The 45,630-nt window shown below is 71.4% G+C and carries 42 protein-coding genes; 18 read left to right on the top strand and 24 right to left on the bottom strand.

Features of this window, described 5'->3' with window-relative positions:
* Positions 1-209 precede the first annotated feature (209 nt).
* On the top strand, positions 210-1,340 hold the full coding sequence (locus NZH93_RS47685; RefSeq protein WP_259630005.1) for a site-2 protease family protein: 1,131 nt from the start codon (positions 210-212) through the stop codon (positions 1,338-1,340).
* On the opposite strand, the gene NZH93_RS47680 is transcribed toward NZH93_RS47685, so the two are convergent.
* A complete protein-coding gene (locus NZH93_RS47680; RefSeq protein ID WP_259630004.1) occupies positions 1,315-1,977 on the bottom strand; it encodes a response regulator in 663 nt (220 codons plus the stop codon). The two genes, NZH93_RS47685 and NZH93_RS47680, sit on opposite strands and share 26 nt — an antisense overlap.
* Entirely contained in the window at positions 1,974-3,107 is a 1,134-nt protein-coding gene (locus NZH93_RS51145; protein ID WP_259630003.1) for a sensor histidine kinase, read from the bottom strand. The genes NZH93_RS47680 and NZH93_RS51145 overlap by 4 nt, the downstream gene beginning before the upstream one ends.
* A gap of 145 nt (positions 3,108-3,252) precedes the next feature.
* Between NZH93_RS51145 and NZH93_RS47670 the strand changes: the two genes are divergently transcribed.
* Both NZH93_RS47670 and NZH93_RS47665 read left to right on the top strand, forming a co-directional pair.
* Entirely contained in the window at positions 3,253-3,468 is a 216-nt protein-coding gene (locus NZH93_RS47670; protein WP_259630002.1) for a hypothetical protein, read from the top strand.
* 81 nt (positions 3,469-3,549) lie between these two features.
* A complete protein-coding gene (locus tag NZH93_RS47665; RefSeq protein WP_259630001.1) occupies positions 3,550-4,377 on the top strand; it encodes a tRNA (adenine-N1)-methyltransferase in 828 nt (275 codons plus the stop codon).
* Positions 4,378-4,419: 42 nt separating this feature from the next.
* Here NZH93_RS47665 and NZH93_RS47660 read toward each other — a convergent pair whose 3' ends face one another.
* A complete protein-coding gene (locus NZH93_RS47660; protein WP_259630000.1) occupies positions 4,420-5,187 on the bottom strand; it encodes an Rv0361 family membrane protein in 768 nt (255 codons plus the stop codon).
* A 239-nt stretch (positions 5,188-5,426) separates the two neighbouring features.
* On the opposite strand from NZH93_RS47660, the gene arc reads away from it, so the two are divergent.
* Complete coding sequence (gene arc, locus NZH93_RS47655; RefSeq protein ID WP_259629999.1) at positions 5,427-7,226, top strand: proteasome ATPase; 1,800 nt, start codon at positions 5,427-5,429, stop codon at positions 7,224-7,226.
* A gap of 52 nt (positions 7,227-7,278) precedes the next feature.
* On the opposite strand, the gene NZH93_RS47650 is transcribed toward arc, so the two are convergent.
* Positions 7,279-7,908 (bottom strand): response regulator, encoded by a 630-nt coding sequence (locus tag NZH93_RS47650; protein WP_259629998.1) that lies wholly within the window; start codon positions 7,906-7,908, stop codon positions 7,279-7,281.
* Positions 7,905-9,020 carry a sensor histidine kinase gene (locus NZH93_RS47645; protein ID WP_259629997.1) on the bottom strand — a complete coding sequence of 372 codons (1,116 nt, stop codon included), beginning with the start codon at positions 9,018-9,020 and terminating at the stop codon, positions 7,905-7,907. Before NZH93_RS47645 ends, NZH93_RS47650 begins: the two co-directional genes overlap by 4 nt.
* A gap of 110 nt (positions 9,021-9,130) precedes the next feature.
* Here NZH93_RS47645 and NZH93_RS47640 point away from each other — a divergent pair, with 110 nt between their 5' ends.
* The 3 genes from NZH93_RS47640 (at position 9,131) to NZH93_RS47630 (ending at position 11,549) form a co-directional block, all read left to right on the top strand.
* Positions 9,131-10,039: an ATP-binding cassette domain-containing protein gene (locus tag NZH93_RS47640; protein WP_259629996.1), complete on the top strand. Its 909-nt coding sequence runs from the start codon at positions 9,131-9,133 to the stop codon at positions 10,037-10,039.
* Entirely contained in the window at positions 10,036-10,803 is a 768-nt protein-coding gene (locus tag NZH93_RS47635) for a DUF2705 family protein (protein ID WP_259629995.1), read from the top strand. The genes NZH93_RS47640 and NZH93_RS47635 overlap by 4 nt, the downstream gene beginning before the upstream one ends.
* 71 nt (positions 10,804-10,874) lie before the next feature.
* Complete coding sequence (locus NZH93_RS47630; RefSeq protein ID WP_259629994.1) at positions 10,875-11,549, top strand: hypothetical protein; 675 nt, start codon at positions 10,875-10,877, stop codon at positions 11,547-11,549.
* On the opposite strand, the gene NZH93_RS47625 is transcribed toward NZH93_RS47630, so the two are convergent.
* Both NZH93_RS47625 and NZH93_RS47620 read right to left on the bottom strand, forming a co-directional pair.
* On the bottom strand, positions 11,503-11,814 hold the full coding sequence (locus NZH93_RS47625; protein WP_259629993.1) for a DUF6191 domain-containing protein: 312 nt from the start codon (positions 11,812-11,814) through the stop codon (positions 11,503-11,505). The genes NZH93_RS47630 and NZH93_RS47625 overlap by 47 nt on opposite strands.
* Positions 11,815-11,816: 2 nt before the next feature.
* Positions 11,817-12,332 (bottom strand): NUDIX hydrolase, encoded by a 516-nt coding sequence (locus NZH93_RS47620; RefSeq protein WP_259629992.1) that lies wholly within the window; start codon positions 12,330-12,332, stop codon positions 11,817-11,819.
* Between the two features lie 105 nt (positions 12,333-12,437).
* On the opposite strand from NZH93_RS47620, the gene NZH93_RS47615 reads away from it, so the two are divergent.
* Positions 12,438-14,939, top strand: a complete 2,502-nt coding sequence (locus NZH93_RS47615; RefSeq protein ID WP_259629991.1) for an FtsX-like permease family protein — start codon at positions 12,438-12,440, stop codon at positions 14,937-14,939.
* 55 nt (positions 14,940-14,994) lie between these two features.
* Positions 14,995-18,093 (top strand): S8 family serine peptidase, encoded by a 3,099-nt coding sequence (locus tag NZH93_RS47610; protein WP_259629990.1) that lies wholly within the window; start codon positions 14,995-14,997, stop codon positions 18,091-18,093.
* Between the two features lie 3 nt (positions 18,094-18,096).
* Here the strand turns inward: NZH93_RS47610 and NZH93_RS47605 are convergent, their stop codons facing one another.
* Positions 18,097-19,257, bottom strand: a complete 1,161-nt coding sequence (locus NZH93_RS47605; RefSeq protein WP_259629989.1) for an FAD-dependent monooxygenase — start codon at positions 19,255-19,257, stop codon at positions 18,097-18,099.
* Between the two features lie 86 nt (positions 19,258-19,343).
* Here NZH93_RS47605 and dop point away from each other — a divergent pair, with 86 nt between their 5' ends.
* From dop to prcA, 4 genes are all read left to right on the top strand, one after another.
* On the top strand, positions 19,344-20,849 hold the full coding sequence (gene dop / locus NZH93_RS47600) for a depupylase/deamidase Dop (RefSeq protein ID WP_259629988.1): 1,506 nt from the start codon (positions 19,344-19,346) through the stop codon (positions 20,847-20,849).
* 92 nt (positions 20,850-20,941) lie between these two features.
* Positions 20,942-21,136: a ubiquitin-like protein Pup gene (locus NZH93_RS47595; protein ID WP_043725488.1), complete on the top strand. Its 195-nt coding sequence runs from the start codon at positions 20,942-20,944 to the stop codon at positions 21,134-21,136.
* Positions 21,137-21,187: 51 nt separating this feature from the next.
* Positions 21,188-22,027, top strand: a complete 840-nt coding sequence (gene prcB / locus NZH93_RS47590; RefSeq protein WP_259629987.1) for a proteasome subunit beta — start codon at positions 21,188-21,190, stop codon at positions 22,025-22,027.
* Between the two features lie 40 nt (positions 22,028-22,067).
* Positions 22,068-22,880 (top strand): proteasome subunit alpha, encoded by an 813-nt coding sequence (gene prcA / locus NZH93_RS47585; RefSeq protein WP_259629986.1) that lies wholly within the window; start codon positions 22,068-22,070, stop codon positions 22,878-22,880.
* 53 nt (positions 22,881-22,933) lie between these two features.
* On the opposite strand, the gene NZH93_RS47580 is transcribed toward prcA, so the two are convergent.
* A complete protein-coding gene (locus NZH93_RS47580) occupies positions 22,934-25,963 on the bottom strand; it encodes an NACHT domain-containing protein (protein ID WP_259629985.1) in 3,030 nt (1,009 codons plus the stop codon).
* 72 nt (positions 25,964-26,035) lie between these two features.
* Positions 26,036-26,608 (bottom strand): hypothetical protein, encoded by a 573-nt coding sequence (locus NZH93_RS47575; protein ID WP_259629984.1) that lies wholly within the window; start codon positions 26,606-26,608, stop codon positions 26,036-26,038.
* Between the two features lie 170 nt (positions 26,609-26,778).
* On the opposite strand from NZH93_RS47575, the gene NZH93_RS47570 reads away from it, so the two are divergent.
* Together NZH93_RS47570 and NZH93_RS47565 are read left to right on the top strand one after the other, a co-directional pair.
* The gene (locus NZH93_RS47570) at positions 26,779-27,198 is read left to right on the top strand and encodes a hypothetical protein (RefSeq protein ID WP_259629983.1); all 420 of its coding nucleotides are present in this window, start codon (positions 26,779-26,781) and stop codon (positions 27,196-27,198) included.
* 1 nt (position 27,199) lies between these two features.
* A complete protein-coding gene (locus NZH93_RS47565) occupies positions 27,200-27,862 on the top strand; it encodes a DUF4386 domain-containing protein (RefSeq protein WP_259629982.1) in 663 nt (220 codons plus the stop codon).
* Here NZH93_RS47565 and NZH93_RS47560 read toward each other — a convergent pair.
* Entirely contained in the window at positions 27,850-29,259 is a 1,410-nt protein-coding gene (locus NZH93_RS47560; protein ID WP_259629981.1) for an FAD-dependent oxidoreductase, read from the bottom strand. The two genes, NZH93_RS47565 and NZH93_RS47560, sit on opposite strands and share 13 nt — an antisense overlap.
* Before the next feature lie 73 nt (positions 29,260-29,332).
* Here NZH93_RS47560 and NZH93_RS47555 point away from each other — a divergent pair, with 73 nt between their 5' ends.
* Entirely contained in the window at positions 29,333-29,977 is a 645-nt protein-coding gene (locus NZH93_RS47555; RefSeq protein ID WP_259629980.1) for a TetR/AcrR family transcriptional regulator, read from the top strand.
* Here NZH93_RS47555 and NZH93_RS47550 read toward each other — a convergent pair.
* The 11 genes from NZH93_RS47550 to NZH93_RS47500 are packed head-to-tail and all read right to left on the bottom strand — an operon-like array spanning position 29,948 to position 38,963.
* The gene (locus tag NZH93_RS47550; protein ID WP_259629979.1) at positions 29,948-30,685 is read right to left on the bottom strand and encodes an ABC transporter permease; all 738 of its coding nucleotides are present in this window, start codon (positions 30,683-30,685) and stop codon (positions 29,948-29,950) included. The genes NZH93_RS47555 and NZH93_RS47550 overlap by 30 nt on opposite strands.
* Before the next feature lie 10 nt (positions 30,686-30,695).
* The gene (locus tag NZH93_RS47545; RefSeq protein WP_372507032.1) at positions 30,696-31,634 is read right to left on the bottom strand and encodes an ATP-binding cassette domain-containing protein; all 939 of its coding nucleotides are present in this window, start codon (positions 31,632-31,634) and stop codon (positions 30,696-30,698) included.
* Positions 31,634-32,002, bottom strand: a complete 369-nt coding sequence (locus NZH93_RS47540; RefSeq protein ID WP_259629977.1) for a holo-ACP synthase — start codon at positions 32,000-32,002, stop codon at positions 31,634-31,636. The genes NZH93_RS47545 and NZH93_RS47540 overlap by 1 nt, the downstream gene beginning before the upstream one ends.
* Positions 31,986-33,188 (bottom strand): acyl-CoA dehydrogenase family protein, encoded by a 1,203-nt coding sequence (locus tag NZH93_RS47535; protein ID WP_259629976.1) that lies wholly within the window; start codon positions 33,186-33,188, stop codon positions 31,986-31,988. Before NZH93_RS47535 ends, NZH93_RS47540 begins: the two co-directional genes overlap by 17 nt.
* Complete coding sequence (locus NZH93_RS47530; protein ID WP_259629975.1) at positions 33,185-33,712, bottom strand: hypothetical protein; 528 nt, start codon at positions 33,710-33,712, stop codon at positions 33,185-33,187. Before NZH93_RS47530 ends, NZH93_RS47535 begins: the two co-directional genes overlap by 4 nt.
* Positions 33,709-34,521 carry a hypothetical protein gene (locus NZH93_RS47525; protein ID WP_259629974.1) on the bottom strand — a complete coding sequence of 271 codons (813 nt, stop codon included), beginning with the start codon at positions 34,519-34,521 and terminating at the stop codon, positions 33,709-33,711. Before NZH93_RS47525 ends, NZH93_RS47530 begins: the two co-directional genes overlap by 4 nt.
* 1 nt (position 34,522) lies before the next feature.
* A complete protein-coding gene (locus NZH93_RS47520) occupies positions 34,523-34,780 on the bottom strand; it encodes an acyl carrier protein (protein ID WP_259629973.1) in 258 nt (85 codons plus the stop codon).
* Between the two features lie 9 nt (positions 34,781-34,789).
* On the bottom strand, positions 34,790-36,055 hold the full coding sequence (locus tag NZH93_RS47515; RefSeq protein ID WP_259629972.1) for a type III PLP-dependent enzyme domain-containing protein: 1,266 nt from the start codon (positions 36,053-36,055) through the stop codon (positions 34,790-34,792).
* The gene (locus NZH93_RS47510; RefSeq protein ID WP_276025386.1) at positions 36,052-37,401 is read right to left on the bottom strand and encodes a preATP grasp domain-containing protein; all 1,350 of its coding nucleotides are present in this window, start codon (positions 37,399-37,401) and stop codon (positions 36,052-36,054) included. The genes NZH93_RS47515 and NZH93_RS47510 overlap by 4 nt, the downstream gene beginning before the upstream one ends.
* Positions 37,398-38,357 carry a 3-oxoacyl-[acyl-carrier-protein] synthase III C-terminal domain-containing protein gene (locus NZH93_RS47505; RefSeq protein WP_259629971.1) on the bottom strand — a complete coding sequence of 320 codons (960 nt, stop codon included), beginning with the start codon at positions 38,355-38,357 and terminating at the stop codon, positions 37,398-37,400. The genes NZH93_RS47510 and NZH93_RS47505 overlap by 4 nt, the downstream gene beginning before the upstream one ends.
* A 48-nt stretch (positions 38,358-38,405) precedes the next feature.
* Positions 38,406-38,963, bottom strand: a complete 558-nt coding sequence (locus NZH93_RS47500; protein WP_259629970.1) for a GNAT family N-acetyltransferase — start codon at positions 38,961-38,963, stop codon at positions 38,406-38,408.
* A 142-nt stretch (positions 38,964-39,105) separates the two neighbouring features.
* On the opposite strand from NZH93_RS47500, the gene NZH93_RS47495 reads away from it, so the two are divergent.
* Together NZH93_RS47495 and NZH93_RS47490 are read left to right on the top strand one after the other, a co-directional pair.
* Complete coding sequence (locus NZH93_RS47495) at positions 39,106-40,758, top strand: condensation domain-containing protein (RefSeq protein ID WP_259629969.1); 1,653 nt, start codon at positions 39,106-39,108, stop codon at positions 40,756-40,758.
* Positions 40,759-40,798: 40 nt separating this feature from the next.
* On the top strand, positions 40,799-41,719 hold the full coding sequence (locus NZH93_RS47490) for a GNAT family N-acetyltransferase (RefSeq protein ID WP_259629968.1): 921 nt from the start codon (positions 40,799-40,801) through the stop codon (positions 41,717-41,719).
* A 14-nt stretch (positions 41,720-41,733) separates the two neighbouring features.
* Here the strand turns inward: NZH93_RS47490 and NZH93_RS47485 are convergent, their stop codons facing one another.
* Both NZH93_RS47485 and NZH93_RS47480 read right to left on the bottom strand, forming a co-directional pair.
* A complete protein-coding gene (locus NZH93_RS47485; protein ID WP_259630006.1) occupies positions 41,734-44,550 on the bottom strand; it encodes an ATP-binding protein in 2,817 nt (938 codons plus the stop codon).
* A 105-nt stretch (positions 44,551-44,655) separates the two neighbouring features.
* Positions 44,656-45,564: a bifunctional helix-turn-helix transcriptional regulator/GNAT family N-acetyltransferase gene (locus NZH93_RS47480; protein ID WP_259629967.1), complete on the bottom strand. Its 909-nt coding sequence runs from the start codon at positions 45,562-45,564 to the stop codon at positions 44,656-44,658.
* Positions 45,565-45,630 lie beyond the last annotated feature (66 nt).

Genomic DNA, 45,630 nt, shown 5'->3' with positions numbered 1-45,630 from the left:
GGCCACGCTGCGTAGGCGGCGTCCTGGTTCGTAGGTGGTCGGGGTGGTGTGCGTGCCGGTTTGTGGGTGGTCGGGTGGTGTGGGCGCCGGTTCGTGGGTGGTTGGGTGGTTCGGGCGCCGGTTTGTGGGTGGTCGGGTCGTTGGTTGTCAGGTCGCCTCTGCTGGTGTGTGTCACGGCGGTCGTACACCGTTCGTCCTAGGCTGCTGGGATGGCCACGACGGGTAGTTGGCGTAGGCAGGTGGACCGTGATGGCGGTGTGCTGCTGTTTCGCGCTGCCGGTGTTCCCGTGTTGTTGGCGCCGTCTTGGTGGTTGGGGTCCGCGGCGATCGTGTTGATCTACACGCCGTTGGTCGGGCGGATACTGCCTGGTGTTGCTGCTCTCAACGCGTTCCTGATCGCGAGCACGTTCACGTTGTTCCTCGGGTTGTCCGTGTTGGCCCATGAGTTGGGGCACAGCTTGACGGCGATTCGGTTGGGGTTGCCTGTTCGGCGGTTGCGGTTGTTCCTGCTCGGTGGGGTGTCGGAGATGATGCGGACGCCCGCTAGGCCTGGGCAGGAAGGGTTGGTGGCTGTTGCCGGGCCCGCTGTGTCTGTGGGGTTGGCGGCGGCTTTTGGGGTTGCTGCTGTGGTGATGGATCCTGGTACGGCGTTGTGGCTTGTTGTTGCGCAGACGGCGTTTGCTAATGCGGCTGTGGCGGTGTTCAACCTGTTGCCGGGGTTGCCGTTGGATGGTGGGCGGATTCTGCGGGCGGGGATCTGGGCGGTTACCGGGCGGCGTGCTGCGGGGACCAGGGCGGCTGTTCTTGGTGGTGGTGTTGTTGCGGCGCTGTTGGTGGCTTGGGCGTTGTGGGGGATTTTGCAGGGGGATGAGGATGCTTGGGTCCGGTTTGGAGTTTGTGTTCTGACTGCCTGGTTCGTCGTCGCTGGTGCTCGGGGGGAGATGTCTGCCGAGCGGCGGCGTACCTGGCCTGAAGGGCTGACGCTCGCCGAGTTGGTGCAGCCGGTGCTTCAGCTTCCTGCCGAGAGTCCGGTGTCAGGGGCGTTGACGGCGTCGGCTGGGCGTGGGGTGGTGTTGGTGCGGGCTGATGGGGTGGCTGTGGGGTTGTTGGATCAGGACTTGGCGCGGCGGTTGAGTTCGCGGTCGCCGCACGCGCCTGCTGAGCAGGCTGCCGAGCCGATTCGGCCGGAGACCGTGCTGCTGGCTGATGAGCCGGGTGAGGAGATCGTGGAGCGGGTTCAGGGGACTGCTGCTTGGCAGTTCCTGGTCGTGGACCTGGAAGGGCGGCCTGCCGGGGTGTTGCGGCGGGAGGATCTCAGGGCCGCGTTGGACCGTCGCTGACTAGGCCCGCTTCCTGCGCGAGGATCGCTGCCTGGACGCGGGAGCGCAGGTCCAGTTTGGTCAGCACGCGGGACACATGGGTCTTCACCGTGGTTTCGCTGATGTGCAGGCGTTTGCCGATCTGCTGGTTGGACAGGCCCTCGCCGAGGCAGGTGAGCACCTCGGTCTCGCGTTCCGTCAGCAGGCCCAGCAGCTTCGGTCGTTCCACCTGCCTCGGGGCCACGGCGGCGAAGTCGCGCATCAGGCGGCGGGTGACCGACGGGGCGAGCACGCCGTCGCCCGCGGCGACCAGGCGGACCGCGTCGATCAGCGCGGCGGCCTCGACGGACTTCAGGAGGAAGCCCGCCGCGCCCGCGCGCAGTGAGGCGTGCACGTACTCGTCCATGTCGAACGTGGTCAGCACGAGCACCTGGCACACGCCGTCGCCGACCAGTTCCCGCGTGGCGGCGATGCCGTCCATGCCGGGCATGCGGATGTCCATCAGGACCACGTCGGGTTTCAGCGCGCGGGCCATGCGGACCGCGGTGGCGCCGTCGGCCGCCTCGCCGACGACCTCGATGCCCTCGCCGCCGCCGAGGATCATGACCAGGCCCGCGCGGATCGCCGAGTGGTCGTCCGCCACCAGCACCGTCGTCACGGGGTGCCCGCCAGCGGCAGTTCGGCGCGGACGCGCCACAGGTCGTCGACCCGGCCCGCGTCGAACGTGCCGCCGACCGCTTGCGCCCGTTCCGCCATGCCCACCAGCCCACTCCCGGTTCCCGGCGTCGAAGGTCCGCGCCACTCGCTGGTCACGGTAACGGCCAGGCGTCGACCGGTGTCGGCCAAGGCCACCTCGACGTGCGCGCCCGGCGCGTGCTTGAGTGCGTTCGTCAGCGACTCCTGGATGATCCGGTACGCCGCGAGGTCCACCGCGACCGGCAGTTCGGGCGGTGCCTCGCCGGTCAGGTCGACCCGCAGCCCGCCCGCCCGCGCGGAGTCGACCAGGCGGCCGACCTCGCTCAGCCTGGCCGACGCGGGCTCGTCCGGGACCTCGTCGTCGGCGCGCAGCACGTCGATCATGGTGCGCATCTCGGCCAGGGACTGGATGCTGTTCTCCCGCACCGACTTCAGGACCGTCTTCACCGTCTCCGGGTCGCGTTCGGCCATCGACAGGACGGCCTCCGACTGGATGGCGATGGCCGACAGGTGGCCCGCGATCACGTCGTGCAGGTCGCGGGCCATGCGGGACCGCTCGGCCGTCACGGCGGCGCGGCGGTCGAGTTGGGCGATCCGCGCCACCTGTTCGGTGTACGAGCGGTGCTGGCGCAGGTTGACCGCCCACCAGACCGGCATGACGAGCACGGAGAAGATCTGGAGGCCGGAGCCGACGGCGGTGCGCCAGCCGTCGACGGTGAGGGCGATGCCGACCGCGATGCTGATCGCGGTGGTCACGACCAGGCCGATGATGAGCTGGCCGGTGCGCTTGGATCCGCGCAGGGTGGCCATGTGGAGCAGGTCCATCAGGACGATGACCACCGGCGCGCTGAGGCCGAGCGCCACGTCCACGGAGGCCGCCGAGAGGGCGATGAAGGCGCCCGCCAGCGGGGCGCGGGTGCGCAGGAGTTGGCCGACGCAGGCGATGGACAGGACGAGCAGCCGCCAGCCCAGCGGCACGTCGGACGGGCCCGCCCACAGCTCGTAGAGGTCGAAGCGGTAGAGGAGGGCGCCGCCCGTGAAGCACGCGGTCGCGACGATCGCGTCGCGGGCTGGGTCGGGGAGTCGGCGCACCCGGTCATCACAGCACAGGGTCACGGCGGCGCGAGTCCTACGAAGTGATGACACCCCATCGGTACGACCGACGGACTACACGGGGCGGCGATCCGAGCAGGCTGATGGCAACACACCGAACAACCGGACAGCCCAGGAGGCAGTCATGCTCGCCATCGTCGCCCAGGTCCTCGGGTTCGTCATGCTGATCCCGCAGGGCATCCTGCCCATCATCTTCCTCGCCGCGAACGTCCAGTCGAAGAGCTGGTTCCTCGCGCTCTACGTGCCGGAGCCGATGAGCCTCGTCGTGGCCATCGCCTTCGTGATCGTCGGCGGGCTGCTCGCGTTCTTCGGCACCCGGAGCGTCATCCGCTGGACCTGACCGCCCGGTGTCGGTGCTCATCGCGGTCCCTGAGACCATCGTGCGCTGTTCAGTTCCGCACGTAGCAGGAGGTTTCCCGCGGTGAGCACCGCCAGTGGCCCGTTCCGCCCCGGTGACCGGGTGCAGTTGACCGACCCGAAGGGACGGCACTACACGATCGTGCTCGAACCGGGCAAGGAGTACCACACCCACCGCGGCGCCCTGCCGCACGACAAGCTGATCGGCGAGCCAGAGGGCTCCGTGATCCAGTCCGTCGGTGGTACGTCCTTCCTGGCCCTGCGGCCGCTGCTGGCGGACTACGTCCTGTCCATGCCGCGCGGCGCGCAGGTGATCTACCCGAAGGACGCCGCGCAGATCGTCATGTACGGCGACGTCTTCCCTGGCGCCCGCGTGCTGGAGGCGGGCGCGGGCTCCGGCGCGCTCACCTGCTCGCTGCTGCGGGCGGTGGGGGAGAAGGGCAGCGTCATCTCGTACGAGGTGCGCCAGGACCACGCCGACCACGCGATCCGCAACGTCGAGCAGTTCTTCGGCGAACGCCCCGGCAACTGGCACCTCACCGTGGCGGACCTGGCCACCCACACCGGTGAGGTCGACCGGGTCGTGCTGGACATGCTCTCCCCGTGGGAGCAACTGGAGACGGTCTCGAAGAACCTGATCCCCGGCGGTGTGCTGGTCGTCTACGTGGCGACCACGACGCAGCTCTCCAAGGTGTGCGAGGCGTTGCGCGAGCAGCAGCACTGGACCGAGCCGCAGTCGTGGGAGACGCTCGTCCGCCCGTGGCACACGGTGGGCCTGGCCGTGCGGCCGGAGCACCGGATGATCGCCCACACGGCGTTCCTGCTCACCACCCGCCGCCTGGCCGACGGCGTCACGCCGCCGCGCCCGCAGCGCAGGCCCTCGAAGGGCTGAACCGCCCGCCGTGCGGGCTGCGCGCCCGCACGGCGGTCCGGCCTACTTCTCGGTGTCCGGGTTGAAGGTCCCGCAGACCTTCCAGTCCCCGTCTTCCTTGATCATCTTCATCGTGGTCGTGTCGTCCTTGATGAAGTCCTTGAACTCGTCCGGGACGTTCTCGAACGTCACCTTGAGCGTGCCCGTCGCGGTGTCGCCCGACTCCTTGACGTCGGTCACCGCGAACTTGGTCTTGATGTCCTTGAACTGGTCACCGGCCGAGCTGGGCACCGACTGGGGCAGCTTCGCGATCTTGTCCGCGTCGGCCTTGCAGTTCAGCGACTTGAGGGTCTCGACGTTCATGTCCTTGCCCTTGTTGAGCTCGGTCACGAGGGTGTCGGCGGTGGCCTGGGCCGACCCGCCCCTCAGCAGGAAGAAGGCCGCGCCACCTCCCACGAGGAGCAGCGCGACGACGCCGATGACGATCCACAGGACGGGGCTCTTGCCCTTCGGGGGCCCGTAGGGCTGGCCGGGAGCCCCTGGTTGGCCGAAACCACCCGGTTGGCCGTACGGAGGCTGGTTGTACTGGCCCTGCGTGCCGTAGGGCTGCTGGCCGTAACCGGGCTGGCCCTGTGACGGCTGAGGTGGAAAACCGCCGGAAGGAGGCCCGTAGCCGGGTTGCTGTCCACCCTGTGGGAAACCCTGCGGCGGCGGAGGATACCCGCCCGGCTGCTGGCCGAAGCCCGGCTGTTGGCCGAATTGCCCAGGTTGCTGGCCATGCGGGTCCGGCTGCTGGCCGTAAGGACCAGGCTGCTGCGGCGGGACGGACATCACGTTCTCCTAGAACTTGCCGCTGGTGGCGTGGACACTGCCCGGTAACACGCCGGTGGACGAGTACAGGACGCACGGTAGCGGGTAGGTGGTTCCCCTTGACACCGAGATGGAGCAGTCCATCCCCTTGGGAGTGTCCTTGGCGACGCCACACGACTCTCGATGACCTTGGAGATAGCCGCTTTTGTCGGTGATCGCCGGTACCGTTGCTGATACGAACACGGGAGGAGGGTGCCGACATGCAGCACGGTCATCCCGGCAGCCAACCCGATGAGGGTGGCGAGCTGAACACGGGCAACAACTCAGATGAGCTGACAGCGCAGGTCAGGTTCCTGGAAGATGAGATCGCGCTGCTGCGCCGCAAGCTGACGGAGTCCCCGCGACACGTCCGCCTGCTGGAGCAGCGGTTGGCCGAGGCGTCAGAGCGCGTCAGCCAATTGACCGAGCGCAACACGAAGCTCATCGACACCCTCCGAGAGGCACGTGGCCAACTGCTGGCCCTGCGCGAGGAGGTCGACCGCTTGGCCCAACCGCCCAGCGGCTACGGCGTATTCCTTGAGCAGTTCGAAGACGGCACGGTGGACGTGTTCACCTCAGGCCGTCGCATGCGCGTGTCCGTTTCCCCGGCGGTGGAGTCCCCAACGCTGGTGCGCGGGCAGTCGGTGCGCCTGAACGAGGCGCTCACGGTCGTCGAGGGCGGCAGCTTCGAGCAGACCGGTGAGGTCTGCACGCTGCGCGAGATCCTCGAGGGCGTCGAACCGGAGAACTCCGTCCAGCGCGCGCTCGTCGTCGGTCACGCCGACGAGGAGCGGGTCGTCTGGCTGGCCCAGCCGCTGATCGACTCGCCGCTGAAGATCGGCGATTCGCTGCTGGTCGACTCGAAGGCGGGCTTCGCCTACGAGCGGGTGCCGAAGGCCGAGGTCGAGGACCTCGTGCTGGAGGAGGTGCCGGACGTCCTGTACACCGACATCGGTGGTCTGGGCCGTCAGATCGAGCAGATCCGCGACGCCGTGGAGATGCCGTTCCTGCACGCCGACCTCTTCCGGGAGTACAAGCTCCGGCCGCCGAAGGGCGTCCTGCTGTACGGCCCTCCCGGTTGCGGCAAGACCCTGATCGCGAAGGCGGTCGCCAACTCGCTGGCGAAGAAGGTGCTCGAGGCCCGTGGTGAGACCGGGAAGCAGGCCAAGTCCTACTTCCTCAACATCAAGGGCCCGGAGCTGCTGAACAAGTTCGTCGGCGAGACCGAGCGGAGCATCCGGCTCATCTTCCAGCGGGCTCGGGAGAAGGCGTCCGAGGGCACGCCCGTCATCGTGTTCTTCGACGAGATGGACTCGATCTTCCGCACCCGCGGTTCCGGTGTGTCGTCCGACGTGGAGACGACCATCGTGCCGCAGCTCCTGTCGGAGATCGACGGCGTCGAGGGGCTCGAGAACGTCATCGTGATCGGTGCCTCGAACCGCGAGGACATGATCGACCCGGCGATCCTGAGGCCTGGTCGGCTCGACGTGAAGATCAAGATCGAGCGTCCGGACGCCGAGGGCGCGATGGACATCTTCAACAAGTACCTGACGCCGGACCTGCCGATCCACGCCGACGACCTCGCCGAGTTCGGCGGGGACCCGAAGGCGTGCATCGAGGGCATGGTGCAGCACACGGTCGAACGGATGTACGAGGAGTCGGAGGAGAACCGGTTCCTGGAGGTCACCTACGCCAACGGTGACAAGGAGGTCCTGTACTTCAGGGACTTCAACTCCGGCGCGATGATCCAGAACATCGTGGACCGGGCCAAGAAGGCCGCCATCAAGGCCTTGTTGGACACGAAGCAGCCTGGTTTGTCCGTTCGGCACCTGCTCGCCGCGATCGTGGACGAGTTCGCGGAGAACGAGGACCTGCCGAACACGACCAACCCGGACGACTGGGCGCGGATCTCCGGGAAGAAGGGGGAGCGGATCGTGTACATCCGCACCCTGGTCACCGGGAAGAGCACCGAGTCCGGTCGGGCGATCGACACCGCCACGAACACCGGGCAGTACCTGTAGTCACGAGTGGAGCCCGTCCATCCCCATGGGGGTGGACGGGCTCCGTCGTGTTCTAGACCAGGCCGGACTCGTAGGCCGCGATGACGAGCTGGGCCCGGTCCCTCGCCTGGAGCTTGTGCAGGAGCCTGCCGATGTGGGTCTTCACCGTGCCCGTGCTGAGGTGCAGGTGCTCGGTGATCTCCTGGTTCGACAGGCCCTTGGCGATCAGGACCAGCACCTCCCGCTCCCGCTCGGTGACGCCCGGCAGGGCTCTCGCGGGCTGGCGTCGCGGTGCGGTGCTGAACTCCCTGATCAGCCGCTTGGTGACCGTCGGGGCCAGCAGCGCCTCGCCCGCCGCGATGGTCCTGATCGCCGCCAGCAGCTCCGCGGGCGGCGTGTCCTTCAGCAGGAAGCCGCTCGCCCCCGCCCTCAGCGCCGCGAAGACGTAGTCGTCGAGGTCGAACGTGGTGAGGATGAGGACCCTCGTGGTGTCCGCGACGCGCCTGGTGGCCTCGATGCCGTCCATCTCCGGCATCCGGATGTCCATCAGGACCACGTCGGGGGAGGTGGTCGCGGCCAGGGCCACCGCTTCCCTGCCGTTGGCCGCCTCGCCCACGGTGGTGAGGTCGGCCGCCGAGTCGACCAGCAGGCGGAAGCTGCCCCTGAGCAGGGCCTGGTCGTCCGCGATGAGCACCCTGATCATGCGAACGGCAGTTCTGCCGCCACGCGGAAGCCGCCGCCCCGCGGGTCGGGCCCCGCGGTGAAGGTGCCGTTGTACATGGCCACGCGCTCGCGCATGCCCGCGAGGCCGTGGCCGTTGCCGCCCGCCAGGACGCGTTCGCCGCGGCCGTTGTCGGTGACCTCGACCGTCGCGGTGGTGTCGGTGGTGGTGATCTTGACCGTGCACTCCGCGGGCGCGGCGTGCTTGACGACGTTGGTGACGGACTCCTGGACGATGCGGTAGACGGCCAGCGCGACGCCGTCCGGCAGGGCGGTGGTGCCCGTCGTGGTCAGGGTCACCGGCACGCCCGCCATCGCCGCGCGGTCCACCAGGGTCGGCAGATCGGACATACCGGGCACGGGGGTGAGGTCTGGCGTGTCCGAGGAGCGGAGCACGCCCAGGAGGTGGCGCATCTCCGTGAGGGTCGCCCTGCTGGTCTTCTCGATCACCTGGAGCGCCTCCTTCGCCTCGGCCGGGTGGTCGTCGGCCACGTGGTTCGCGATGCCCGCCTTCACGGTGATCATGGTGAGGCTGTGGGCGACGATGTCGTGCAGCTCCCTGGCGATGCGCAGGCGCTCCTCGGTGAGGGCGCGCTCGGCCTCCTCCTCCGCCTTCTTCCCCACGTACTCCCTCCTGACCCTCGTGGTCCAGCCGAGCGCCCAGGTGGTGACCATCAGCAGCCACACGAACGTGGTGATCCCCAGGTCGTCCGGCCAGGGTTCGGTGATGGTCACGCACACCGCCGTCAGGGCCAAACCGCCCAGCAGGGCGACGGTGGACCGACGTCTCGGCAGGGCCACGGCGACCAGGTACAGGGCGAACAGGGTCGGTGTGTACACCTCCAGCGTGATGTGGAGGAGGGTCGCGGTGTTCTGGGCCACGACCACCACCGAGTACGCGGCCAGCGGCCACCTGCGGCGCACCGCCAGTGGCGCTCCCACGAAGAAGGCCACGACGTAGCCGAGCGGCACGGGGCCGTGGGTCAGTTCCACGAAGGTGAAGTAGACGAGGGTCGCCGTGATGGCGGCGGCCACGTCCACGGCGACCGTGTAGGCGACCGGTAGCCACTTGACCAGGCGGGGAGGAGCAGTCACCGGTCGACCGTAGCGACGGGTGCCGGTCCGGGGCGTCGGACCGTGGTCCGATGTCGGGTCCGGTCCGTGGTCCGATCCGGTCCGCCCGCCCGTTCGCCAGGGTTCTCCCCATGATCGAGGTGCGGGAGTTGAGCAAGCGCTACGGCGCTGTGCGAGCTGTTGACGGGCTGTCGTTCACGGTCGAACCCGGCTACGTGGCCGGGTTCCTCGGGCCGAACGGGGCCGGGAAGTCGACGACCATGCGGGCGGTGCTGGGGCTGGACGCGCCCACGTCCGGGGAAGCGCTGGTGAACGGGGGCCGGTACGCCGACATCCGGCGGCCGATGTGCGAGGTGGGGGCCCTGCTGGACGCCAACGCGGTGCACGGCGGGCGGTCCGCGGTGAACCACCTGCGGTGCCTGGCCCGCAGCAACGGGATCGGGGACAAGCGGGTCGTCGAGGTGCTGGAGCAGGTCGGGCTGGCCGGGGCGGCCCGGCGGCGGGTCGCGGCGATGTCGCTGGGGATGAAGCAGCGGCTGGGAGTCGCCGCCGCGCTGCTGGGGGATCCGGGGGTGCTGCTGTTCGACGAACCGGTGAACGGGCTGGACCCGGAGGGGATCCGGTGGATCCGGGACCTGATGCGCGGGTTGGCCGCCGAGGGCCGGACCGTGCTGGTGTCGAGCCACCTGATGAGCGAGATGGCGGTGACCGCCGACCGGGTCGTGGTGATCGGGCGCGGGCGGCTGATCCTGGAGACGTCGATGCGGGAGCTGACCGAGCGCTTCCGGCGGGACGTGCTGGTGCGGACGCCCGACCCGGCCGGGCTGCGGCGGGCGCTGGAGCGCGGCGGGGCGGTGGTCGTGCCGGACGAGGACGCGCTGCTGGTGCAGGGGCTGGAGGCGGCGGACATCGCCGACGCGGCGGCCCGGAGCGGGATCGCGGTGCACGAGCTGACGCCGCGCAGCGCGTCCCTGGAGGACGCGTACCTGGAACTGACCGAGGACAGCGTGGAGTTCAGGACCGAGGAGGTCGCGCGATGATCGACGTGGTGGCGTCGGAGTGGTTGAAGGTCCGTACCGTGCGGTCGACCTACTACCTGCTGCTCACGGCCGTGCTGGCGCTGGCGTTCGGCGGCGTCGTCTCCTACCTGATGACGGCGGACTACGACCAGTCTCCCCCGGAGTTGCGAGCGGCGTTCGCCTCGGCCGACCCGAGCGTGTTCGTCATGCCGTTCACGCAGTTCGCCGCCGGGGTGATCGGGGCGCTGGCGATCACGTCCGAGTACACCGGCGGGATGATCAGGACGGTGCTCGTCACCGTGCCGCGGCGGGTGACCCTGCTGGTGGCCAAGATCGCCGTGGTCGGCGGGAGCGCCCTGGCGCTCGGCGGGGTGGTGTCGTTCCTGTCCTACGGCGTCGGGGTGGTGATCATCGGTGACCGGCCCGCGCCGCTGGCGCAGTTCGCCACCTTCGGCGACGCGCTGCCGTCGGTGCTGGCCAACGGGCTCTCGATCGCCGTGGTGGCGTTGGTGGGACTGGGTTTCGGGATGCTGCTGCGGTCCACGGCGGGCGCGCTGACGACGTTGTGCTTCCTGATGTTCGTCGTGCCGATGGTGGCCGTGTTCCTGCCCGCCCCGTGGAACAACCGGCTGGTGTCGGTGACGCTGCTGTACCTGACGCCGCAGTTCTCCGGGTCGATCGAGAGGGCCCCGCTGACGCCCGGCTGGGCGCTGGCGGTGCTGCTCGCGTACCCGGTCGTGGCGCTCGTCGCGGGCGCGGTGGCGCTGGTGCGGCGAGACGCGTGAGGTGACCCGCGCGTTCCGCGCGCGGCGCAAACCGCTAGGTTCTCGGAGATCACCGAGCCTGGAGGACAGCCTTGCGTCGCGCGCACGTCGCGGTCGTGGTCGCGACCACCCTCGTCCTGACCTCGTGCTCCCTGGAGCAGCGTCCGCTGCGCCGGGGGTTCGCCCAGGACGACCCGGCCATCCCCACCACCACGTCGACGTCCGCGTCGCCGACGGCCAAGGCCGCGCCCGCGACCTCGTCGTCGGCCGCGCCGAGCGCCGCGGCCCGGCCCGTCGCGGAGTTCGCCGCGCTGGCGCTGCCGCAGGCCGCGCTGACCGAGGACGGGCTGGACGTGCGCGAGTCGGCCGCCGCCGCGCCCTCGGCCGCGGAGTCGGTGTGCGGCAAGCAGGTCAGCGCTCCGGGCCGGGCGGCGGACGGGTACCGGATCGCCACCCGCAGCCAGAGCGGCGCCAGCAAGCTGGAGCAGCGGATCGCGGCCTACCCGAAGGGCAAGGCCGAGACCGTCGCGACGGAGGTCCGCGAAGCCCTGTCGTGCGGTGAGGTCGAGCTGGGCCGACTGTCCGGAGTGGACGACGCCGTGGGCTGGTGCGAGGAGCTGGCAGGCGGTCGGGGCGCGTGCACCGCGGTGCTGGCCAAGGACGACCTGGTGATCACGCTGCGGATGGAGACCATCAGCGTCGCCAGGGCGCAGGACGTCGTCACCCGGCTGGCGGGCGCCGCCGCGGGGCTGCTGGCGAAAGCCTGACGACACCGCGGTCCAGGTCGACCGGGCCGCGCGGGGGAGCGGCCCCGTCCTCCTCGTCGCGCAGCATCGACTCCGTCCGCCGCTGGTCCAGCTCGGCCTGCTTGGTGGCGTAGAAGAGCAGCGTCACCTGGTCGAAGGCCGCGCCGCTGAGCACGGGCGCCCCACCTCGGCGGCGGCGAACCCGGCGGACCAGGCGCTCGCCCACGGCCAGCAGGAACAGCAGGCAGACCAGGCCGGGGAGGGACAGCGCGAACAGCGTTCCCACGGTCAGGCCCCCTGCCTCGCCAGCCACTGGTGGAACAGGGCCCGGCCGTCGGGCACCAGTGGCCAGTCCGGGTCGTCGACCTTCCCGCGCAGGTCGTCCAGGTCCATCCACCAGCCCTCGGCCACTTCCTCCGGCTGGTGGGTGAACGGGCCGTCGGTGCGGACCTCGTAGACGTGGGCGGTGTAGCGGATGGGCGGGTCGACGAACCTGGCCACGAACGACCGGGTCAGCGGCACACCCCGCACGCCCAGTTCCTCGGCCAGTTCCCGTTCCGCGCACGCGTCGGAGGTCTCGCCGTCGGCCAGCACCCCGCCCGCCCAGCAGTCGTAGAGGCCGGGGTAGACGTCCTTGGTGTCGGTGCGGCGGTGCACGTACACCCGCCGCCCGTCCGGGGAGCGGACCAGGATCGTGGCGCACGCGTGCCACAGGCCGCCCTCGCGCATCCGTCCGCGCGGCACGCCCGGCCGCGGGCGGCCGTCCTCGTCGAAGACCGCGACCAGTTCCTGTGCCGATGTCACCCGGTTGTCCTCCTGTGGTCGTACACACCATTGCTACCACGGGCCGACGCCCGGCGACGCGGTCGATTCCTACCGTCGTGACGCACACCGTCACGAGGAGGAGCTTTGCCCACAACGATCGGACTCGGCCTCGCCGAGTTCCGCCACCGCCCCGGCCGCGCGCTGCTGCCCGGTGTCGCCCTGATCGTCGGGGTGGCGTGCCTGACCGCCTCGCTGGTGCTGAGCGACGTGATCGTCGACTCGGCGGAGGCGGGCGCCCCGGTCGTCCCCTCGGCGGTGACGCTGGAGGTCGGTGTGGTCCACGACCCCGACCTGGCGTTCGACGCCCAGCCGAAGCTCGACCAGGCCGCGGCGGACCGGGTCGCGGCCGTGGCCGGTGTGGAGCGGGTCGTGCCGGTCCGGCAGGTCCAGGTCGACCTGCTGCTGACCGACGGCCGCGCGGGCAACCGGCGGGCGACCGGTGACGTGGAGGTGGACCGCGACGGCCTGCGGCGCGTCCCGATCGGGGAGGGGCGCTCGCCCGCCGCCGACGGGGAGATCGCGATCGACAAGGTCACCGCCGCGAAGCACGGCCTGGTGCCGGGGTCGACCGTCGAGGTCGCCGACGCGCAGGGCAAGCCGCTCGACGTGGTGGTCAGCGGCATCACCAAGCGGGGCGGGCTGGCCGACGAGGCGGCCCTCGTGGTCGGGGAGGACCTGGCCCTCAAGCTGGACCCGAAGCCGACGGTGCGGGAGTTGCAGGTCGTCGGCGGTGACGAGGCGGCCGTCGCCGCGGCGGTCGGGCCGACGTACCGGGTGTCCCAGGTGCTCGACGAGGACCGCCGGGAGGGGTCCACCGGCGACAGCGGGTCGCTGGCCGCGATCCTGATCCTGTTCGCGATCCTCGCGCTCGCCACGGCGTCCTTCGTCGCCGCGGCCACGTTCCGCGCCGTGTACCTCCAGCGCCAGCGCCAGACAGCGCTGCTCCGCTGCCTCGGCGCGAACCGCAAACCGCTCGTGGTGGCGAACCTGGTCGAGGCGCTGTTCACCGGCGCGGTGGCGGGTGTGCTCGGCGCGCTGGCCGGTGGACCGGTCGCCATGGGGCTGTCGAAGGTCTTCGACGCCACGGGGATCTCCGAGCTGTTCGGCACGGTCGCGCTGAACCCGTCCCTGCTGCCCACGACGGGCTACGTCGTGCTCGGCGCGTGCGTGGCCGGGTTCCTCAGCATGTTCGCCGCCCTCCGGCCGTCGCTGGCCGCTTCCCGCGTGTCGCCGCTGGCCGCGCTGCGCACGTCCGAGGGCGCCACGCCGGACCGGGCGGTGGCCCGCCGCCGCACCGTGTTCGGCGTCTTCCTCGTGCTCGTGGCGGCGGGCATGGGAGCGCTCGCGGTCGCGGCCAAGGGCACGGTCCCCGCGATGTTCCTGGTGCTGTTCTCCGGGATCATCGGCGTCCTCGGCCTGTTCGGCGCGCTCGGACCGATCGCCGTGCCCGCGCTGAGCAGGGTGTTCGGCGGGCTCGCGGCGAAGGTCGGTGGAGCGCACTGGAAGCTCGCGGCGGCCGAGGTGCGCCGGGAGCCGCAGCGGTCGGCGTCGGTCGCGATGCCGCTCGTGCTGGCCGCCGCGATGGTCACGTTCTTCGCGGTCACCGTCGGCACGGCCCGCGAGCTGGAGGCGGCGCTGTCGGACAACCCCCGGCCGGACGTGGTCGTGTCCGACGTCGGCGAACGGCCGCTGCCCGGTGACGTCGGCGCGCTGACCGCCCGTCCCGAGGTGGAGGGCCGGGCCGTCCTGCACCGCGCCCAGGGCAAGCGGCCCGACGGCGAGACCTTCACGGCCGTCGGCGCCGACCCGAAGCAGCTCACCGAGTGGCTGAACGCCGAGAAGACCGGCGCCACGGGGATCGCGGACTTCCGCGAGGGCACCGCACTGGTGTCCGAGTGGGTGCTGACCTCGTGGAACACCGCCGTCGGGCAGCAGGTGGCGCTCGACGGCCTCGCGGGCGGGCCGCGCACGGTCACCATCGTGGGCACCGTTCCGGGCGACTTCGTCGGCTACGCCGGTGTCGTGGTCGCCGACCCGTCCATCGGACCGGCGAGCAGCGTGGTGGTGGCGCTCAAGCCGGGCGCCGACGCGGCGGCCTACCGGAACGCCGTGCGGGCCGGGCTGTCGAACGCGCCCACCGTCCTGGTCGAGACCGCCGTCGACGAGGCCGCGCAGAACCAGCGCTACCTCGACCTGGCCACGGTGATGCTGATGGTGCTGCTCGGCCTGTCCGTGGCCGTGGCGGTCACCGGCATCGGCACCACGCTCACCATCTCCGTGCAGGAACGGCGCAAGGAACTGGCGCTGCGGCGGGCGCTCGGCGTCACGAAGGGCGGTCTCCAGCACGGGATCGTGGCCGAGGCGGTGCTGCTGTCCCTGGTGGGCGTGCTCGGCGGTGGCGTGGTCGGGGTGGTCTACGCGCAGTTGACGATGGCCGCGGCCGGGGTGTCCACGTTCCCCAGCGCGGACTGGGGTTCGCTGGCGCTGGGCGGGCTCGCGGTGGTGGTGCTCGCGGTGCTGTCGGCCTTCGGCCCGGCTCGTGGGGCCTCGAAGATCCGACCGGCCGCCGGGCTCGCGTCGGGGTGATGTTCGACTGAATGACCGTCACCGCGCCTCACTTGTCCAGACCATTCTGGATCACGTGAACCCAGTGACGAAGGTTGGCGGTCTGGCGGTTGCCGGAGTGATCGCGCTCGCCACGGTGCAGGTCGCCGTGGCGAGCGCGGATCCGTTGGAGGACAAGGGGCTCACGCTGCTCACCGGGGACCGGGTGGTCGTCGGTGCGGGAGGTGCGGTGAGCGCGGTGGAGCCGGGGCCGGGGCGGGAGGCGCTGGTGTTCTCCACCTACCAGCGCGCCGGGCACCGGTACGTGGTGCCGGAGGACGCGCTCGGACCGCTCCGCGAGGGGCGGCTGGACGAGCGGATCTTCGACGTCACGGCGCTGCGGGACGCGGGGTACGGCGCGGCCGGGCGGCCGGTGCCGCTGATCGTAAGCTACCCGCCGGGGGCGTTCCACGTCGCGGACCTCACGGCGATCGGCGCGAGCACGGTCGAGGCCGCCGCGGACGGGTCGGCGTGGCGGGGCCTGCTCGACGGCGGTGCGCGGAAGGTGTGGCTGGACGGGAAGGTGACGGCGTCGCTGGACCGCAGCACGAAGCAGATCGGCGCGCCCGCGGCGTGGGACGCGGGGTTCACGGGCGAGGGCGTGAAGGTCGCGGTGCTGGACACCGGCGTCGACCAGACGCACCCCGACCTGGTGGGGCAGGAGATCGCCGAGCAGAACTTCAGCACGGCCGCCGACAACGTTGACAGGTACGGCCACGGCACCCACGTCGCCTCGACCATCGCGAGCAACGGGGCCAAGTACCGGGGCGTCGCGCCAGGTGCTCGACTGCTGGACGGCAAGGTGCTGAACGACGCGGGCGGCGGGTCCGAGTCCGACGTGCTGCGGGGCATGCAGTGGGCCGCCGAGCAGGGCGCGCGGGTGATCAACATGAGCCTCGGCACCACCGACTCGGACACCGTGGACCCGGTCGAGGAGGCCGTGAACACGTTGTCCGCCAAGTACGGGACGCTGTTCGTCGTGGCGGCGGGCAACTCCGGTCCTGGCGCCACGACGATCGGCTCGCCCGGCAGCGCGGACGCCGCGTTGACCGTCGGCGCGGTGGACCGCGACGACTCGTTGGCCCCGTTCTCCAGCCGTGGACCGCGGGTCGGCGACGGGGGGATCAAGCCCGACATCACCGCGCCGGGCGTGGGGATCGTCGCCGCCAAGGCCGCCAACGGCCGGATCGGTACACCGGTGGAGCCCGGTTACGTGTCCGCGTCGGGCACGTCCATGGCCACGCCGCACGTCGCGGGCGCGGCGGCGGTCCTGGCCGGGCAGCACCCGGACTGGACCGGGCCCCAGCTCAAGTCGGCGCTCACCGCGTCCGCGAAGCCGACGGCGGGCCTCACGCCGTTCGAGCAGGGCGCGGGCCGGGTCGACGTGGCCCGCGTGATCACCCAGGCGGTCGGCACGGTGCCGTCGTCGGTGTCGCTGGGCACGCACGTCTACCCGCACGACGACGACCAGCCGGTGACGAAGTCCTTCTCCTACCGCAACTCCGGCACCGCGGACGTCCTGCTGGACCTCGCCGTGGACGCCACCGCGCCCGCCGGGATGTTCACCCTCGCGCCCGCCCGGCTCACCGTGCCCGCGGGCGGCGAGGCGACCGCGTCCCTCACCGGGTTCACCGGCGTGGACACGGCCGACGGCACGTACCACGGCGCTGTCGTCGCGACCGGCGGCGGAACGACCGTGCGCACGCCGATCGCGATCGTCCGCGAGGCCGAGAGCTACAACCTGACGCTGAACCACGTCCAGCGGCCCGGAGCGCCGTCGGGCAACTACAGCACCACCGTGACCGACAACGCGACCGGCGACGCGATCCAGCCCTACGAGCCGGACGGCAGCGTCACGGTCCGGCTGCCGAAGGGCCGGTACCTGATCGACAGCACCGCGGGCGGGCCCACGTTCGACTGGCTCGTCCAGCCGTCCCTGGTGCTGGAGAAGGACACCGTGGTCGACCTGGACTTCCGGACCGCCCAGCCGATCACGATCTCCGCGCCCGACCCGACCGCGTTCGTGCGCGGGGCGGCGGTCGTCTACGACCACCGGCTCGGCACCGGCGCCGTGGTCGGCAAGGGCTCCCTGTCCGGCGGCGATTCGAGCCTGAGGCGGATGCGGGTGGCCAACGTCGGGTCGTCGGACCCGACGTTCCGGAGTTTGATCAGCACCCAGTGGGCCGGGGAGAACGGCTCCTTCTACGGGCTGGCGTGGCACGGCACGGGTTCGTGGCCGAACGGCTTCACCCGCGCTCCGGCGAAGTCCGAGCTGGCGCACGTGCGGGCCGAGGTCACGTCGGGCAGGAGGCTGGTGAAGCCGTACCCCAGGACCGGTGGACCGGTGGCGGACCACGGGCTCGCGCTGCCCGTGGACGGTCCGCGCGACGAGTACCTGAGCACCGAGGGAACGGTGTGGCGGATCGACGGCCGGGACATCGCGGAGGACGGGTTCACCACGACGTTCGAACGGCGTGGGCAGGTCAAGGACTACCGGCCCGGCAAGACGTACGTCGAGCACCCCGGCCGGGGCGTGCTCGGCCCGGCGTTCCCGCCGACCCGTGACGCGTGGGTCGCCCGGACCGGGGACGCGCTGCGCGTCGACGTGCCGCTGTTCAGCGATCAGGAGGGCAACGCGGGGTTCTCGGCGGTGAACCCCCGGACCACCGTGCTCCACCGCGACGGCAGGAAGATCGGCGAGGTGACCGGGACGACCGCCGCCGACCTCACCCTGCCCGCCGAGCCGGGGAACTACCGGCTCACCACGTCCGGGACCCACGCGGGCTCGACGGTGTCGTCGACGTGGACGTTCCGGTCGCGGCACACCGACCGGACCACGGCGCTGCCGCTGTCGGCGGTCCGGTTCAGCCCCGATCCGGCCGACGCGAAGGCAGGCCGCACGGTGACCGTGCCGGTGGAGGTGACCTCGCAGACCGGGGTCGCGGCGAAGGCGTTGACCGTGCGGGTGTCCTACGACAGCGGGAAGACCTGGTGGCCGACGCTGCTCCTGGGCCGCTCGCTGGTCGTGCTGCACCACCCGCACGGCGCGACCTCGGTGTCGTTGCGGGCCAAGACGACCGATCGCGAGGGGAACACCGTCGAGCAGACGATCCTCGACGCGTACCGGCTGAGCTGAGCCCTACGCGGGGCCGGGACCGTCCGGCCCCGCGTACAGCCAGTCCAGCTCGGTGTAGTCGTCGTGGGCCCGCAGGGCGAACATCCGGTCGCGCACGGCGGTGAGCAGCGGGTCGGCGGTGTGCCAGAGGTCGCCCCACGGCCGCGCGGACGTCTGGCAGCGCACGGCCTTGGGCAGGCGGGCGCGCTGGAAGGCCTCCAGGTCGCCGCCGGGCAGCACCCGGCCCAGCGCGACCGCGTCCTCCAACGCCTGGCAGGCGCCCTGGCCGAGGTACTGGAGCATCGGGTGGGCCGCGTCGCCGAGCAGCGCGAGCCGCCCGGTCACCCAGGTGTCGAGCGGCTCCCGGTCGTGCATCGCCCAGTGCCGGTCGCGCCCGACCCGCGCCACGGCGTCCCGCACGGGCCCGCACGTTCCGGCGAACGCCTCGTCCAGCTCGTCCACCCCGCCCCACTCGGCCTCACCCGCGTGGAAGCGGGGGCTGCGGAACACCGCGACCTGGTTGACCAGCGCACCCGCCCGGACCGGGTAGCGCACGAGGTGCAGGCCGGGGCCGATCCAGAGCACCACGTCGTCGGACGCGTCCTCGTCGCGCGGCGCCGTGCCCCGGTAGGCCGCGTACCCGCTGCACACCGGGTCGTCGTCGCTCAGGTGCCGTCGCAACCCGGACCCGAGCCCGTCCGCGGCGAGCAGCGTCCCGGCCCGGTACGTCGTCCCGTCGGCGCACGTGACGTCGGCGCCGTCGGCCCGGACCTCGGACGACACGACCGCGCGACCGGCTTCGAGGGTGATCAGGTGGTGCGCCTCGCAGTGCTCGAGCAGCACGTCGAGCAGGTCGCCGCGGTGCATGACGAGGTACGGGTAGCCGTACCTCGCGCGGAAGGCGGCGCCCAGGTCGAGCCGGGTCAGCTCACGGCCGCTCACCGCGTCCCGCAGCACCCCCGCACCCGGCCGCACTGCCAGCGGGAGGACGTCGTCGAGCACACCCAGCTCGTCCAGCGCGCGGCTCGCGTTCGGGCCTAGCTGGAGGCCCGCGCCGATCTCGCCGAACTCGGCGGACCGCTCCAGCACGTGCGCGGGCAGGCCGCGGCGGGCGGCGGACAGCGCGGTGGCGAGCCCGCCGATCCCGCCTCCGACGACGAGCAGCGGCACCTCGACAGGGCTCAACGCGGGTCCTTTCGTCCGTGGCGAAACGCAGAGTATTGGCAACGCCATATAGCCCCGAGCAGGGGCGGACGCCGTAGGCTGCTGGTATGAGGCGGATCATGGGAACCGAAGTCGAGTACGGCATCTCGGTGCCGGGGGATGCGACGGCGAACCCGGTGCTGACCTCGACACAAGTGGTGCTGGCCTACGCGGCGGCCGCCGACATCCCGCGCGCCCGGCGGGCCAGGTGGGACTACGAGGTGGAGTCGCCGCTGCGCGACGCGCGCGGGTTCGACCTCGGCGTACCGGGCAACCACCCGATCGACACCGACGTCGAGGACCTCGGCGCGGCCAACGTCATCCTCACCAACGGCGCGCGGCTCTACGTCGACCACGCGCACCCCGAGTACTCCGCGCCCGAGGTCACGAACGCGCGCGACGCGGTGATCTGGGACAAGGCGGGCGAGCGGATCATGGAGCAGGCGGCGATCAAGGCCGCCAGCGTCCCCGGCCAGCCCCGGCTCCAGCTCTACAAGAACAACGTCGACGGCAAGGGCGCCAGCTACGGCACCCACGAGAACTACCTGATGGCCCGCAGCACGCCGTTCACCGCGGTGATCGCGGGCCTCACCCCGTTCTTCGCGTCCCGGCAGGTCATCACCGGTTCCGGCCGGGTCGGCATCGGGCCGACCGGCGACGACGAGGGCTTCCAGCTCTCGCAGCGGTCGGACTACATCGAGGTCGAGGTCGGGCTGGAGACGACGCTCAAGCGCGGCATCATCAACACCCGCGACGAGCCGCACGCCGACGCGGACAAGTACCGCAGGCTGCACGTCATCATCGGCGACGCGAACCTGGCCGAGTACTCGACGTTCCTCAAGGTCGGCACCACCTCCGTCGTGCTGGACATGATCGAGGCCGGTCGCCGGTTCGACGACCTGCGGCTGCTCGACCCGGTCCGCGCGGTGCACCAGATCAGCCACGACCCGACCCTCAAGGTGAAGGTCGAGCTGACCGGCGGCCGCAAGCTGACCGGCCTGGAGATCCAGTACGCCTACCACGAGCGCGCGGTGAAGTTCGTCGAGGAGGACACGGCGGGCGACCACGCCGCCGACCGCGACGTGCTGCGGATCTGGGGCGAGGTGCTGGACGCGCTGTCCCGCGACCCGCAGGAGTGCGCGGACCGCCTCGACTGGGTGGCGAAGCTGCGGCTCCTGGAGGGCTACCGGTCCCGCGACAACCTGGCCTGGGGCGCGCCCCGGCTCAAGCTCGTCGACCTCCAGTACTCCGACGTGCGGCTGGACAAGGGCCTCTACAACCGGCTGGTCGCGCGCGGCTCGATGAAGCGCCTGGTCAGCGAGGACGAGGTGCTCGCGGCCATCAAGTCGCCGCCGGAGGACACCCGCGCGTACTTCCGCGGCCGGTGCCTGGAGCGCTACCCGCAGTCCGTGGCCGCCGCGTCGTGGGACTCGGTGATCTTCGACCTCGGTCGTGAATCACTCGTCCGGATTCCCACCCTCGAACCCCTGCGGGGCACGAAAGCCCACGTCGGAGCCCTCCTGGAGGCCGCGGAGACGGCCGAACAACTGGTGGACGCCCTGACCAGGGGCTGATCATCGAACCCGTGTGGCAGGCACTAATTGTCGGTCCTGCTGGGTAATGTTGGTGATGACCCCTTCACCAGGGGTCGACGCGGGAGGCTGAGATGGCACAGGAACAGGTTCAGCGCCAAGGCGGCGGTGACGGAGACGACGGCGGCGACGGCGCGGCCGCCGCCGGTCAGGAACGACGCGAGAAGCTCGGCGAGGACGTCGACGCGATCCTGGACGAGATCGACGACGTTCTGGAAGAGAACGCCGAAGACTTCGTGCGGGCCTACGTGCAAAAGGGCGGCGAGTAGGCGGTCACTGCCGCCAACCAGCCGACTCGGGGACAGGAGACGAAGCCACACATGGAAAACAGCTCGTCCGGGCGGTACCCGTCCGCGTCGTTGCCCCCGGCGTACATGACGCCGGGGTCATCGTCGTTCACCGACTTCCTGCGCGCCCAAGCGCCCGAGTTGCTGCCGTCGGGGCGGAAGCTGCCCGAGGGCAGCCACGTCCAGGCCCCGCACGGGACGACGATCGTCGCCGTCACCTTCAAGGGCGGTGTGCTGATCGCGGGCGACCGGCGGGCGACCATGGGCAACGTGATCGCCCAGCGCGACATGAAGAAGGTGTTCGTCACCGACGACTACTCCGCCGTCGGCATCGCGGGCACCGCGGGCATCGCGATCGAGATCGTGCGCCTCTTCGCGGTCGAGCTCCGCCACTACGAGAAGATCGAGGGCGTCTCGCTCTCGATCGACGGCAAGGCCAACCGCCTGGCCGCGATGATCAGGGGCAACCTCGACGCCGCCATGGCGGGTCTCGCCGTGGTGCCGCTGTTCGCGGGCTTCGACACCGAGGCCCCCGACCCCGACCGCGCGGGCCGGATCGTGTCCTACGACGTCACCGGCGGCCGTTACGAGGAGAACCAGGGCTACCAGGCCGTGGGCTCCGGCTCGCTGTTCGCCAAGTCGGCGCTGAAGAAGCTCTACGACCCCGACGCGGACGCCGACGGCGCCGCCCGTGCCGCCGTCGAGTCGCTCTACGACGCGGCCGACGACGACACGGCCACCGGCGGACCGGACACCGTGCGGCGCATCTACCCGGTGATCGTCACGATCACCGCGGCCGAGGGCGCCGTGACCCTGTCCGAGGAGCAGACGGCCGCGGTCGCCGAAGCCGTCGTCGAAGGCCGCCGGGTCTAGCCGTGCCCACCACCATCCGCCGAGGTCAGGAGCCGCGCCAGTGACGATGCCGTTGTACGCCTCCCCCGAGCAGATCCTGCGCGACCGCTCGGAGTACGCCAGGAAGGGTATTGCCCGGGGCCGCAGCGTCGTCGTGCTCAGGTACGCCGACGGGATCCTGTTCGTCGCCGAGAACCCGTCGAGCACGCTGCACAAGGTCTCCGAGATCTACGACCGCATCGGCTTCGCCGCCGTCGGCCGGTACAGCGAGTTCGAGAACCTCCGCCAGGCAGGCATCCGGTTCGCCGACATCCGCGGGTACCAGAACGACCCGCGCGACGTGACCGGCCGTTCACTGGCCAACGTGTACGCCCAGACGCTGGGGTCGATCTTCACCGAGCAGATCAAGCCCCTCGAGGTCGAGATCTGCGTGGCCGAGGTCGGCAACCTGCCCGAGCAGGACACGATGTACCGGCTCACCTACGACGGCTCGATCGTCGACGAGCCGCAGTACGTCGTGATGGGCGGCCAGGCCGAAGCCACGACCACCGCGCTGAAGGACCTGTTCACCGACGGCTTGGCCCTGGCCGACGCCGTGGGCGTGGCCGTCCGCGGCCTCAGCGCGGGCTCCACGTCGACCGGCAACGGCAAGCCCGACCTGCTGGACCGCGCCAAGCTGGAGGTCGCGGTCCTCGAACGCGACAGGCCCCGCCGCGCGTTCCGCCGCATCGTCGGCGCGGCACTCGACGCGATGCTGCCGGGCGACCCGCCGGCCGACGACGAGCCCGCCTCGGAAGCGCCGACGTCCGGCAAGGGCGGCCCGGCGAAGCCCACGAAGGACATCAACCTGCCGCCGAACGACGACAAGGCGTAGGGTTTTTCGAGTCGAGCGGGGCATCTCCGGAACTTCGGAGGTGCCCCGTTTGGTTAGGTGAAGAAAATTTCTGCCGTCAGTTTCTCGAGGCCTACATAAGACTGGTTGGAGTCCAATTTTATGCGCTCTAGATTTAACGTCGACAATGGGGCAAGATTGTAGTCGAAGTGTACGTCGGATGTTATGTCGAGTACTCTGATTGTGGTCACCATTGCCAAGTGATCGATTTTGTCGAAGTTTGAATCCTGCAATACTAGAACTTTCAGTAGTTTGATGCTCGCCATTGGTGCCAGGTTCAGTTGGTGAAATCCGGCCAAGCCTAGCCCGGAAATTGCCGGAAATCTGCTGGGTACTTGTATGATCTCGTAGTTATCCACTGGGTCGAGGAGGACTAGGGTTGTCACCTGGGTCAACTGCGACAAGGTGCATAGTGCTTCGGTTCGATATCTCTCCAATGAGAGATAATTTAGTGCGGGGAGGTCATTTAGTGTCGATAAGTTGGCCGTAGTTCGGAGTCCGCTGAGGTTCAAGCTATTGATCCGCTGGTGTTCAGTCAGTGGCCCAAGGTCCTGCGTCGTCGTCTCGTCCAGTCGCATATCCAGCACTTCCAGGCCGGGTAGCCCGGCGATGATGTCAAGGCTGTCGACGGGTCTGCGCCAATCCAGCCTCACCCGCAATGACGTCACCGCCGGGAGATGGTGCACGTATGGCAGGTGCGTGAGGGACGTTACTTCCAGACTGCCGTTGTCCAGTGGTGAGTTCGCGAGCACGACTTCCGCGAAGCGCGCGGGATCGAAGTAGCGCCAAGCCGATTGCAGTTCCCGGTGGACGTCCGAGCGCGGGTCCTGGGCGTAGGAAGCCAGCAGGGGAAGCGAGTCCGAGGTGCCCGCCAACGCCGCGGTGCGGACCGTGGCCACCGCTTTCGCCTTGGACAAGCCTTCGAGGCTGTCCGGCAGGTAGCGGAGAACGCGATGACCCACCGACATCAACGAGCCGGTCTCGTTGAGGGACCTCGGTGGGATCAGGTTCTCCTGAACCATCGTGTCGACGCGGGTGCTGACTTCCGGCGCGATGTCGCGCACCGTTTCGAGGCAGGCCGCCGCGAGCAGGCGCAGGTGGCGGGCCTTGGTCGGGAACTTCTCCACGTGGTCGAGGATGCCGGTCAGCAATTGGCTGGCCTGGGTGGTCGTGGCGTGGCCGCAGGCCATCACGATCGTTTCCCACCAGGTGTCGTGGTGGGCGTGGGCGATGAGGGTGTCGACGTGGTGCTGCTGGATCGCCTCATCCGCCGCCAGGTACTCCAGGAACGTCCGGTGCACGAAATCGACTCGGCCCGGAACGGGCTCGCGGAGAACGCCGCTGCGTTCGAGCAGGTGGTTGAAGATCTGCTCCGGGTCGCCGTCGGCGTTCGGCATTCCCGACAGCTTTCGGGTGATGTGATCGAGCGCGTCGGCGGTGGGGAATTCGACCTTGTTGGCCAACGTCAGCCGCCACGCCAGATCGCGGAGCAGGACGCGCTTCTCGGTGTCGCCCAGCAGGAACGCGATGTGACGTTCGAGGTCGCGCAAGTGCAGCAGCATGGCCAGCGCCTTGGCGTAGAGGTCCATCCGGTTGCGTGGGAGTTCGGAGCGGTGGGCGAGGTTCAACGCGCACAGCATCGCGCAGAGCAGTGGGCTCGCGGCGAGTTGGCGCAGGTGCGGGCGCTCCAGTTGGCCTCTCATCCGGTGTTCCGCGTTGCCGACCTTGGCACCGGACAGTTCGGCGGCGTGGTGCCATCGTTCGACGAACTCCAGGATGTTGGCGGGGTTCATCGGTTCGAGCGTGACGGCGCGGAACTCCTCCTCCGCGAGCCACCGGCTGTCGGCGGCGGCGGTGCGGGCGGTGACCACCACCTTGGTGTCGGGGAAGGTGGACAGCAGTTCGCGCAGCCACGTCTTCACGGCACGTCGCCGGGATGACGGGACCTCGTCCACGCCGTCCACCAGCAGCAGGGCCTTCCCTGTCCTGAGTTGCCGGTGGGCCCAGCCGTCCGGCGTGATCTCGGCGATCATCGGCGTGCCCTGGGAGACGAACCGCTCCGGCGCCGGGAGGTCGCCTTCGGCGAAGGTGCGCAGCCGGACGATGAACGGCACGCAGTCGTTCCAGCCGGACAGGTCGCCGCTCAACCTGCCCGTTGCCGCTTGGACGGCCAGCCAGTTGAGCAGCGTGGTCTTGCCCGAGCCCGCGTCACCGCGCAGCAGGACCCGTGATTCGCCGCCGATCGCGGCTTCGACCGGCAGCCCCTCGGCCGCGCGGGTGCCGATCCGCGCCTGCATGTCGATCCAGTTCTCCGGCTGGAGCCGCCCTCTGCGCTTGTTCTTGCCCGACACGTTCAGGCTGAGGTAGGCCACGGTCAGCGCCAGGGTCGGCTGCTCGTCGCCGGGCAAGCCGAGCAGTTCGAGGCGGTTGAGGATCGCGGCGAGCTTGGCCAGGTACTCCGTCCGGAAGGCTTCATCGCGGTCGACGCCCCGTGGCGCGTAGAGGCCGGTGACCGGGACGCGGGACAGCAGCGCGTCGAGCTGTTCGGACTGGCCGGTCAGCCTGGCGAGCACCTCGGCCAGCGCGGCGGACTGGAACGACGGCAGGTACCGGACGACCTGGACCAGGTGACGACAGGCCTGGTCCAAGGCGAGTTCGTGCAGTTGCTCGGCCTTCGGCGTGAGCAGTGCCGCGCGCTGGGGGAACTGCCCGCGCACGCGTTTGGCCAGTACCTCCGGGTCCGCGTCGGCCGCCAGCAGGGCCTTGTCCGACAGGTCGACGTCCTCCAGCACGTCGACCACGCCGAGGATGGCGGCTTGGGCCTCGTTGTCGGGCAGGTCGCCGAAGCGCTGCTCCAGCACGGGCACGAGTTGCTCGGCCACCTGTTGGCCGATGCGGTCGACCAGGTTCTCCAGCTTGCGCTGCTGGAGCGGGCCCTTCAGTTCGGCCTGGGCCAGTTCCGCCAGGGATGCGCCGCGTTCGAAGCGCGCTTTCCGGCGTCGCATCCACGACTTCGCCGCCTGGGTCGCGATGGTGGTGCCGAGCGTGAGGGCTGGCTTCTCCAAACCGACGATGGTCGCCTCCTCCGTTTGGCTGGAGGTATAACCGACCGGACGCCGATCACCACCGCAAAAATGTCACGCCACCGAAGCCAGCACCTTGTCGAACGCGCGCGTGAGTTCCGCTGCCGTGTCCGTGGTGGCGTTGACGAAGTAGACGTCCACCGTGCGGTCACCCGCGGTGATGTCGCCCTCGATCGTGGTGCCCCCTCGGGTGCAGGTCTTCGCGTTGGTGACGGTGGAGTCGCCGAGCGTGCCGTTGTTGTCCGTGCAACTGCTCTCGAACCTGGCCCGTGTCGCGGCGGCGTTCGCGCCGTTGACGGTGTCGACCCGCAGGACGAGCGGGTCGCCCGCGTCTTGTGGTTTGGCCGACGACGTGTAGACGCAGACCAGGGCCTTCACGTCCGGTTGGGTCTCCAGCGCGTGGTCCTTGCGGATGTCGGCCAGTTCGAAGACCAGGCCGGTGGCGGTGGACAGGTCGGAGGCGTTCAGCGGGCAGTCGCCGTCCGGGGTGCCGGTGGTGCCCGCGGACGTCGTCGTGCCCGCCGCTCGCGCGCCGGTCGCCGCGGTCGGGGTGCCGGTCGCGGCGCACGCGGTGGCCGTCAGGCAGAGGGCGGCGGTGGTGAGCAGCAGGCCCGCGGTGCGTCTCATCGTTCTCCTCATGTCCGTGATGGACGGGAGCATCGCCCTCGCGGATCCCCTCACCCGGCAGGCGAACCCGAAAGTGATGCGATCGTGTTCGTCGTAGTCAAGAATCATTGACACCCTGTCAACGCTGCTTTACCTTCATGGTGTCAAGTTTGCTTTACAGGGGGAGTGGCATGTCATTCGAGGAGAAGCGGGCGTGGATCTACGCGGTCATCGCGCTCGGCGTGCCCGTCGTGTACTTCGCCGTCGTGCTCGGCCGGTTGCGGGACGCGGCGGTCGCGGACGTCGCGTACGTGTGGCCGCTGCTGATCGCCACCGGCGCCGCGATGCTCCTGAACATGGTGGCGACGATCGCGGCGGGCGCCGCCTCGCCGAAGGACGTCCTGCCGAAGGACGAGCGCGACGTGGGACTCGACCGGCGCGGGGAGTACGTCGGGTTCCACGTGATGAGCCTCGTGGCACTGGTACCGCTCGGCCTGGCGATGGCCGGGGTCGAGCACTTCTGGATCGCGAACGCGATCTACCTGGCGTTCGTGCTGTCCGCGTTCGCCTCGGCGGTCGTGAAGATCGTCGGCTATCGAAGGGGGTTCTGACATGGCGTCCAAGGTGGGTCTCGCGCGGGTCGCGGGGCTGCTCTACCTCGTCCTCGCGGTCTGCGGGGGCTTCAGCGAGCTGTACGTGCGGGCCGGCGCGCTGGTGCCCGGTGACGCCGCCGCGACCGCCGCCAACGTCCGGGCGTCGGCGACGCTGTTCCGGGTCGCGTTCGCGACCGACGTGCTGAACATCGTGTGCTTCCTGCTGGTGGCGATGCTCCTGCACGCCGTGCTGGGCGAGGTGGACCGGTCGGTCGCGCTGGCGATGGTGGTGTTCAACGCGGTGGCGGTGGCGATCATGGGCGTGAACATGGTCAACCACGTCGGCGCGCTGCGGGCCGCGAGCACCTCCGACGCGCTGGTGTTGCAGTACCTGGTGGCGCACGCGGACGGGTACCTCGTGGCGCAGGTGTTCTTCGGGCTCTGGCTGTTCCCCCTGGGGTACCTGGTGTTCCGGTCGGGGTGGTTCCCGAGGGCGCTCGGCGTGCTGGTGATGGCGGGGTCGGCCGGATACCTCGGCGACCTGGTCGTCGGCCTGCTGTCGCCGGACGTGCGGTCCGCGCTGTCGCCGGTCCTGCTCGGCCTGGCCTCGGTCGCCGAGGTGTCGCTGCTGCTCTGGCTGCTGGTGCGGAGCGTGCGGCAGCCGGAGCCTCAGCTCGCCTGACCGAACGTGCCCGCGAGCGCGTCGGTGAGGGAGCCGTCGCCCGACCAGCACACGACGGCGTCGGGGCGGAGCAGCAGCGGGCCGATGTCCTCCGCGCACTTCACCCGCACCAGGTCCACGCGGTCGGCCCAGCCGTCGGGGAGGTCGAGCGCGCCGGTCGGGTCGAGCAGCAGGCCGCGGCCGGTGCGCAGGAGTTCGGCCAGGCGGGTCGGGCCGTCGGCGGTGACCAGGTCGAGGTCGGGGACGCGGCCGTCGACGTCCAGCCCGGACATCATCCCGGCCAGGTGGTGGTTGGCCTCGGGCACGCGCAGGAGGTCGGTGAGGACCTCGCGCAACGCCGCCACGTCCTCGTCGGTGTTCGGGTTGGCCAGCAGGCGCTGGGCGGACGTGTGGCGCAGGACGTGGGCGGCCTTCGGGTGCCGCTCGGTCTCGTAGCCGTCGAGCAGGTCGCCCGGCGCCCACCCCGCGATGGTCGCGGCGAGCCTCCAGCCCAGGTTCACGGCGTCCTGCACCCCGAGGTTCAGGCCCTGCGCGCCCCACGGCGGGTGGATGTGCGCCGCGTCGCCCGCGAACAGGACCCGGCCGTGCCGGTAGTGCTCCACCTGCCGGGTGGCGTCGCCGAACCACGACGACGTGAGCACCTCGCCCAGCACCGTGCCCTCGCCGTAGACGGCGGTCAGCGCGCGCTGCACGCCCTCCGGGGTGTCCGAGGCGGGCTCGGACCCGGTGGCGCCGTAGGTGAACCGGTACTCGTCGCCGCCGACCGGCACGAGCATCCCGAAGAACCCGCCTGCGTGCTTGGTCAGCGTGCTCATGTGCCCGGCGGTGGTGGGCACCTGGTCGGACACGGCGGTCAGCCGGACGTCCGTGAGCACGGCCCGGTAGCTGCCCGGCCTGCCGGGGAACGGGACGTCGAGCAGGTGGCGCACGGTGCTGTGCGCGCCGTCGCAGGCCACGGCGTAGGCGGCGCGGAACTCGGTGCCGCCCGCGGTGACGGTCACGCCCGTGTCGTCCTGCTCGACGGCGGTGACCGGGTGGTCGCGCGCGACCTCGACGCCGCGCGCGACCACCGCTTCGGCCAGCGCGTCCTCGATCGCCCACTGCGGGACGGCGATCGGGTACGGGTGCCGGGTGTTCCACCCCGAGCAGTCCAGCGGCACCGGCAGGGCCGCGAAGTGGCCGCCGACGGACGGGCGTTCCAGCGCGCGGGCCTCGATCGCGTCGAGCAGGCCGCGCGCGTCGAGCAGCTCGGCCGTGCGCGGCTGGATGGTGCCGCCCTTGACCTGCCTGATCCGTTCCGCCAGCCGCTCGACGACGACGGTGCGCGCGCCGCCGAGTGCCAGCTCGTGCGCGAGCACCAGGCCGGTCGGACCGGCGCCGATCACGATGACGTCCATGAACTCTCCTCAGTGCATAAGTAGACTGAGTGCAAGTTATACCCGAGTGCGAGTTCGGCGCTAGTCTTGGCGGGTGACCCAGCAGAACGGCTTGCGCGAGCGGAAGAAGCAGCGGACGCACGAGACGATCTCCAACACGGCCATCGCGCTGTTCTTCGAGCACGGGTACGACCAGGTGTCGATCACCCAGGTCGCCGACGCGGCCGAGGTGTCGAGGCGGACCCTGTTCAGCTACTTCCCGAGCAAGGAGGACCTGGTCACGCACCGGCTGGCCGACCACGAGACGGAGAGCGCGCGCGTCGTGCGCGGACGGCCGTCCGGCCAGTCGCCGCTGGACGCGCTGCGCGAGCACTACCTCGACGGGCTGGCCCGGCGCGACCCCATCACCGGGCTGACCGACCTGGAGCCCGCGCTGATGCTGTACCGGCTGATCCTGGAGACGCCCTCGCTCGCCGGGGGGATGCTCAAGTTCAAGGACAACGGCGAGCGCGCGCTGGCCGAGGCGCTGCGCGACACGGCGGGCCTGCCCGACTTCACCGCGCGGCTCGCCGCCGCGCAGGTCATGGCCGTGGTGTGGACGTTGTCGCTGGCCAACCGCGAAGCGGTCGTGGCGGGTGCGGGCGCGGACGCCGTCTACCCGGACGCCGTCGCGGCGGCCGAGGCGGGCTTCGCCCAGCTCGCGAGCGGACTAGGCGTTGTCGCGGCGGAACACCCTTGAGCCCCAGGCGATGGCGATCCCGGCGAGGCCCGCGGCGACCAGGAGGCCGGTGAGCGTGGTCGTCGAGGTGTAGTGGCCGAGGAAGGCGTCGCGGATCGCGTCGACGACGTACCGCAGCGGGGTGAAGCGCGAGATGACGTCGAGCCACGCGGGCGCGAGCGACATCGGCAGCAGGATCCCGGAGAGCAGCAGCAGCGGCACGGTGACCGTGTTCAGCAGCGGTGCCAACGACTCCTCGCTCTTCGTGGCCAAACCGAAGGTGTACGACAGCGCGGCGAGGCTCGTGGTGAGCAGGGCGATCAGCACCAGGCTGAGCAGGACGCCGCCGATCGGGGCGCGCAGCCCGAAGCCGAAGGCCACCACCAGCAGCACGACGGTCTGGGCGACCAGCAGCACGACGTCGCGCAGCACCCGGCCGAGCAGCAGGGCGACCCGGCTGACCGGCGTGACGCGCATCCGCTCGATCACTCCGGAGCGGACGTCGGCGATCACCGAGAAGCCGACGAACGCCGCCCCGAACAGCGCGAGCTGCACCAGCAGGCCGGGGATGTAGACCTGCCAGGAGTTCGCCCCCAGGTTCAGCCCCGCCAGCAGCGGGCCGAAGAACACCAGGTACACCACCGGCTGCACCAGGCCGACCACCATCCACAGAGGACTGCGCAGGGACGTCGAGAGCTGCCTGCGGAAGATGAGCGCGGTGTCGCGCATGGTGGTCTCCTCAGCCGATCGCCGTGCGGGCGGGGACGTCGTCGGTCAACGGCGTGCCGGTGACAGCGCGGAACACGTCGTCGAGGGTGGGCCGGTGCAACTGGATCGACCTCGGCGCGTACCCCGCGCTGTCGAGCAGCCGCAGGAGTTCGGCCAGCACGCGGTCGCCGTCGCCGACCGTCAGCCTGAGCGCGGTGCCGTCGTCGGTCACCGTGTGCACCGACGGGTGGGCGGCGAGGACCCGCACGGCGGCGCGGTCGACGTCGACCGTGACGACGTCGCCCGCCAACCCGCGCTTGAGTTCGTCCGAGGTCCCCTGCGCGACCACGACCCCGCGGTCCACGACCAGCAGCCGGTCGCACAGCGCGTCGGCCTCGTCGAGGTAGTGGGTCGTGAGCAGCACCGTCGTGCCGCGCAACGCCCGCAGGTGGTCCCACAGGTCGTCGCGGCTGCTCGGGTCGAGGCCCAGGCTCGGCTCGTCCAGGAACAGCAGCGCGGGGGAGTGGACCAGGCCGAGCGCGATGTCGAGCTTGCGCCGCTGGCCGCCGGAGAGCGTGCCGACGGCGCGGTTCTCCAAACCCGCCAGCCCGAGGAGTTCGCACAGCTCGGAGGCCCGGCGGCGGGCGGTCGTCCGGTCGAGCCGGTACAGCTCCGCCTGGAGCACCAGTTCCTCGCCGACCCGGCAGCGCGCCTCGGTGCCGCCGCTCTGCGCGACGTACCCGATCCTGCGCCGCACCAGGGCCTGCTCGGTCAGCAGGTCCGCCCCGGCGACGGTGGCGGTGCCGGACGTGGGGCGCAGCAACGTGGTCAGCATCCGCAGCGTCGTGGTCTTGCCCGCCCCGTTGGGACCGAGCAGGCCGACGGTCTCGCCCGCCTCCACCCCCAGGTCCACGCCGCGCACGGCCTCCACCTCGCCGAACGACCGCCGCAGCCCGCGCGCGTCGATGATCACCAGCCCACCGCCACGGCCGCCACCAGTTCCCGCTTGTGCGTGATCGACACGGTCACGTGCGTGATCCCGGCCGCCTCCGCCGCGGTCGAAGCGCTGTCGCGCAACGACACCGACGGCGCTCCCGAGCCGTCGCGGACCACCGAGATGTGGCTGGGCACCACGCCCTGGAACAGCCCGGTGCCCAGCACCTTCAGCACGGCCTCCTTCGCGGCGAACCGGCCCGCCAGGAACTCGCCGCCCCGGTCCGCCGCCAGCGTCTCCGCGTGCGCCAGTTCGGCGTCGGCGAAGGCGAAGCGGCGGAACCACGTCCGGCTCAGCAACCCGTCCAGCTCGTGGCGGGTCAGCAGGTCAATACCGAGGCGCATCGACGTCCACCGGGAAGTAGTCGCTCTTCAACAGGCCCTGGAACACCGACAGCCGGTGCAGGTTGCTGGTGCCCTCCATGAACTCGAACGCCCGCAGGTCGCGGTAGGCCTTCTCCAGCCACGGGTGCTCGACCAGCGACGCCGGGCCGAGCAGCTCGGCGGCGAGGATCGTCGCCTGCTCACCGAGTTGCGCGGCGCGCATCTTCACCGAGCCGATGCGGTGCGCGTTCACCACGTTCCGGTCCACGTCCGCGGCGACCTCGTACATCAGCCTCCGCACGGCGGCGATGCGGTCGTTCAGCGCGTCCACCCGCGCCTGGTCGGCCTTCGGCAGCACCGGGCGGTGCTCGGCGAGGTAGTCGACAGCGGCCTGCGTCAGGCCCAGCGTCATCGCGCCCAGGCCGGGCCGGAACCGCAGCAGGGCGTGCAGGGCGCCGTAGATGCCCCGGCGGCTCGGCGGGCGGTGCCTGCCCAGCACGCGCTCCGCCGGGATCCGCACCCCGTCGAAACTGAGGTGGCTGATCCGCGCGCCGCGCAGGCCGATCATCGGCAGCAGCTCGCCGGTGAAGCCCTCGTCGGACGGGTCGACCACGACGGCCTCGATGCCCCACGGGCCCGGCGCGCGGCGGGCGAACACGACACCGAGCTGCGCGCGGGCGCCGTTGCCGATGTACTTCTTCTCGCCGTGCAGCAGCCAGTCGTCGCCGTCGGGCACGAGCCGGGTCTCCAGCTCCAGCGCAGCCGAACCCTTGCCCGGCTCGGTCAGGCCGAAGAACGTCCACTTCGGACCGTCGTTCACCCGGCCGAAGAAGTCCTCCCGCTGCCCGTCGTCACCCAGTTCCCGCACCACGTCCCGGCACAGGCCCGCGCCGGGACCGGCCAGGATCGCGCCGGGGTCGCCGTGCGACAGCGCTTCCAGCACGACGCACAGCGCGGTGCAGGTCGGGTTGAACGGGTCCACGACCGGGTCGCCGGTCTGGAACTCCGGCGGGGTGAAGATCTGGCCCAGCACCCCGAACGCGGGCAGGTGCAGGAAGTCGCGGATCGAGTCCGGGTCGCGGTCCAGCGCGATCCCGACCTCGCGGAACGTCGGCGACACCTCGCGGCACTGGGAGTGCAGGCGCCGCAGCGGTTCGGCGAGCGCCTCGCCGCCGCGCTCGACGTCGTGGCCCAACAGGCCGGTCATCGGTCCTCCTCGCCGGGGTGCAGGTAGACGTTGCCGGTGACCTCGGCCAGGTGCAGGTCGCCGCCGGGACCGGAGACGAGGAAGCTGCTCGCCCCCAACAGGGTCAGCAGCAGCCGACCGGCCCGGACCAGGCCCTGGTGGGCGCGCCACCGGGTCGCCGCGTCGTGCGGCCGCAGCGCCTCGCTCTCGCGGATCTCGATGGCCACGTCGGCCAGCGAGGCCTGCACGAGCTGGCGGTCCAGCAGCGTCGTGCCGACAGAGGTGCGGCTGTTCAGGTGCTCCAGGGCGTGGGCGACGCCGTCCCGCAGCACGTGGCGGTGCAGGTCCAGGAGGCCGTCGGCGAACCGGTCGAGCACGGCCGCCCGGTCCGGTTCCGAGCGGTCCACCCCCAGGCCGAACCTGGCCAGTGGGCTGTCGCCCGAGGCGGTGTCGCGGGAGGCGACGACGACGCCCGACGCCGAGGCGACGAGGTGGTCGCCCGCCGTGCGGTCGTGCAGCGCGTCCAGCAGCGCCGGGTAGCTCACGTGGTGCCCTCCGTGTCTCGGCGGCGCAGCAGCGCCGCGTGGCTGCGACCCGTGCGCGGGTCGGTGTCGCACAGGACGACCGCGTCGTGGCGGTCCGCCCACTCCTCGTGGTGCCGGGCCAGGTCCAGCCACAGGCTCGTGCAGTACGAGCCGGGCGCCACCCGGTGGTCGGCCAGCCCGGTCGCCGCGACCTGCTCGGCGTCGGTCCACGGCCCGGCCACCACGAGCGGGTGCTCGCCCTCGACGGTGTCGCGGAGCAGGGCGCGCAGGTGGCCCGCCGGCGGCACGGCGGCCACCTCCCAGCGTCCGGAACCGTTGTCCAGCACCAGGACCGCGGCCGAGTCCGCGAGCTTGCCGTCCCGCGCCAGCGGCTCGTCCTGGCCGAACGTCGACTGCTCCACCACGACCACCGCCGCCTGCCGGCAGCGGCCGGACCTCGCGTAGGCGTTGCCGATCCGCAGCGCGGTGAACGGCGCCCGCAGGCCCTGGTCGGAGATCGCGAAGTTCTCCGACCCCCCGCCGACCAGCTTGTCGACGTGCCCGCCGATGGAGCGGAACGGGTAGTGGTCGGGCAGGCCGTGGGCGATCACGACCAGGTCCGGCTCCGGCCGTTCACCGAGACCGTCCAGCGCGCGCTCGGCCAGCTCCTGGAACCCGATGTTCGCGCCCTGCTTCAGGAACTTCTCGTCGAACGGCACGTCGAACGGCGCCAGCAGGTCCTGCTGGTAGGACACCAGCCAGTCGTCGCGCTGGTAGGGGTGGCGGTGGTCGGCGACGTAGGCGCTCGCCGACCGGAGCGTCAGCGCCACGTCAAACCGAGACGTCGAGGTTGCCCTCGATGTAGTCGGCCAGCGTGCCGATGGTCTGGAAGTTCTCCATCTGCAACGACTCCGGGTCGACCTCGATGCCGGTCTGGTCCTCCAGCGCCATCAGCAGCGTCAGGACGGACGTGGAGTCCAGGTGCAGGTCCTCGAACAGGCGGGTCTCCTCGGTCACGTCCGAGTACTCCCGCTGCATGATGTCCGACAGCGCCCCGGTGATGGTCTTGACCACGCTCGAACGATCCATTGTGGACTCCTAGTCTCCGATAGCGATGAGCTCCTGCTTGCCCAGCAGGTCGTCGACGGTGTCGCGGCGGCGCACCAGGTGCGGTGTGCCGTCGAGCACCAGCACCTCGGCCGGGAAGCCGTGGCTGAGGAACAGGCCGGGGGAGGCGGTGGGGCCGTACGCGCCGGACCGCTCGACGCCGAGCAGGTCGCCGGGCCGCACCTCCGGCAGCGCGACCTGCTTGGCCACCACGTCGTTCGGCGTGCACAGCGGACCGGTGATGTTGTACGGCCGGAGCGCGGGCTCGGTGTAGCGGGTCAGCGACCGCACCGGGAAGTTGCGTTTCACGAAGCTGCCGATGCCGACCGCGGCCATGTGGTGGTTGGTGCCGCCGTCGGCGACCACGAACCACTCGCCCATGGACTCCTTGACGTACCGGGCGCGCACGACGTACGTCCCGCACCAGCCGACGAGGTAGCGGCCCAGTTCGGTGATCACCCGGCAGCCCGGCCGCCGGTCGAGGAACTCGGCGACCGCGGTGTTCACGCCGGTCGCGAGCAGGTCGACGTCGAGGTCCTTCTCGTTGTCGAAGTACGGCACGCCGAGCCCGCCGCCGACGTCCACGGTCCGCAGCTCGAACCCGAGCGCGGCCGACAGCTCCTCGGCGGCGGCGAGGATGCCGCGGGTGTTGTGCACGACGTCCTCGGCGTCCAGGATGCGCGTGCCCATGTAGCCGTGGATCCCGATGACCTCGACGTGCCGCAACGACCTCAGGAACGACCGGGACCGCAGCAGCACGTCCTGGTCGACGCCGAACTGGCGGGGTTTGCCGCCCATCGCCAGGCGGGCGCCCTTCGACTCGAACGACGGGTTGACCCTCAGCATCACACGGGCGCCGCCCGGCACCCGCATGTCGTTGAGCAGCTCCAGCTCCTCCAACGACTCCGCCACGATCGCGTGCACCCCCAGTTCGAGGCACGCGATCAGCTCGTCGAGGGACTTGCCGGGCCCGAGGAAGATCACGTCGTCCGGCGCGGCGCCCGCCTGCTTCGCCGTCACCAGTTCCACCAGTGACGACACCTCGATCCCCGCGCCGAGCGAGCGCAGCACCGCGCACACGCTGACGTTGGGGTTCGCCTTGGCGGAGTAGAGGATGTCGACGCGCGGGTCGAGGCGCTCGCGCAGCGACAGGTACACGTCCCGCAGCACGTCGCCGTCGTAGACGTACAGGGGTGTCCCGAACTCCTCCGCCAACGCGCTGATCGGGTGGCCCTGCACGGTGTACTCGCTCGTCATCGGCTCTCCAGCGTGGTGAGTGCGGTCTCGGTGGCGGCGTCCAACCCGGCCAGCCGCGCCCGGTCGGGAGCGACGAGGACCGCGTACAGGCGTCCCTCGAACGGCGCGTCGTCGGCCGCGTTCGCGTTGACCGTGCCCGCGCAGGTGATCACCACGCGCTCGCCGTCGCGGTCGTCCAGCAGCGGACCGAGTGCCGCGCGGACGGCGTCGAACGGGGTGCGGGCGGCGAGCCGCAGGGTGTAGTGCTTCGCGAGGCAGGCGCTGCCGTCGGGCAGCAGGCGCTCGGTGACGCCGCCCTGGTAGGTCGACATGTTGAGCCGCGCGTTGATCTCCAGCAGCGGGTGCAGCACTCCGTCCAGGCCCAGGATCGCGTCCACGCCCGCGACGCCGCTGAACCCGTCCGCGTGCAGCCGCTCCCCGATGACCGAAGCGGCGTGCCGCAGCTCGTCGTGGTGGCGCGGCTCCAGCTCGGCCGGGACCAGGTGGCCCTTGTGGACCCCGTCCGCGGTGAGGGCCTGCTTGACGAAGTCGAACACCACGGCGCCGTCTCGGCCGACGGTGAACTGGTAGTTGAGGTCGAACCTCTTGGGCAGCCAGCGCTCCACGACGACGTGCAGCCGGTCGTCGCCGCTGCGGGCGGCCCGCCTGGTGACGAGCTTGCGGAGACCCGAGGCCTTGACCTTGCCGTCCAGCACCACGAGTCCCTTGCCGGACACGCCGTACGCGTCCTTGACCACGACCCGCTCGCCCTGCTCCACCAGCGGCTCGACCTCGTCGAGCACGGCCAGGAACTCGGCGACCGTCTCGCACTCGAAGCCGGGCACGGGGCGCAGTCCGGCCGACACGGCGACGCGCCTGCCGTAGATCTTGCTGTTGACCCGCTCGAACACCTCGGCGCCCGGCACGGCGAGCGGCAGCCCCGTCGCCTCGGCGAGCTTCTGCTCCAGCACCGTCGTGCCCATCGGCAGCAGCACGCCCGCCGTCGACCGCAGCGCTTCCAACAGCACAGGGGAGTCCAGCGCGTCCTCCGCGGTGGACCGGCTCGGGTCGACGTTCTCCGGGACCAGCACGGTCGGCAGCGCGAAGCCGAGTTCTTCCGCGTAGCGCCGGAAACCGGGGTCCAGGGCCTCGGAGAGCACCAGGAAGTCGTCCGGGCCCGCCAGGAGGACGCCCAGCTCCTCCATCCGCCGCACGAGCCGCGTCGAGCCGGAGAACGGCACGGCGGGCAGGCCGACGTGACCCTTGGCCCACAGGGCTTCCGCCTCGAAGTTGCACACCAGCACGAGCGGGGTGTCCTCGCTCCCGGTGAGCGCCTTCTTGATACCCCGCAGGTAGTCCGTGGTCATGCCGTCCCTCCGCGGTGCTCGATCACCATCGCCGCGTAGGTGGCCCCCAGGCCCACCGACGTCAGCAGGTACAGGCCGCCCTCGACCAGCCGTCCCTCGTCGCGGAGGGTGGCGTAGTTGAGGAACGGGTCGGCGCAGCAGCAGTGGCTGTAGCGCCCGATGTTGTCGAAGAACGCCCGCGACCGGTCGATGCCCAGCTCGTCGAGCGTGCGCCACCAGAGCAGCCTGCTCACGTTGTGCGGCACCAGCATGGTGATGTCGTCGAGCGTGAGCCCGGCCTGGGACAGGGCCTTGTGGATCGCCTCGGCCAGGAACGCCGTGTAGTTGTCGTTGAACTCGGTGACGAGGTCCTCGGCCAGGTACACGCCGTCCGACAGCAGCACCTGGGTCTTGGTCCCGTACGCCCGCACCACGTCGCCGGTGCCGCCCGCGCCGACCAGGCACGCCGTCGACGCCTCACCGAGGATGGTGGTGTTGTTGACGACCCGGAACCTCGCGGTGACGGGCTTCTCCCCGGTGATCACCAGCGCGCGGGCCGTCGGGTCGTCCTCGGAGCGCAGCAGCTCGCCCGCGATGTCGATCGCGGCCAGACCGCTCGCGCAGTGCTGCTGGGTGACCGCGAACGCGTCGGCGTCGGCCAGCCCGAGCGCCTCGCGGATCACGTCGGCGGCGTCGACGTGCGACGGCGTCACGTCGAGCACGGTGTGGGCGAACAGCAGGTACTTGATCACGCTCGGGTCCGGGGTCGCCTTGACCACCAGGTCGGCGGCGGCCGTGACGAGACCGAACAGGTCGAGCTGGGCGTCCTCGTGCAGGCGGTCGAAACCGTGGATGTTGCGGAACATCCGCACGACGTACCTGTGCAGCCCCAGCGATTCCCCGACGGCCTCGATGGGGACCGAGTTGCTCGGTGTGTAGGCGGCGATCCGCTCCAAGGTGGTGACCCGACTGGACATGCCGCCGACGTTAGGGAGGTCGGCCGGGTCGCAGCATGGGGGGAATCCCTACACCCGCACCCTACCGAGGGGTTTGAGGAGGCAGTCGAACGCGGGACCGGTGGGGGTGAACGCGGTGGTGGCGATCGGCGTCCAGCCCCAGCGCAGGTAGGCGGAGCGGGCGAGGTCGTTGCCCGGTTCGACGCAGATGAGGCCGCGCTCCTCGGTGCGGGAGCGCAGGAACTCGTCGTGCAGGGTGCGCGCGATCTCCCTGCCGCGCCACCGCTCGCGCACCATGATCTCCTGGATGAACACCGTGCGGGCCCCCGTCTCCGCCGTGATCTCGGCGGGCAGGACGTCCTTCAGCGGCGACCACCAGCGCGTGTGGCCGGGCAGGGCGAAGCCGTAGAGGTAGCCCGCCGTCTCGTCGCCGTCCTCGGCCGCGAGCAGGCCGAACCCCGGCTGCCGCGACGCGATGACCAGCCGGTCGCGGAACCGGTCGTCGGCGTAGTACGGGATGCCCGCGAACGGCGGCACGGCGTGGACCTCGCCGTGCACGCGCACGGCCTCGTCCAGCACCGCGCGCGTCTCCTCCGCGTCGCGGCGGCGCAGCGTCACTGGTCTCATGACGCCCGATCCTGTCCGCCGGGAGCCGTGCCGGTCCACGCCGCGAGCCGGGATTACTGGGCGGAAGAGGGGTTTTCCCCCATGCTGCGGTTCGGGGCCCGCTCTACCGTCGGCACGGGTGTCGGCCTCGGGAGGCAAAGCGATGGGACAACTGCGCGTCGACTTCACCGGTGCTCGCGGTGGTGAGGGACCGGTGACCCTCGGCCAGGGCAACGTGCTGGAGTGGATCGGCGCGCAGCGCCAGGAGCGCTCGGACATCCTGTGCCGCTTCGTTCCGGTGCCTGTCGGCGTGACGGCGGCCGACATCGGCGAGGTGCTGGCCGTGCTGATCGCGCGGCACGAGGCGCTGCGCACCACCATCGTCCCCGGCGAGCGCGCGAGGCAGGTCGTGACGGCCGTGGGCTCGCTGACCGTCGAGCTGACCGAGCTGGACGGCCCGGACGTGGAGCCGCTGCTGCGGGAAAGCCTGGCGGGCCAACCGTTCGACTACGCCGAGGACTTGCCGGTGCGGGTCGCCGTCGCCACCCGTGACGGCGTGCCGCACCTGGTCGCGCTGGCGTTGTCGCACCTGGCGACGGACTTCGCCAGCATCTCGCTGGTGGCCGCCCAACTCGCCGCGATGATGGCCGATCCCGCGCTCCGCGTGGTCGGCCCGACCGCGCACCAGCCGCTCGACCAGGCCGCGCTGGAGGCCACCGAACCCGCTCGGCGGCGGGCCGGTGCGGCGGTGCGGTTCTGGGAGAACCAGTTGCGCCGGATGCCGCAGTGCGTGTTCTCCGTGCCCGCCGCGGGGGAGGAGGGCTGTCGGGAGGGGTACCTGAGCTCACCCGCCGCGGGGCTGGCGCTGCCCGCGATCGTGGCGCGGACCGGGGTCAGCCACTCGACCGTCCTGCTCGCCGCCGCGGCGACCCTGCTCGCGGTGCGCACCGGCAACGCCCGCGGCGCGCTGGTGTCCATCTGCGGCAACCGGTTCCGGCCCGGCATGGCCGACTACGTCGGCACGATCGCGCAGGACGCGCTGGTGCCGTTCGAACTCGGCGAGTCCACTGTGGACGCGGTGATCCGCGGTGTGCAGGTGGCCACCATGAACGCCTACCGGTACAGCCAGTTCGAGGCGCGGCGGCTGTGGCCGGTGATGGACCGCGTGGCGACCGAGCGCGGCACCAGGTTCCAGCGCGACTGCGTGTTCAACGACGTCGGCGCGCACGGCGAGGTGCGGGTGATCGACCCCACGCCGCCCACCGCCGTCGCGCTCGCCGCGCAGCAGTCCTCGTTCTCCTGGCTGCCCGCCACCTCGTACCCGGTGGCGTTCTACTTCACCGTGATCAGCGCGGGCAGCGACGTGCGGCTGGCGCTCTACGCCGACACCCGCTACCTGCCGCCCGCCGACATCGAGGGGTTCCTGCGCGGGGTCGAGGCGCTGCTCGTCGCGTCCGCCGCCCGCGAGGTGCCGGTGGCGGAGGTCCCGGCGATCACCGGGATCGTGCCGGTCGACCGCGGCGACGGCTGGGTGTGCGTCGACTCGTGCTGGGTGGAGCTGGCCGAGGTCAGGAGGGTGCTCGCGGAGGCGACCGGCGGGCAGGCGGCGGTGTTCGGCTCCGACGAGCTGGTCGGGTACGTCGTGGCGGACGAGAAGCCGCAGGCGATCCACGAGAAGTGCGTGGCGCTGCTGCCCGGCCGGTACACGGCGATGGCGCCGGGCAGGTACGTCGTGTGCGCCGCCGCGCCGGACGACCTCGACGACCTGGACGCCTGGCGGTCGATGCCGGTGCTGGCGGAGGGCACCGGCCGGTAATCGTGTTGCGCCGGGGCGGGTCCTCGCCGAAGGTGGTGCGGTGGTCGTGCTCCGGGAACTAGAGGTCGACGACTGGGCGGATTGGCGGGAGCTGAGGCTCGCGGCGCTGCGCGACGCGCCGGAGGCGTTCGGCGCGAAGCTCGCCGAGTGGCAGGGCGCGGGCGACACCGAGCGGCGCTGGCGCGACCGCCTCGACGGCGTGCACAACGTGCTGGCGTACTTGGACGGCGAGCCCGCGGGCATGGTGAGCGGGATGCCGAACGGGCACGGGGTCGAGCTGATCTCGATGTGGGTCGCCCCGTTCGCCCGCGGCCGAGGGGTCGGCGATGCGCTGGTCGACGCGGTCGTGGACCGCGCGGACGGCACCGTCTCCCTGGCGGTGAAGGAGTCCAACCACGCCGCCGCGGCCTTGTACCGACGGCACGGCTTCGTGGACGACGGCCCGAGCGGCGACGGCGAACGGCGGCTGGTCCGCCACCCGACCGGCTCGTGGCTCACGCCGAAGGCGGAGGTCCGCGACTCGCCCATCGAGGGCCTGGGCCTGTTCGCCACCGAACCGATCGCTGCGGGCGAGGTCGTGCTGCGCCTGGGCGGCCGCCTCATCGACGACACCGACCTGGCGGCGCTCACCCCGCCGTACAGCAGCCTCACCGTCGGCGTCGCCTGCCACCTGCTCCTGGACCCGGCCCACCCGGTCCGCTACGGCAACCACTCGTGCGACCCGACGCTGTGGCACGTGGACGCGACCACCGTCGTCGCGCGGACCCGCGTCCGAGTGGGCACAGAACTGACCCTCGACTACGCCACGCACACCGGCGTCGAGTCGTGGCGGATGCCCTGCCGCTGCGGCAGTTCCGCGTGCCGGGGCAGCGTGTCCGGCGCGGACTGGCGCCTACCGGACCTCCGGCACGCCTACGGCGACCACTGGAGCCCGCCGCTGCTGGACCGCATCCGGTCCTGACCCGACCGCGAGCCCTAACCGGACTCCGCGCCCGACAGCCGCTGCGCCACCCCGACACGGGACTTCACCCCCAACTTGGTGAACATCCTCGCCAGGTGCGCCTCCACGGTCTTCGCGCTCAGGAACAGCCGCGCGGCGATCTCGCGGTTGGTCAGCCCGTCCGCGACCAGTCGGGCGATCTCCCGTTCCCGCACCGACAGCGCGTCCACGGTGCCGACCGCGTCCGGGCGGCGGGGCCGGGGAGCGCGGGCGCCGAGCCTGCTCTCGCTGTTGCGCACGCGGGTCAGCAGCCAGGACGCCTCGCAGGCGGCGTAGCCGGTCTTGGCGCGGCCGAACTCGACGCGCGCGCGTTGCAGGTCGCCTGCCGCGGACAGGGCCACGGCGGCCACGTCGTGGGCCATCGCCCGGTACAGCGGGGCCCCGGCCTCGGCGAACCGGTGGGCGGCGGTCTCCGCCTCGTCGACCGACAGCGGCAACTGGCCGCACTCGGCGAGCACGCGGGAGCGGGCGAGGTGGGCGAACCCGCGCAGGAACGGGAGGTCGAGCGCGGAGGCCAGCACCAGCGCGTGCTCGGACAGGTCCAGCGCCTCGTCCAGCGAACCGAGGTGCGCCTTCGCGACGGCGAGGGACCCGCACCACCGCACGGCGTGCAGGCCGCCCACGTCCATCGGGTCGTCGCCGACGTGCGGGGCGATGTGCTCGACCGCCTGCGCGGGCCGGTCGGCGAACAGGTGGACGACGGGGACGAACAGGTCCGCCTCCTCGGCCCACCACCGGGACTTCGCGCGGACCGCCGCCAGCGGCAGTGCGGCTTCCGGCCCGCGCTGCCACAGCGCGGAGCGCAGCTCCACGGCGTTCGCCATCGCGGAGGTCTCGGGGCTGCCGATGAGCGCGGACGTCTCGCGCGCGTCCTCCGCCCGCCGCCGGGCCTGCGAGAGCCTGCCCGCGCGGGCGTGCAGCGCCGAGTCCACGATCAGCAGGTACGGCAGCACGTGCGTCTGCCCGTTGGCCCTGGCGATGGACAGGCCGCGCCCGAGGTGCCGGGAGCTGTCGGCGTGGTGCTCCAGGTGCAGTTCGAGCCACGCCAACGGGGGCAGCACGTGCAGGTGGTCGCGGAGTTCGGTGTCGGACAGGCCGTCGACCAGCCGCACCGCGTCGGCCAGGTGCTCGCGCGCCTCGGCGATCTCCGCGCCCTGCAACGCCGCCATGCCGAGCACGGTCGTGCCCGCGGCCCGCTGGCCCCGGTCGCCCGCAGCCGTGGCCACGGCGGTGCGCGCGTGCGCCGCGCACCCCGGCAGGTCACCGCGCAGCAGGTCGGTCGCGGCCAGTTCGACGACGATCCGGCCGCGTTCGGCGGGATCACCCGACGCCTCGGCCTCCAGCAGCGCGCGGGCCTCGTCCAGCCTGCCGAGCAGCCGGTCCACGACCGCGCAGAACCGCACGGCCACCGGGCGCAGCGGACCGGACTCCTCCAGTACCTCGTGCAGGATCTCCCGGCTCTCCTCCAGCCTGCCGGTCAGCCCCAGCGCCCTCGCCAGCAGCAGCAAGACCTCCGCCCGCCGTGGCGCGCGCTCGGGCAGCAGCCGCAGCGCGGTCCGGGTCCACTCGACGGCGTGCGCGGGAGCGTTGTCGAGCGCGGCGGTCGCGGCCTCCACCAGCGTGGTGATCACGTCGTCGTCACCGCGCCGGGCCGCACGGCTGAGGTGGTGCGCCCGCAGCGGCAGCGGGCCGCCGCGGGCCCGCAGGTACTCCTCGGCCCGGCGGTGGCCGTTGATCCGCCACGCGGGACCGGCCGACTGGTAGGCGGCGGCGCGCACCAGCGGGTGCCGGAAGCGGAACCGCGAGCCCGCCACGTGCACGACGCCGAGCGCCACCAGGTCGTCCAGCGCGTGGAACACCTCGTCCTCCGGGGCGTCCGCGATGCTGGTGACCAGGTCCAGCTCGGCCGGGTCGCCCGCGATGGCCGCGGCCTGCGCGACGAGCCGCCGCACGGCGTCCAGCGAGCGCAGCTCGGTCATCAGCAGCGCCTGGAGCCGTCGCGGCATCTCGTCCGGGTCGGCGTGGCCGGGGTCGGCGAGCGCCGCGACGGTCCGGTCGTCCACGCGGGCCAGCGCGTCCAGGTACAGCGGGTTGCCGCCGCTCGCGGCGAGCAGCAGCCCGCGGCGGCGCTCGGACGCGTCCGGCAGGAGTTCCGCCACGTCCTCCGCCCCGAGCGGGCCGGGTGCCAGGCGGGTCACGTCGGCCCTGGTCCTGGCGAGCGCGGCGGGCAGCCCCGGCGGCACGTGGTGGCCGCGGTAGGCGACGGCGACCAGCAGCGGGACCCTCGGCATGTCCTGGAGCAGGTGTTCCACCAGTTCCAGCGACGCCTCGTCCGCCCAGTGCAGGTCGTCCAGCAGCACGACCAGGCCCGGCGGTTTCGCGAACCGGGCCACCACCCGGCGGACCGCCCGGTACAGCCGGTAGCGCTCGGCCCCGCCCGCCAGGCCCGCGGCGAGGTCGGGGGACAGCGCGTCCAGCACCGTCCGCGCCTCGTCGTCGTCAACGCCCGCGAGCCGTTCCAGCGCCTCCCCGACCATGCCGAACGGGACGTCGCGCTCGTATTCGCCCGCCCGGCCTGATACCAATTCCATTCCGTGGTCTACGGCCATTCGGGCGAGTTCGTCCAGTAATCGGGTCTTGCCGATTCCGGTCTCGCCGTGGATCTCCACGACCTGCGGCCGGTTATGCGGCAATCGGCGCAATATCTCGGTGAACTTGCCTATCTCGACCCGTCTGCCTGCTGTTTTCGTTCCACCTGTGGTAGGGGAGGCGTCCGGGTCGGCGGCATTCACCACTCGCGATCTCCTCGATTCCGATTTATGCGGAGTCGGAAAAAGTGATCTTAAGTGACTGATCAAGACCTGTCGATCAGTGCAAATGCGGAACCCCTATGGACGCTATTCGCCCTGGAACCGGTACTCCCAGTTCTGGCCGATCACGTCCCGTCCGAACAGCCGCTGGGGTCGTTCGTCCACCAGGACGAACCCCTGCGCCTGGTAGATCCGCCGTGCCTGGTCGAGGCCCGCCACGGTCCACAGCACCATCCGCCGGTAGCCCGAACGCCGGGCGAAGCGAACGCACTCGTCCACCAGCCGCGCGCCGATGCCCAGGCCGCGCGCGGACGGCTCGACCAGCAGCAGGCGCAGCTTCGCCGTCTCGTCGTCCTGCCGCACGCACAGGATCGAGCCCACCGGCTCGCCGTCGACCTCCGCGATCCACGCCGCCTCGCGGTCCGGGTCGTGGCCCGCGCCGAAGTCCGCCACGACACCCGCGACGAGCGCCTCGAACGTCGTGTCGTACCCGCACTCCTCGGCGTACCGGGCGCCGTGCCGGTGCACGATCCACCCCAGGTCGCCGGGTCGCGGCGGACGCAGCACGTACGCCCGCGGGGGAGCGTCGCCCAGCGTGCGGCGGATCGTGGTCATGGCGGTCACGAGCCCGCGCCGGTCGGTCTCGGGCACGTCCGCCAGCAGCGCTGCGACCTCGGCCGACGACCGCGCGTCCAGGTCGGCGAACACGGCGCGGCCGTGGTCGGTCGGCCGGACGAGCTGGCGGCGGCGGTCGGTCGGCGACGGTGCGCGCACGGCGAGGCCGTCGGCCTCGAAGCGGGTCAGGATGCGGCTCAGGTAGCCGGCGTCCAGGTCGAGGTCGCCGCGCAGGTCGGCGACCTCGCACCGGTCGCGGTAGACCAGCTCGAACAGCACCCTGACCTCGGTCGCGGAGTACGGGGAGCCCAGGTAGCGGTCCAGCAGACCGATCACGCGGGTGTAGAAGCGGGTGAACGCGCGCACGTCGGCGACCGTCATCGTTGACCACCTCAACAGAGTCGTTGACCGGGTCAAGGATATCACCGGACGGGCGCGGCGGTGGGG

The sequence above is a fragment of the Umezawaea endophytica genome, from assembly GCF_025061645.1.
GTDB classification, from domain to species: domain Bacteria; phylum Actinomycetota; class Actinomycetes; order Mycobacteriales; family Pseudonocardiaceae; genus Umezawaea; species Umezawaea endophytica.
Note: the sequence above shows the minus strand (reverse complement) of the source record. Positions and strands in the feature narration are given on the sequence as shown.

Coding starts and splice junctions, on each gene's coding strand:
- NZH93_RS47685 (WP_259630005.1), top strand. CDS start 210: ATGGCCACGACGGGTAGTTGGCGTAGGCAGGTGGACCGTGATGGCGGT.
- NZH93_RS47670 (WP_259630002.1), top strand. CDS start 3,253: ATGCTCGCCATCGTCGCCCAGGTCCTCGGGTTCGTCATGCTGATCCCG.
- NZH93_RS47660 (WP_259630000.1), bottom strand. CDS start 5,187: ATGTCCGTCCCGCCGCAGCAGCCTGGTCCTTACGGCCAGCAGCCGGAC.
- arc (WP_259629999.1), top strand. CDS start 5,427: ATGCAGCACGGTCATCCCGGCAGCCAACCCGATGAGGGTGGCGAGCTG.
- NZH93_RS47650 (WP_259629998.1), bottom strand. CDS start 7,908: ATGATCAGGGTGCTCATCGCGGACGACCAGGCCCTGCTCAGGGGCAGC.
- NZH93_RS47640 (WP_259629996.1), top strand. CDS start 9,131: ATGATCGAGGTGCGGGAGTTGAGCAAGCGCTACGGCGCTGTGCGAGCT.
- NZH93_RS47635 (WP_259629995.1), top strand. CDS start 10,036: ATGATCGACGTGGTGGCGTCGGAGTGGTTGAAGGTCCGTACCGTGCGG.
- dop (WP_259629988.1), top strand. CDS start 19,344: ATGAGGCGGATCATGGGAACCGAAGTCGAGTACGGCATCTCGGTGCCG.
- NZH93_RS47595 (WP_043725488.1), top strand. CDS start 20,942: ATGGCACAGGAACAGGTTCAGCGCCAAGGCGGCGGTGACGGAGACGAC.
- prcB (WP_259629987.1), top strand. CDS start 21,188: ATGGAAAACAGCTCGTCCGGGCGGTACCCGTCCGCGTCGTTGCCCCCG.
- NZH93_RS47575 (WP_259629984.1), bottom strand. CDS start 26,608: ATGAGACGCACCGCGGGCCTGCTGCTCACCACCGCCGCCCTCTGCCTG.
- NZH93_RS47570 (WP_259629983.1), top strand. CDS start 26,779: ATGTCATTCGAGGAGAAGCGGGCGTGGATCTACGCGGTCATCGCGCTC.
- NZH93_RS47565 (WP_259629982.1), top strand. CDS start 27,200: ATGGCGTCCAAGGTGGGTCTCGCGCGGGTCGCGGGGCTGCTCTACCTC.
- NZH93_RS47560 (WP_259629981.1), bottom strand. CDS start 29,259: ATGGACGTCATCGTGATCGGCGCCGGTCCGACCGGCCTGGTGCTCGCG.
- NZH93_RS47550 (WP_259629979.1), bottom strand. CDS start 30,685: ATGCGCGACACCGCGCTCATCTTCCGCAGGCAGCTCTCGACGTCCCTG.
- NZH93_RS47540 (WP_259629977.1), bottom strand. CDS start 32,002: ATGCGCCTCGGTATTGACCTGCTGACCCGCCACGAGCTGGACGGGTTG.
- NZH93_RS47535 (WP_259629976.1), bottom strand. CDS start 33,188: ATGACCGGCCTGTTGGGCCACGACGTCGAGCGCGGCGGCGAGGCGCTC.
- NZH93_RS47520 (WP_259629973.1), bottom strand. CDS start 34,780: ATGGATCGTTCGAGCGTGGTCAAGACCATCACCGGGGCGCTGTCGGAC.
- NZH93_RS47515 (WP_259629972.1), bottom strand. CDS start 36,055: ATGACGAGCGAGTACACCGTGCAGGGCCACCCGATCAGCGCGTTGGCG.
- NZH93_RS47510 (WP_276025386.1), bottom strand. CDS start 37,401: ATGACCACGGACTACCTGCGGGGTATCAAGAAGGCGCTCACCGGGAGC.
- NZH93_RS47505 (WP_259629971.1), bottom strand. CDS start 38,357: ATGTCCAGTCGGGTCACCACCTTGGAGCGGATCGCCGCCTACACACCG.
- NZH93_RS47500 (WP_259629970.1), bottom strand. CDS start 38,963: ATGAGACCAGTGACGCTGCGCCGCCGCGACGCGGAGGAGACGCGCGCG.
- NZH93_RS47495 (WP_259629969.1), top strand. CDS start 39,106: ATGGGACAACTGCGCGTCGACTTCACCGGTGCTCGCGGTGGTGAGGGA.
- NZH93_RS47480 (WP_259629967.1), bottom strand. CDS start 45,564: ATGACGGTCGCCGACGTGCGCGCGTTCACCCGCTTCTACACCCGCGTG.